The sequence below is a fragment of the Massilia sp. DJPM01 genome (assembly GCF_030348125.1).
In the GTDB taxonomy this organism is placed as follows: Bacteria; Pseudomonadota; Gammaproteobacteria; order Burkholderiales; family Burkholderiaceae_D; genus Telluria_A; species Telluria_A frigida.
On sequence record NZ_JAQOZV010000034.1, the window covers coordinates 1 to 57671 of the forward strand.

Genomic DNA, 57671 nt, shown 5'->3' on the forward strand with positions numbered 1-57671 from the left:
CCCCCCCCCCTTTTTTCAAGCCCATGACGTCATCCGAGATTCATGAGCGTCTCGTGGGCTCGGAGATGTGTATTAGAGACTGCGCCACGGCCGCCCGCCAGGCCCGCCGGCAAGGCGGCCGCCAAGGCGACTGGCAAAGCCGCCGCGCCGGCCGCCGCCGACGACTGGGAAGAATTCTGAACGCCGTCCATTTGTCTTCGTCTTTCAACCACGGGAACATCATGACCGCAACCATCCTGCGCCGCCTGCCTGCGGCCTGCATCCTCGCCACCGCCAGCCTGGCCGGCGGCGCCGTCCAGGCGGCCGGCTGGAGCGACACGGCGATCAGCTGGCGCACCGGCGAGCGCTATCGCGAACCGTTCAACCGCGAGTATGTCGGCAAGCACATTTTCGCGCTGACACACGCCAGCGGCTGCCAGTACGGCAGCAATTTCTTCAACGTCGACATGCTTATTTCCGACAGCAAGGACCCGGGGTCGCTGAACCAGACCGACGGCGCCCAGGAAGTCTACGTGGTGTACCGCCACACGCTCGACATCGGCAAGCTGCGCGGCGCCCCCATCGCATTCGGTCCGGTGAAGGGGGCCGGCGTGACCCTGGGCTTCGACTGGAATACCAAGAACGATGTCGGCTACAACTCGCGCAAGCAGATGCTGGTGGCCGGTCCGACCCTGATGTGGGATGTGCCGGGCTTCCTGTCGACCAGCCTGCTGCTGCTGCGCGAGAGCAATGCGCCGAGCGGCGCCTTTCCGCCGGTCTCGAACGTGCGCGGACGCTACAGCTACGACCTGCATCCCATGCTCACTGCCAGCTGGGGCATCCCGCTCGGCGCGCTGTGGGCCGTCGAAGGCTACGCCAACTTCATCGCTTCAAAGGGCAAGAGCGAAACCGGGCGTGAGACGGGTGCCGAAACCAACATCGACATGCAAATCATGTTCGATGCCGGCGCGGCGATGGGCTACAAGAAGCGCACCTTCCGCGTGGGCCTCGAATACCAGTACTGGAACAATAAATTCGGCAATACCTCGGCCACCACGGGCGGGCAGGGCTAGCGCGCCAGGACGCCGATGGTAAGGGTGGCCTACCACTTCTGAGGGGGCGGCAGTAATCTTGCAATCTTTGCTATACCATGGTTGGCTCGTGTCATATTTTTTCCCACCGGAGCCCATCATGCAAGAGTTGATCCTGTACGTCGATAGCCGTTTCACCAGTCCGTGGGCGCTATCGGTGTTCCAGACGCTGACCGAGAAGCAGTTGCCGTTCATCCTGAACACGGTCGACCTGGAGAAGGGCGAGCAGCATCAGGCACCGTTTCGCCACCTGGGCCTGACCGGACGCGTTCCTCTGCTGGTGCATGGCGATCTGGCGCTGGCCGAGTCGAGCGCCATCGTCGAGTATCTGGAAGAAGCCTTTCCGCCGCCGGCCTGGCCAGCCGTGCTGCCCGCCGGTCTGGCCCAGCGCGCCCACGCGCGCCAGCTGCAGGCCTGGCTGCGCAGCGACCTGATGGCCCTGCGCGCCGAGCGCTCGACCGACGTGGTGTTTTGTGCGCCGACGGCGACGCCGCTGACGGCGGCCGGGCAGGCGGCGGCGGATCGCCTGATCGGTATCGCCGAACGCCTGGTGACGGGCGAGCACCTGTTCGGCGAATGGTGCATCGCCGACAGCGAGCTGGCGCTGGTGCTGAACCGCTTGATCTTGAACGGCGATCCGGTGCCGGAACGCCTCAAGGCCTACGCCGCGGCGCAGTGGCAACGCGACAGCGTGCGCCAGTGGGTGGCCAAGCCGCGCGCCCGGGCAGGGGCCTAATCCGGGGAACTCGGCGCCAAGGATTGCGTTGGAATCCATCGGGCTGTATATTGTTGCCGAAAGGGAGCAGCAATGGAAGAGCGACGCAAGAATCATGCAATGGCCGCGACGGTGGAGAAGGCAATCCTTCTCAAGGACACCGTTTCGGTACACCAAGCCGCAATTTACCTGGCCTCAGGCGGCGTGCCGCTCGATGTGACGGGACGCGTCCTCACGACCCCGTACCGGCGCGGCATGGTGCGCTCCGGGGTCAGCGACGAGGCGTACACCATGCTGCCGCCGACACCGCTGGCGCCGCCTGTACGCGTGCCTGCCGCCGCTCCCGTGGCCGCGCCTGCACTTGCACCCACGCCTGCCGCTGCTCCCGCACGGCTGGCCGCACCCGCGCCTGCCCCTGTAGCGCCAGCGCTCGTGCAATCGGCCGCTCCCGCGCTGCCGCAACCGCTGCGCGACGCCGAGGCCGCGCAAGACACGGTCACGGTGCCGCAGATGGTGCCCGGCACGCCGCCGGCTTCCCGTTCGTCCTGGCGCGACATCATTCATTCCGCCGGACCCACCTTCCGCTAGCGCCGCGGCCGGGTTTTCCCGGCCGGCTGTTGTGAAACGTTAACAAAATAGCGGTGATTTTTATCGCCGCCTCCGTTCATCCTGCGCCGCTGACGGCGGCTGCTCCGGCCATTTTTTCCCGAGAGTCCACGTCGTTTCCCGGGCCACGCCATGGCGTACTGTTAACTCGTTGACACCTAAAATCGATGGGTGTTATATTCGTGTGCTTGCGATGGTAACGTTTCCAATCTGGCGTTATCCCGGCGAGCGGACACAGATCCGCACACAAGGAGACAGGATGCACAGAGCATACAAGCTGGCGCAGGCGGCCGGACCGCAAGCCGAACAGCCCACGGCGGAAGTCATTCACTGGTGGACTTCGGGCGGCGAATCGGCCGCCGCCCAGTTCAACGCCTCCATGCAATTGCTCGACCTGGTCGAACAGGGCATGCTCAATCCGGTCGACGAGATCGCCGCCAAGGAGCGCTGGGACACGACCCTGCCGGCCCCGATCCGCGACGTCATCAAGGTCAAGGGACACTATTACGCGGTAGCGCTGAACGTCCACATGCCGACCTGGATCTGGTATTCCAGGGCCGCCTTCAAACAAGCCGGCATCGCCACGGAGCCGGCCACCATGGACGAACTGTTCGCCGCGCTCGACAAGCTGAAAGCCGCCGGGTTGATTGCGCTGGCGCACGGCGGCCAGTCGTGGCAGGAGAATATCGTCTTCATGGCGGTGCTGGCCAATGTGGGCGGCAAGGACCTGTACCTGAGCGTGTTGCGCGAGCGCGAGCCGCGCGCGATCGCGTCCGAACCGTCCAAGAGCGCCAACGGCGCCACCATCAAGCCCCAGAAGCTGCTGGCCGGCGTGATGGTGGCGCCGGCCACGGTGGCCGCCTTCAACCGGATCAAAGGTTCGCTGCCGGTGCGCGCCGACCTCGATGCCTCCGCGCTCGACGCCTGCGCCCAGGCCGCGCTGGCGGTGATGAAAGACCGCACGCGCCACGTCGGCAACGGCGAGGTGTATCTCACGCCCGACCAGAACGGCGCGCTGGTCGACGTGCTGAGCGCGTACAGGAACAGCGCCATGCCGGTCGAAAAGGCGCAGAAGAATATCGCCGCCGCGTTGAAAGGCTGACCGATGCGCATCCGCCACCCGCTGCGCCGGGTCATTCCCTTCGCCGCGCTGCTGCCGATGGCGCTGACGGTGATCGTCGGCTACCTCGGCACGGTGCTCTGGTCGCTCCGGATTTCGCTGACCAACTCGCGCAGCTTCCCGTCCGATACCCTGGTCGGCATGGCGCAGTACACGCGCCTGTTCGAGAACGAACGCTGGCTGCTGTCGCTGCATAACCTGGCGCTGTACGGCGTGCTGTTCATCGGCGCCTGCCTGGTGATCGGCTTCCTGCTGGCCGTGTTCATCGACCAGAACGTCACCGGCGAAGGCGTGCTGCGCACGATCTTTCTCTATCCGTACGCGATGTCGTTCGTCGCCACGGGGCTGGTCTGGCAATGGATGCTCACCCCCGGCAACGGCATCGAGCAGGCGGCGCACCAGTTCGGGTTCGCGGGGTTTTCGTTCGACTGGATCGTCGACCAGGACATGGTCATGTACACGGTCGTCATCGCCACCGTATGGCAGGCGTCCGGCCTGGTGATGGCGATGATGCTGGCCGGCCTGCGCGGCATCGACGGCGAAATCTGGAAGGCCGCGCGGCTCGACGGCATTCCCACCTGGCGCGTGTACCTGTCGATCGTGCTGCCGATGATGTGGCCGACGATTGCCACCGTGCTGCTGCTGCTCGCGACCGCCGTGGTCAAGCTGTTCGACGCGGTGGTCGCCATGACCCAGGGCGGTCCCGGCACGGCCAGCGAAGTGCCGGCCAAGTTCATCATGGACCACCTGTTCGGGCGCGCCAACATCGCGCTGGCCTCGGCCGGCGCGGTGGTGCTGCTGGTGCCGGTGCTGGCCATGCTGGCGCCGTACGCGTATGCGCGCAGCCGCAAGGGGCGCGCATGAAGCGCCGCTCGCACTTCAACCCGGCGCGCATCGGCATCTACGCGTTCTTGCTCAGCGCCGCGCTGTTTTTCCTGCTGCCGCTGTACGTGATGCTGGTTACCTCGGTCAAGCCGATGGAAGAAATCCGGCTCGGGAACATCTTCGCGCTGCCGCTGCAAATCACGCTGCAACCGTGGAGTGACGCCTGGAGCGGCGCCTGCACCGGCGCCTCCTGCGAAGGCATCCGCGGCGGCTTCTGGAATTCGGTGGCGATCACGCTGCCGAGCACCATCCTGCCGATCCTGATCGGGGCCATTAACGGCTACGCGCTGTCGTTCTGGAAGCCGCGCGGCGCAGCGACGCTGTTCGCGATCCTGATGGTGGGCGCCTTCATTCCGCTGCAGGTGATGATCTATCCGCTGGTGCGGGTGCTGGCCACCTTCGGCCTGTTCGGGTCCCTGCCGGGCATCGTGGTGGTGCACATGATCTTCGCCATGCCGGTCATGACGCTGCTGTTCCGGAACTACTATGCGGCCATCCCGCACGAACTGTTCCAGGCCGCGCGCATCGACGGCGGCGGCTTCTTTCGCATCTTCCTCCACGTGATGCTGCCGATGTCGCTGCCGATCATCGTGGTGGCCGCCATCATGCAGGTGACCGGCGTGTGGAACGACTACATCCTGGGACTGGTGTTCGCGGGGCGCGACAATGCGCCGATGACGGTGCAGCTCAATAACGTGATCAACACCACCACCGGCACGCGCCTGTACAACGTCAACATGGCCGCCACCATCCTCACATCGCTGGTGCCGCTGGCGATCTATTTCATCTCAGGGCGCTGGTTCGTGCGCGGAATCGCCGCCGGCGCGGTAAAAGGGTAATCCATGTCGAATGTCTGTGTCCGCAAGCTGTGCATCACCCTGGGTGGCAACGAAATCATCAAGGATCTCGACCTGGCCGTGGAAGAAGGCGAATTCCTGGTGCTGCTGGGGCCTTCCGGCTGCGGTAAATCGACCCTGCTGCACAGCATCGCCGGGCTGATCGAGGTCAGCGCCGGCACGGTGGAAATCGGCGCCGAGGACATGACCTTCGCCGACCCGAGCGAGCGCCATATCGGCATGGTATTCCAGTCGTATGCGCTGTATCCGACCATGACGGTGGAAAAGAACATGTCGTTCGGCCTGCGCATCAACGGCACGCCCAAGGCCGAGATTGCGCGCCGCATCGCGCGCGCCGCCGGCATGTTGCATCTCGAACCGCTGCTGTCGCGCAAACCGGCGCAGCTGTCGGGCGGGCAGCGCCAGCGCGTGGCGATCGGGCGCGCGCTGGTGCGCGAAGCGGGCGTGTTCCTGTTCGATGAACCGTTGTCGAACCTGGACGCCAAGCTGCGCGCCGAACTGCGGCGCGAACTGAAATTGCTGCACCAGACGCTGCGCTCGACCATGATCTACGTGACCCACGACCAGGTCGAGGCGATGACCCTGGCCACCCGCATCGTGGTCATGCAGGCCGGTAAAATCCAGCAGATCGGTGCGCCGGCGCAGGTGTACGAGCGTCCCGCCAACCTGTTCGTGGCCGGCTTTCTCGGTTCGCCATCGATGAACTTCATCGATGGCGCGATCGACGCCGACGGCTGCTTTACCGGCAAGGGCTTTCGCCTGGAAGGCGGCGCCGTGGGCGCGGCCGCCGGCCAGGCGCTGGTGCTCGGCATCCGCCCGGAGCATATCCGCATCGGCAGCGACGGCGCCCTCGAAGGCACGGTGGCGCTGGTCGAACCGATGGGCAACCACCAGATCGTGTGGATCGCCAGCGCCGGCCAGCAGCTCTCGGCCATCGTCAACGATACGCGCGTGTTCGCGCTGGGCGAGACGGTGCGCTTCGCGGTCGACGCGGCGCGCGTGTCGCTGTTCGACAAGGCCAGCGGGCAGCGCCTGTGAGTTTGCCTGGAGCGGGACGCGCCGGGCATGCATAATTCGCGGTTTGCGGTATGCTTTCGCCGTATTTACTAAACTGACCGATCAAAGGAAGTCGTGGCCAATATCAAAGACGTAGCACGCCTTGCCGGCGTAGGCCTGGGAACCGCGTCGCGCGTGGTCAGCGGCAAGGGCTCGGTCTCGCCGGCGACGCTCGAACGGGTCAAGAAGGCCATCGCGGAACTCGATTTCCGCCCGTCGCACGCGGCGCGCTCGCTGCTGTCCGGGACGTCGCAGATGATCGGCGTGTACATTCCCGTCCTCAAGGGCACCTTCTACACCCCGATCCTGCAGTCGATCGACACCGCGCTGCGCGCCGCCGGCCCGCACATGGTGGTGGCGTTCGGGGTCGGCTCGGGCGATGCGCGGCGCCAGGCCATCGAAGGCATCGACTTCCTGATGGAGCGCGGCTGCGATGGCCTGATTTTGCTGACCAATCACCTGTCGGACGACGACCTCGCCGCGCTCGGACCGAAGCAATCGCGCGTGGTGGTGCTGAACCACTGCTTCGCCAGCATCGCCGAGCAGTGCTTTTCGGCCGACCATACGCAGGGCGGCATCGCGGCGGCGCGCGCGCTGCTGGAGCACCGGCACCGCAAGATCGCCGTGATCGCGGGGCCATCCACCTCGCCCGACAACGTCGACCGCATCGCCGGCTTCATGGGCGAGCTTGAGCGCAACGGCATCAACACCGAAAAAATGTGGGTGGCCGAGAGCGATTTTTCGCCCGAAGGCGGATGGGCCGCGGCGGCCGAACTGGTGGCCTCGGGCCACAAATTCACGGCGCTGTTTTGCGCCAATGACGAAATGGCTGTCGGCGCGCTGTCGTACTTCCAGGATGTGGGGCTGTCGGTGCCGGGCGATGTGTCGGTGCTCGGTTACGACGATACGCCGAGTGCGCAGTTCTCGGCGCCGCGCCTGACCTCCGTGCACATTCCGTGGCGCGACGTGACCCTGAGCGGGCTCAATGCGCTGCTCAACCGCTGCTATGGCAGCGCGCATCCGGTGCAGCGCGAGTTTCCGATCAGCGTGACCGTGCGCGCCTCGCTGGGCAAGCCGGCCAAGCGCCGCGCGGAGTAGCTCCCCACCTCCATCGATGGGGGATTTGCGCAATCTTATGATTGACAAAATTTCTTCACCGTCGCACTATTGATCTTGAGTTGGGAGCGTTTCCAACTTGTGGCAGCAGCAGATCGGACCCTGGCACCGGTGTTCACCGGCAGGCATTTCCACCTTTTCGCACCGATACCATGATCAAGCATTCCTGTCTTATCGCAGCCGTCGCGCTGCTGCACGCCAGCCACGCCGGCGCCGCGCCCCGTACCCTGAGCGAGTGGCCGCGCGTGCGCAGCGCCATCGCCCCCGACGCCGCGCTCGAAGCGAAGGTCGCGGCCATCGTGGTCGGCATGACGCTGGCGCAGAAGGTCGGCCAGATGACGCAGCCCGAAATCAAGGCCATCACACCCGAGCAGGTGCGCGAGTTCTACATCGGCTCCGTCCTCAATGGCGGCGGCAGCTGGCCGAACGGGAACAAGTACGCCACCCCGGCCGACTGGGTCGCGCTGGCCGACAAGTTCTACGACGCCTCGATGAGCACCGACCTGAAAACCAGAGTCCCGGTCATCTGGGGCATCGACGCCATGCACGGCAACAGCAATGTGTATGGCGCCACCCTGTTCCCGCACAATATCGGCCTGGGCGCGGCCCACAACAAGAAGCTTGCGCTGCGGATGGGCGAGGCGGTCGGCAAGGCGGTGCGCGCGACCGGCATCAACTGGGTGTTCGCGCCCACCCTGGCGGTCACGCGCGACGATCGCTGGGGCCGCACCTACGAGAGTTTTTCGGAAGATCCGGCGCTGGTGAACAGCTACGCCGCCGAATACGTGCGCGGCATGCAGGGCAAGTTCCGCGACGACGCCAACGTGGTCGCCACCGCCAAGCACTTCATGGGCGACGGCGGCACCGACCAGGGCAAGGACCAGGGCATCACCAAGGCCACGCCCGCGCACATGATGAACATCCACGGCGCCGGCTACTACAGCGCCCTGGAAGCCGGCGCGCAGACGGTGATGGCGTCGTTTAACAGCTGGAACGATGTCTCGTCGGGCAAGGATTACGGCAAGGTCCATGGCAGCCGCGAGCTGCTGACCGACATCCTCAAGGACAGGATGGGCTTCGACGGCATGGTGGTGAGCGACTGGGACGGCATCGGCCAGGTCAAGGGCTGCCGCAACGACAGCTGCGCCCAGGCCATCAATGCCGGCATCGACATGGTGATGGTGCCGAACGACTGGAAAGCCTTCATCGCCAACACCATCAAGCAGGTGGAAGCGGGCGAGATTCCGATGGCGCGCATTGACGACGCCGTGACCCGCATCGTGCGCGTGAAGATGCGCGCGGGCCTGTTCGGACACAAGCCGTCGGCCGGCAAGTACGCCGGCAAGCCGGATGCGCTGCAGGCGCGCGCGCTGGCGCGCCAGATGGTGCGCGAGTCGCTGGTGCTGCTCAAGAATGACCGCGCCACCCTGCCGCTTCAACCCGGCAAGAAGATCCTGGTGGTCGGCAAAAGCGCCGATAACCTGTCGTTGCAGACCGGCGGCTGGTCGCTGACATGGCAGGGCACCGATAACAAGAACAGCGACTTCCCGAACGGCGAAACCATCCTGGCCGGCATCCGGGACGCCGCCGGCGCCGCCAACGTGACCTACAGCGCCACCGCTGAAGGCGTGGACGTGGCAGCTTTCGACACGGTGGTGGCGGTGATCGGCGAAACGCCGTATGCTGAATTCGGCGGCGACATCGGCCCGTCCGGCACCCTGCGCCACAGCGGACGCCATCCGGAAGACCTGGCCGTGCTCAAGGCCGTCGCAGGCAAGGGCAAGCCGGTGGTGACGGTGCTGGTGTCGGGCCGCGCGCTGTATACGAATGACCTCATGAACCTGTCCGACAGTTTTGTCGCCGCCTGGTTGCCCGGCTCGGAAGGCAAGGGCGTGGCCGATGTGCTGTTCAAGGGCGCCCATGGTTTCACGGGCAAGCTGTCGTTCTCGTGGCCCAGGTCGATCTGCCAGGCGAGCGTGAACGTGGGCGATGCCGACTACGCGCCGCTGTTCAAGACCGGCTACGGCCTGAGCTACGCCAGCAAGCACAAGGTCGGCCAGCTCGACGCCACTTACGCCGACGGCGGCTGCGGCGTGACCAATCTGTACCCGGTGTTCAACCAGTCGGACCGCGCCACCTGGCCGCTGTACGCGGTGGTGGGCGAGAAGCGCAGCGCGCTCGGCGCCGATTTGAACAACGCGTTCACCCAGCCCGGCGTCAAGATCGACACCTCGCAGGTGAACACCCAGCAGGATGCCAAGAGCGTCACCTGGAGCGGCCCTGCGCGCCTTGAAGCGCACGGCGCCAAGGCGGTCGCCTTGCCGGCGTTCGCCACCAGGGATGGCGCGCTGCAGTTCGATACCATCGTCAGCAGCGCGCCGGCCGGCAAGGTAGTGGTGTCGATGGACGGCGCCGCGCTCGACCTGACGGCGGTGTTCAAGGGCCTGGTGGGCAAGGCCAGGCAGACCGTGAAGATTCCGCTGACCTGCTTCACGGCCAGGGGCGCCGACCTGGCCAGGGTGGAAACGCCGTTCGCGGTAGCCAGCGATGCCGCTTTCAGCGCCGCCTTTGCCAATATCGAGGTGGCCGGCGGGGCGGCGCTCGACAAGGATGCGCTCAAGTGCGAGGACCTGAAATGAACGGCTGGGCGCGCCTTCCGGCCGATGCGGTCGGCGTGCAGCGGTCGTTCCTGGCGTAGGCCGCCTGCTACCTGTTCGTCATGTATTACGGCCTCAGGTTCAGCGCCGTGTGCCAGCGCTGACCCCGGCTTGGCGCAGTCCGGCGCTGTTTTCATGTGGGGATGACGATGAGGTGAACTTGCGCGGCCGGCGCACTGTCCAAAAGTGACAAGTGCGCGCGCGCGGGCTTCAATCCCAACTTCATCAGGAGATCGACATGCTCAACAAGAAACCAGTAAAAGGACTGACCGGCATTTGCGCCGCGGCTGCGCTGTGCGCCACCCTGGCCGTCCAGGCCCAGACCAGCGGGACGCAGTCCGGCAGCCAGGGCGGCGGACAGACCAGCAGCGGACAGACCAGCAGCGGACAGACCAGCAGCGGACAGACCGGCAGCGCGGCCATCAGCAGCGCGGACCGCAAGATAGTCACCGACCTGGCCATGGCGAACATGGCCGAGATCGAGGTGGCGCGCACCGCGCAGGGCAAGAGCCAGGACGATCAGGTCAAGAAATACGCGCAGCAAATGATCGACGACCATACCAAGGCGCTGGGCGAGGTGCGGCAACTGGCCCAGACCAAGGGCATCACCTTGCCCGCCACGCTGGACCGCGCGCACAAGGCCAGGGCCGGCAAGCTGGCCGCGCTGTCGGGCGCGGCATTCGACCGCGCCTACATTGCGCAGGCGGGCGTGGCCGAACACAAGAAAACCCACGGCATGCTGGCCAGGGCGCAGGGGCGCGCCAAGGATGCCGACATCAAGGCACTGCTGACGCGCATGACGCCGACCGTGGACCAGCATCTGCATGCGGCGCAGGATTTACACGGCAACCAGAACAGCGCCAAGGGCAACTCGGGTATGGCCACCGAGAAGTCCGGGCAGTAAGCAAGGCAGGCAAGTCCTGCGCGCCAACGCTGTCGATGCTGGCGGCGGGGGGGCGCGAGCGCGAGCTGGACGGTCACGCTACAATGACCATTCATGCTCGCCATCCTCGCCATTACCTTTCCGTTTTTCGCCCTGGTCCTGTGCGGCTACCTTGCCGTGCGGCGCCACTTGCTGCCGCAACTGGCCATTCCGGGCCTGAACAGCTTCGTCCTGTACTTTGCCTTGCCGTGCCTGCTGTACCGCTTCGGTTCGACCACGCCGCTGACCCAGCTGCTCGACGCCGGCCTGTTCGGCGTCTACCTGCTGTGCGCGCTGGCGACGGTGGGCCTGGCCATGCTGGTCACGCTGCGCCGCGCCGGCTGGAACGATGGCGCCTTCGGGGCGCTGGTGGCCGCCTTTCCCAACACCGGTTTCATGGGTGTGCCGTTGCTGCTGGCCCTGCTCGGGCCGCGCTCGTCGGGGCCAGTCATCGTGGCGCTGGTGGTCGACCTGGTGATCACGACCTCGCTGTGCATCGCCCTGTCGCGCCTCGGGCCGGCAGGCGGGCAGAGTAGCGCGGCCGCCCTGCGCAATGCCCTGGCCGGCATGCTGCGCAACCCCATGCCGTGGGCTATCCTGCTCGGCGCGCTGGCGTCCGGCGTGGGCCTGGTGCTGCCCGCGCCGCTGATGAAAACCGTCAGCTTGCTGGCCGACGCCGCCTCGCCGGTGGCGCTGTTTTCCATCGGCGCGGTGCTGGCGCGCTCGCAGATGAACGCCAGCGGCGCCACCGCACTGGCCGATGTCGTTCCGATCGCCCTGATCAAGCTGCTGATCCACCCGTTATTGCTGCTCGCCATCGGCCACGCCGCCATTGGCCTGGGCATTCCCATCGATCCCGCCGCCCTGACGGTGCTGGTGCTGGTCGCCTGCCTGCCCAGTGCCAGCAACGTGGCGCTGCTGACCGAACGCTTCGGCGCCGACACCGGCCGGGTGGCGCGCATCATCCTGGTATCGACGGCGTTGTCGTTCCTGAGCTTTTCGGCGGCTGTATCATTGCTGACATGAAACATTTCCGACTTTTGCCCGCCGGTTTGTGAAATAATAAGGCGCATGTCCCATCGACGGTGTGGCGGCGAATGCGGGAGTGTCGATTGCTAGAAATGTTTGCAGTGGAGCAGGATCTGACGCAGCTGGAAGAGGAGCTTTCTTCCCAGTACGGTGTCGCGCGCCTGAAGCCGATGCTGGCGCTGGCCTGGCATCTGCGCCAGCGCGATCCAGCGCGTGCGCGCTCCCTGTCGATCGATGCCGCGCCACTGTTGATGCTGCTTTCCGAACCCGAGCGCCGCCTTGAACAGGCGCGCTGCCAGCTGATCGATGGCGAAGCGGCCTGGCTGGCCGGCCAGCTGGACGCCGCGCGCACCCTGGCCGACGATGCCTGGGCCGAATTTCACAGCCAGGACGATTCCATCGGCAGCGCCGACGCGCGCTGGCTGCGCGCCTGGATCGAGGTCGACCGCGGCAATGCCGCCGCCAGCGACGCCGAACTGCTGGCCGCCGCGCACGATGTCTGGCGCGCCGGCGACCGCCTGCGCGCCGACGTGATCGACGCCGCCGCCGCCCTGTTCGCGGTGTTCCGCAACCTGCACTCGGCCAATGAACGCTGGGGCAAGCGCTTCGACCCGGCTGAAAAAGGCTTGCACCCGGCCGCCGCCGGCTGGATCAACGATTACCTTGGCACCTCGGCCTTCCAGGCCAGCGACTTCGGGCGCGCCATCGGCCTGTTGATGAATACCTTCGAGGCGGCACTGGCCACCGGCCAGGTGCGGCGCGCGATCAACGTCGCCACCAATATCGGCAATGCTTTCACCAGCCTTAATGCGCACCACGCCGCGCTCGAATGGATGCAGCGCGGGCTGGACCTGGCGCGTCCGACCGGCTGGCCGATGAGCATCGGCCTGGCGCTGATGCAGACCGCCGAAACCTTGCGCCAGCTGGGCCAGCGCGAGGCGGCGGTCGAACTGCTGCACGAAGCGCTGGCGACGCTGGCGCCCATGTCCGGATCGCGCGCCTATGCCATCGCGCTCGAATACGAGGGCGACCTGGCGCTCGACGGCGGCGACTATGCGGCGGCCCTGGCCAGCTTCGCGCGCCTGGAAGTGCGCGGCGAAGCGCTGCACCAGGCTGATTTCCGGAGCGGCGCGCGGCGCGGCCAGGCGCATGCGCTCTCGCACATGAACCGCCCGCACGATGCGCTCGACAAGGCCGCGGCGGCGCTGGCGCTGGCGCGCGAACACGGCGACGCCTACAACCAGATCGCCGCGCTCAAGGTGCTGGCCGAGATCCACGCGCGCCACAGCCTGCCCGGTCCCACGACGCCGGATGCGCCCAGTCCCGCGCTGCACTACCTTCAGCAGGCCATGGCGGTGGCGGCCACCATCGACGGCTACACGGTGCCGGGCGACCTGTACGACGCGGTGGCGCGCGAGTACGCCAGAGTTGGCGACTACCCGCAAGCCTACGACATCGCACTGCGCGCCGGCGCCGCGCGCGACAAGACCCACAGCCAGGAAGCGACCAACCGTGCCGTCGCCATGCAGGTGCAGTACCAGACCGAGCGCGCCAAGACCGAAGGCGAGCATCACCGCCAGCTGGCCGCGGCCGAAGCCAAGCGCGCCGAGGTGCTGCAGCAGACCAGCGCCACGCTCGAACACCTGTCGGCCATCGGCCAGGAGATCACCACCCATCTCGACGCCGCCGCCGTGTTCCGCGCGCTCGACCGCCACGTGCACGGGCTGCTCGACGCGACTCACTTTTCCATCTTCCTGATCGATCCGGACGGCAGTTCGCTGCGCTGCGCGTTCGGGGTCGAAGCGGGCAAGCCGCTGCCGGCGACGCGCTATTGCCTCACCGACGAACATGCCAATTCGGCGCGCTGCGTGCGCGAGCGGCGCGAAATCCTGCTCCATCTCAATGCCGGCGACGACATGCCGAACCTGATCCCGGGTACCCTGCCGACACTGAGCCTGCTGTTTGCACCGCTGCTGATCGGCGAGCGGGTGCTGGGCGTGATGACGGTGCAGTCGCTGCAGCCGAGCGCCTATCATGAACGCGAGCGGCTGATTTTCCGCACCCTGTGCGCGTACGGCGCCATCGCCCTCGATAACGCCGGCGCCTATTTGCAGGTGGCGGCCACGCTCAAGGCCCTGAGCGCGACCCAGGCCCAGCTCCTGGACAAGAACGTCGAACTGGAACAGGCCTACAAGGCGCTGGAAGAGGTCAGCCTGACCGACCAGCTGACCGGCTTGCGCAACCGCCGCTTCTTCCTGCAGCATGTCGACGCCGACGTGGTCATGAGCCTGCGCGGCTACGACGACCCCTTGCGCCACGGCGCGCCGGAACGCGAGAATGCGCCGGGCAAGGACCTGGTGTTCTTCATGGTCGACCTGGATCACTTCAAGGAAGTCAACGACGCGCATGGCCACGCCGCCGGCGACGCGGTCCTGGTGCAGATGCAGGAGCGCCTGCGCGAAGTGTTCCGCGAGTCCGATTACCTGATCCGCTGGGGCGGCGAGGAATTCCTGGTGCTGGCGCGCGCCACCCACCGCGACGACGCCAGAGTGGTGGCGGAGCGTATCCGCCAGGCGGTCGCCGACCGCGACTTCGCGCTGCCCGACGGGACGGCGCTGCGCAAGACTTGCTCGATCGGATTTGCCTGCTTTCCGTTCGTGCCGGAAGAACCGCGTTTGTTGTCGTGGTCCGAAGTGGTGGAACTGGCCGACCAGGGCCTGTACCTGGTCAAGCGCTCGGGGCGCAATGCCTGGGCCGGCATCTACAGCACGCCCGAGACGCGCCACGACGGTGTTTTTGCGCGCCTGATTCATTATCTCGAACAGGCGCTGGCCGATGGCGAGGCCCGGCTGGTGACCAATATCGACGAGGTGCAGGTCGCCGCCGGCGCCAAGACGCGGCGCCTGGTGCTCGCCGCCGATAAAGTGACGCCGCGCTAGGCCGAGCGCCGCGCCATTTCCTGCGCCATCGGCGCATCCATGGCCGCCATGATCGTGCGCTGGTCGTTCTGCGAGCGGTTCTGGCTCACCTTCCACGTGCCCTGCATGCGCTCGACCGGGATCTCGATCCCGACGATCATCGTCAGCAGCCGGTCGATGAAGCCGGGCGGCGCATCGTCCACCGCCCATGGCGTGGCCTGCGCCGCTTCGTGGCGCGCGGTGAGGCGGCCGAGCAGCGCGAGGATACAGGCCGGCTCTTCGATGGCGCGCAGCTTGCCATGGGCGTGCACCACGGCGTAGTTATAGGTCGGGACCACTTTGCCGTTGATCTTCTTGTCTTCGTACAGCGCAGGCGTGATGTAGGCCGATGGCCCCTGGAACACCACCAGCGTGTCGCCGGCGTGGCGCCAGAGCGGATTGGCGCGCGCGACGTGGGCGCGCAGGATGCCGTACGGCGCGCTCTCATCGCCGCCATCGATCTCGAACGGAATGTGCGTGGCGTCCAGACCGCCGTCGCCGTGCGTGATGACGGTGCCCAGCGGGTGCGCGTCGATCAGGCCGAGCAGCAGCGATGGACGGATCTCGTCGAAGCAGGAAGGCCGGTACATGTCATGCACTCCTTTCGATGACCACATCGGCCTTGATCGAGCTGGCGATGTAGCACTGCGCGTGGGCGGCGTGGTGCAGGGCGTCGAGCTGGGCGGCGTCGGGGCGGGTGCCGTCGGCGAAGCTGATCGCGGGACGCAGCACGATTTTTGTCATCGCCATCTTGCCGTCGGCGTTCTTGTCCAGGGTGCCGACGGCGCGGTCACGGTAGTCGTCCACCACATGCCCGGCGCGCGCCGCCAGCGACAGGAAGAACAGCATGTGGCAGCTCGATACCGACGCGACCAGCGCTTCCTCGGGGTCGAGGGCGGCCGGGTCGGACATCGGCAGCGGCACCGACAGCGGCGACGAGGAAGCCGGCACGCGCAGGCCGCCGTCGAACGACCAGGCATGCGCGCGGCTGTAGCGGTTGTCCAGGAATGGCTGCGCGCCGCGCTGCCAGGATAATTCTGCTTTGAATTGCTGCATCTTGCCTGGCTCCCGATGCTGATTGGCGATGCGTTTATCTTATGCGCCGCTTTGGCTTGCTCAAATATCCAATTCACGCGATTATGTGAAGACCAATCACCGGACTCCCATGCTCGTTACCGATATCCTGGCCGCCTTGCCCCTTGCGCGCGGCACGCCCGACCCCTTGTTCCGCCAGCTCTACGCGCAGATCAAGGATGCCATCTTGCGCGGCACGCTCAGCGCCGGCATGCAGCTGCCGCCCACGCGCGACCTGGCGCGCCTGCTCGCGGTCTCGCGCCAGACGGTGCTCAACGCCTACGACCAGCTCAGTGCCGAAGGCTACCTCCATGGCGCGGTCGGCAAGGGCACCTTCATCAGCGACCACCTGGCGCAGCCCGCGCCCGCGGCGGATGCCGCGCACGCGCCGATGCGCCCCCTGTCCGCGCGCGGCGAGGCCTACGCCTCGGCCATGGAAAGCGTCGGCTTCCATCGGGGGAAGCTGCGCCCTTTCCGCGTCAGCATGCCGTCGCTCGACCTGTTCCCGTTCGATGTCTGGAGCCGGCTTGAAGGGCGGCGCTGGCGCCATCCCGACCACCACATGGGCTACAGCGACCCGGCCGGCTACGCGCCGCTGCGCGAGCTGCTGTGCGTCTACCTGCGTGCCTCGCGCGGCGTGAGCTGCACGCCGGAACAGGTGATCATCACCTCCGGCTCGCAACAGGGCTTGTTTTTGCTGTCGCAACTGCTGCTCGCGCCGGGCGACCAGGTGTGGGTGGAGTCGCCCGGCTACCAGGGCGCCAGCGCGCCGCTGTTCGCCGCCGGCGCCGACGTGTGCACGGTACCGGTGGGCGCCGACGGCATGGACATCGCCTACGGCATCGCGCACTATCCGGACGCGAAAATGGTGCTGGCCACGCCCTCGCACCAGCTGCCGCTGGGCGTGACCATGAGCTTGCAGCGCCGCCTGGAGCTGCTGCGCTGGGCCAGCGCCAGGCGCGCCTGGATCATCGAGGACGACTACGACAGCGAGTACCGCTACACCGGCCCGCCGCTGGCGTCCCTGCAAAGCCTGGACCGCGCCGGCTGCGTGCTGTACGTCGGCACCCTGTCCAAGGTGCTGTTTCCCGGCCTGCGCCTCGGGTACATCGTGGCGCCGCCGGCGCTGGTCGAACCGGTGGTGCGCGCCAAGGCGGTGATGGACCGCCACACCGCCATCGTGCCGCAGATGGTGCTGGCCGACTTCATGGCGGACGGTCATTTCGGCCGCCATATCCGGCGCACCCGCGACGCCTACGCCGAACGGCGCGCCGCGCTGCTGGCCGCGCTCGGGGCGCGCCTGGGCGAGCAAGTGACGGTCGGCCCGTCCGACGCCGGCCTCGATCTGGCCGTGCATTTCCGGCGCGGCCACGAGGAAGCCGCCGTGGTGGCCAGGGCGCTCGAACAGGGCATCGAAACGCGCGCGCTGGCCTATTACGTCAACCGCATGGCCACGCCGGCGTGCGCGTTCGCACCGGGCCTGTTGCTGGGTTTTTCGTCGCTGACGCCGGCGCAGATCGTCGATGGCGTCGAGGTGCTGGCGCAGGTGCTGAAAGCGGCGCATTGAACTATACTGGCCGCATGACCATTGAACGCTGCTCCTGGGCCAGATCGGCCAATCAACGCTACCTCGATTACCACGATCACGAGTGGGGCGTGCCTTGCCACGACGAGAACACGCTGTTTGAAATGCTCAACCTCGAAGGCGCCCAGGCAGGCCTGAGCTGGGAAACCATCTTGAACAAGCGCGCTACCTACCGGCTCGCTTTTGACAACTGGGACGCCGAAAAAATCGCGCGCTACGACGCCGCCAAGGTGGCCGAGCTGCTGGCCGATCCCGGCATCGTGCGCAACAAGCTCAAGGTGGCCGCCGCCATCACCAATGCCCAGGCCTACCTGCGCCTGCGGGCCGAGGGCAGCTCGCTCGACGACTACCTGTGGGCGTACGTGGACGGCAAGCCGATCGTCAACCACTACCAGCTTGGCGAAAGTTTGCCGGCCAAGACCGCGCTGTCGGACCGGCTGTCGAAAGACCTGCTCAAGCGCGGCTTCAAATTTGTCGGCTCGACCATCGTCTACGCCTACATGCAGGGCATCGGCATGATCGACGACCATGGCGCGCAATGCTTCCGCAACAAGCAGCGCTGATGCCGTGAACTGGCAAGCCATCTGGGGCGGACGCACCCACTTCGTCATATTCGATGCCGCCTACGGCGACGGCGCGGCGTTCCGCGCGACGGTCGACGCCTGGCGCCACGATCCGCAGCGGCCCGCGCGCCTGCATTACATTGCGCTGGCCAATGATGCGCTGCCCGGCTATCGGCGCGTTCCGCAAGCGGACGACGCGGTCACGCTCGACCTGCTCAGCGCACCGCTCGACAGCGCGCTCGAACAACTGAGTGCGCGGCTGGACGCGATCTGGCTGCACGGCGCCGGCGAGGCCGGCACCCGCTTCGCGCACGCGCTGGGCAAGCTGGCCGAACCCGGCGCGCTGCTCGACGCCGACGGCCTCACGCACGCGCAGATGGCGACCCTGGCGCGCGCCGGCTTTGCCTGGGAACCCGGGGTGCAGCGCGCCGTTTTTGCCAGCCGCCGTCCGCAGGCCGCGCCGGCGGCGCCGCGCGCGCGCCACGCCATCGTGATTGGTGCCGGCCTGGCCGGCGCCGCCGCCTGCGAGCGCCTGTGCGCGCGCGGCTGGAAGGTCACGCTGATCGAACGCCATGCGCAGCCGGCGCGCGAAGCATCCGGCAACCTGGCCGGCATCACCATGCCGCTGCTCTCGAAAGACGACAACCTCATGACGCGCCTGTCGCGCGCGGCCTTTCTGTATGCGCAAGCCTACTGGGAGCGCATCGGCGAGAATGCCATCGACAGTGCCCGTTGCGGCGTGCTGCAACTGGCGCGCGACGCGGCCCACGCCGACGTGCAGCGCGCCATCGCGGCAAGCCGCGCCTACCCCGCCGATTTCGCCGAATGGCTGGAAGCACCGGCGGCGACCGAACTGCTGGGCGCACCCGCGCCGGATGGCGCCTGGCTGTTCCGCCAGGGCGGCTGGATACGGCCCGCCAGCGCCTGCGGCGCCATGCTCACCGCCTGCGGCGAGGCGCTGGTGCGCCGCTTCGGGACCGGCAGCGTGACGCTGGAGCAGCGCGGCGCCGACTGGTGCGCCATCGACGCGGCCGGCGTGCTGCTGGCGCAAGCGCCGGTGGTGGTGCTGGCCAACGGCACTGGCGCTTGCGCCCTGCCGCTGGCTGCCGGCCTGCCGCTGTCCGCGGTGCGCGGCCAGGTCACCCATCTGGCCCAGGGCGCGGCGCCGGCGCTGCCCTTCGTGCTGTGCCGCGAAGCCTATCTGACCCCGGCCGTGGGCGGCTGGCACAGCCTGGGCGCCAGCTACGACGACGATGCCGACCCGGCCCTGCGCCAGGGTAGCCAGGACGAGAACCTGGCCAAGATCCGTGCCATGCTGGGCGAGCCTGCCCTCGGGCGCGCTGCGCCGCTGCAGGGACGGGTCGGCTTTCGCTGCGTGGCGCCGGACCGCATGCCGCTGGTGGGCGCCTTGCCGGACCCGGACGCGGCCGGCCGCATCGAGCGCCTGCGCGACGTGCCGCGCCATGCCGGCGTGTACGGCTTGCTGGGCTACGCTTCGCGCGGCCTGACCTGGGCACCGCTGGCGGCCGAACTGCTGGCCGCACAGTTGAATGGCGAGCCGCTGCCGCTCGAAGCCGACCTGGTCGCGGCGCTCGATCCGGCCCGCTTTTTGCTGCGCGATCGGCGCCGGGGCGAGGTAGGATAGCGAACCGGGCGGCATTTCATCCGGTTATAATTGGTATGTAGCAACATCCTTGCAACCGATCGCCGCGCCCAGCGTGGCGGGAGCCGATCACGATGGACGATGCGCCCGAGTCGAACGAGCTGTTTTTGTTTCTTGCGTCCACCGCGCACGATATGAAAAACTCTGTCAGCGTGCTGAGCGGCACGCTGGAAACCCTGCTCGCGAACGCCGCGCCCGGCACCGAAACGGCCTATCCGCAGATGGCGCACATGCTGTACCAGACCAAGCGCCTGAACGATAACCTGATCCAGCTGCTGGCCCTGTACAAGCAGGTCGGCAAACCCGCCTATCCCTTCGACATGCAGCCGCTGGCGATGGGCGACCTGGTGGCGCAGGTGGCCGCTGCCAGCCGCATCCTGCTCGATTCGCGCCATATCAAGCTGGAAACGCGCGCCGATCCGGAGCTGGTCTGGCATCTGGACGAAGACTTGATCGTCGGCGTGCTCGGGCATGCGATCAACAATGCCATCCATTACACCAAGGACACGATCCGCCTGGCCATCGCCGTGGTCGACGGCGACCTGGAAATCCGGATCGAAGACAATGGCGCCGGCTACTCGGGCGCCATGCTGGAGGCTGGCATATCGGCCATGCACGGCGCCAGCGCGGGCGTGAATTTCCTGACCAACAGCACCGGCCTGGGCCTGTATTTCTCCAGCGAAGTGGCCAAGATGCACAAGCACCGCCAGCGCGCGGGCCGCCTGCGCCTGGAAAACGGCGGCGCATACGGCGGCGCCTGCTTCGTGCTGAGCCTGCCATGATCGGCGATCCCAAGCCAGGCGCCAAGCCGGCCGCCAGCATCGCCCTGGTCGACTGGGCCGCCAAGAATTACCTGGTGGTGGACGACTTCATCGGCATTCGCCAGTTACTGCGCGAAAGCTTGCGCAACCTGGGCGCCAAGAATATCGACCAGGCATCGAGCGGCGGCGAAGCCATCGCCATGCTGGCGCGCATCCGCTACGATGTGGTGCTGTGCGACTACAACCTGGGCGAGGGCAAGAATGGCCAGCAAGTGCTGGAAGAGGCGCGCGTGCGCAATCTGCTGCTGCCGAGCAGCGTCTGGCTGATGGTGTCGGCCGAAAAAAGCGTCGAGTCGGTGATGGGCGCGGCCGAGCACCAGCCCGACGCTTACCTGATCAAGCCGATCACCGAGGGCGTACTGCTGACCCGCCTGAACCGCGTGTGGCAAAAGAAGCAGGTGTTCAAGCAGATCGACCAGGCCTTTGCCGAAAAGGATTACCTGCGCGCGGCCAAGATGTGCGACAGCCAGATCCTGACCAACAAGCTGCACGAAATGGAATTGCTGCGCATGAAGGCGCGCCTGATGCTGAAAAGCGGCGAACCGGAAAAGGCGCGCGAAACCTACGAACGCGTGCTGCAAGAGCGCGATTATCAATGGGCCAAGGCGGGCCTGGCCAGGATCCGCATGGCCAACGGCGAATACGAGCAGGCGCGCCAGATGTTCCAGGGCGTGATTTCCGAGAACCGCTATTACATCGATGCCTACGACCAGCTGGCGCTGACTTACCAGAGCATGGGGCAGAACGAGGAAGCCTGCGCCGTGCTGGAGCGCGCCGCCAAGCTGTCGCCCAATTCGGTGATGCGGCAGCGCTCGCTGGGGCAGGTATCGCTCAAGCTCGGCAATGTCGGCATGGCTGAAAAAGCTTTCCGCAAATGCATTTCGATCGGTGAATATTCGGTGATGAAAACGGTCGATGCCTACTTTGGCCTGGCGCGCGTTTGTGGGCTCAAGCACGACACCAAGGAAGCGATCCAATTGCTGGTGCTGGCCCAGCGCGAGTTCAGCGGCGAACAGGTTCAACTGCGCAGCAAGATTACCGAGGGCATGGTCTACCACGAGAGCGGCGACTTCCAGCGCGCGCGCAAGGCGGGCGACGAGCTCGATGAGCTGCTGATCGGCAATCCCGAACGTCCGGATACGCCCACCTGCCTGGAATTGGCAACCTTGCTGTTTTCGGTCGGGCACCGCGATTCGCCGGTCGAGCTGCTGTGCTACGTGATCAAGAACAATCACGACAACATGCAATTGCTGGACGACGTGCAAACCATCTTCGACCGCGCCCACATGAGCGACGAGGGCCTGGCGCTGATCCGCTCCTCGCGCAAGGAAGCGAGCGACCTGATGAACCAAGGCGTGTCTCTATGGAAAACCGGCAAGCTGCCCGAGGCGGTGGCCTGGATGCGCAGCGCGCGCATGAGCTTGCCTAACAACTTGCGCATCCTGTTCAACTCGGCGCAAATCAACATTTCCCACATGCAGCAGCTCGGCCATGATCCCGCCCTGGCAGCCGAAGCGAGCGAGGTGTTGCTGCACGTGGACAAAATCCTGCCCGGGCAACAGCGCTTCGCCCAGCTCATGGAACAGCTCGCCGCACTGGCGCCGGGAGCGGGCGAGGGGACCGATGGCGATGCCCCAGGCTGAACCGTTTGCACGTTTGCCCTTGTCCCAACGCTTGCTGGTGATAAACTGATCACTGCGCGGAAGATTCCGCATTCAACAGGAAAGGGACGTACATGCGCGACATCGCAAATGAAGTCTATGAAAAAATGCGTGTAGGCAGCAGTGCATGGATACGGCCAGTGGCCGCCAAGGGCGATACCGTGCCCTCGTTCCAGGCTGTGCATGAGCAAGTCAAACAGATGGCGGAAGATGGTTTGATTACCATCTCGACCATCAAACGCCAGGAAGACGGCTTGATCGACGCGATCCGGATCCAGCGGCTGGCGTAAGCCATTCCCGTAACCGGGCAAGCGCTGCCGCCCCTTCGGGCGGCATGCCTTGTCAGGCGCCGCTTTTCGGCTTGGCGCGCCGGGATGCGGCCTTGGCTGCACTGTCCGGCTCGCCCGGGCTGGCATCCGCCGGTTCCGCTGTCGATGCCTGCGGCGCCGGTGGCGCTGTTTTCGCGGCAGCATCTCCCTTGTCCGTGCCCGCTTCGGGCGTCATCGCGGTGCTCACCGCCTGGTTAAATTGTTCTTGCAGCATATTCCACCACGCCACGGGATTGTTCATCGCGTTCGCCGGCGGCGGCTCCTTGTGTTCCTTGGCCGGCTCGGGCGCTGGCGCCTTGGCGGGCGCGGGGGCTGGCTGGCTGAAAAACGCCGACGCGAACGGCGCCGCCGCCAGCACCGATTTCTCATCCGCACCAGGTTGCTTGACAGCCGCCGCCAGGGTCGCGCCCATCGATTTCAGGGTAGCGATCGTGCCGCGCTGTACTTCCATGGTTTGGATGGTGCCGCGCAGCATGGACACATTGATGTTGAGCCAGGCTTCGACGGCTTTCAGGTCGGCGATTTTCTTGTCCAGCTCATCGAGCGAGACGGGCGGCATGGCCAGGTTGGGGAAGGACATCCCCGGCACGGCCATGCTGCCCCACAAGTTCTTGACGAAGTCCAGCGTGTCGGTCACGGCGCCGACACCGGGGATGTTGGGCATGGGTGGTTTCAGCATGGAAGTCTCCGTAAAGTAGAAGCCTGAGCGTAGCAGATAATTATCATCCTATCAAAGTATGTTGTGCGAGCAGCAAAGCGCACGCTGAGCAGCGTCAGCGGGAAAAGCGCCAGACACGTTAAACTGTGGCCATGACGATCGCTTCCTTTCTTTCCAGACGGCGCCGCGCCCTGGTGATCGGCACGGCGACCGTCCTGTTGCATTATCTCGCGATCAGTTTTGTCGGCGCGCGCATCGGGATGGCGCCGCTCACTGCCCCGGACCCGGAACCGGTCACCATCATCGCCGCGCTGCACGCGCCGGCGCCGCCGGTCGCGCCCGTGCCGCCACCGAAGCCCAGGCCGAAGCCAGCCGCCGCGCGGCCGCGTGCGCCTGTCAGGACGCCGCCGGCAGCGGCCGCAGCGGTCGCCGCGGCCCAGGAGCAGCCCGAGGCCCCGGCCGAGGCCAGCCCGGCCGTGGCCAGCGATGCGGCAGCGGCGCCCGTACCAGCGAGCGTGGCCGAGGTGGCGCCCGCCGTCGACCTGGCGCCCGAGCCGCCGCCGCCGGAAGCGGCCCCGGCGGAACCGCTCAAGCCGGCGCTCAAGGTCAGCCTGCCGCCATCGGCCGAGCTGAACTTCGACGTGGCGCGCACCGACCGCGACGGCGGCACCTGGTCCGGGCTGTCGACCATCGCCTGGAAGCAAGCCGGCGGCGCCTACAAGCTGTCGATGGAGGCGAGCGTGAGCCTGCTGGTGGCGCGCGTGAACCTGGTGCTGCTGAGCAGCGAAGGCACGCTCGGTGCGGACGGCATCGTGCCGCGCCTGTCCACCGAAAAGCGGCGCGGCAAGACCCAGACCGCCACCCACTTCGGCGGGCCGGATGGCAAGATTACCTTTTCCGCGTCCGAACGCAGCTATCCGATGCTGGCCGGAACCCAGGACAAGGCCAGCTTTTTGATCCAGCTGGCTGGCATCGGGCGCGCCGACAGCGCCCAGCTGGCCAGCGGCGTGGAACTGTTCGTGGGGGAGGAAAAAGATGCCAATCCCTTCGGCTTGGTGCTGGTCGGGAAGGAAGACATCGATACCCGCATGGGGCGCATGGCGACCTGGCACGTCGCGCGCCCGCCGCGCCCGGGGGCGTACAACTCGCGCCTGGACATCTGGCTGGCGCCGGCTCACAACTGGTATCCGGTACAGATCCGCAATACCGAGTCGAACGGCTCGGTCACGACCCAGACCATCCGCAAGATTCTCATCACTGATTAAGGAACCGCTATGCGACCATTACTTTTGACCCATCTGTTGGGCGCGACCGTCCTGTGCGGCGCTGTTTCCGGCGCCAGCGCGTTTGCCGGCGAACACGAGGCGCAGCTGCGTCCGGTCAACATGCCGCCTTCGGCCGACCTGCACTACACGCTCAAGGCGCGCCAGAAAGGCTTGTCCATGAGCGGCGAAGCCCTGGTCAGCTGGCGCGTGGGCGAGGGCAAGTACAGCCTGGTTGCCGAAACCAAGGCCCAGCTGTTCGGCAAGATTCTCGACAGCCGCAGCGAAGGCAAGATTGACAACTATGGCATCGCGCCGGATCTGTTCGTGGAGAAACGCATGCGCAAGGAAGCCACCACGGCCACCTTCGACCGCGCCGCCAAGACCTTGAGTTTCAACGCGGGCAAGGACACCTATCCCTTGCTCGGCGGCGAGCAGGACCGCAGCAGCGCGCAATGGCAACTGGCGGCGCTGGCGCGCGCCCAGCCCGGCAAATTCACCCCGGGCTCGGAGTGGCGCCTGTTCGTCGCCGGGCGCAGCAGTGCGCAGCCGTGGTCGTTCAAGGTCGTCAACCGCGAAAAGATCACGACCGGATTGGGCGAGGTCGAGGCGCTGCACCTGGTCAAGGCGCCGCCGCCGGGCGACAAGGACCAGGTGATCGACTTGTGGCTGGCGCCGGCGCACGACTGGTATCCGGTGCAATTGCGCTATAGCGATGAAGAAGGCGAGTTCATCGAGCAGACGGTCGACAAGATCAGCAAGAAGTAAGCGCGCCTGCGTGCCGCGCCCGGGAGCGGACGGCGCTAGCGTTGCTGGCGTTGTTTGATCAGCGCATACGGATTGCCCACGGTATCTCCGAACGAGGCGTGGGCGTGCCGGATGCGTGCGGCGATGCTGCTCTCCAGAGTGGCCGGATCGACCGAGGTGGCGTAGGCCAGGGCATCGGCCAGCCCCAGCGTGCGGATGGTGGCCAGCATCAGGGCCGTCGAATCGAGGTCGCACCGGTCCCACACGCCGATCGCAAACGCGCTCAGGCGCTTCCTGGCCGCGTGCGGCAGGATTTCATAGGTTTGCCATTGCCTGTCGGCCAATTGCGACAGTGCTTGCATCATCATCCACTTTGCCGCCGGGGTCGGTACCCCATTCCGGAACGAGCGCAGCAGGGAGGCGAGTTCCTTCTCCACCTGCGGAGATGGCAAATAATCGGGCAAGGCTGTAATCCTTTGCAACTCGTCTTGATCCACGCATCTCTCCTCTTAATGATGTGATATTACTTTAGATTCAATAGTTCTTGCAATAATGAAACAAGATTGCAAGCTAGGTGGGACCATTTGGTCGGATTGCCTTGGCTTAACTGATATACTGACGCCCCCAAGGGCAAGACCTTTTGCCCAGAGCAAGAAACTGGTACCGGAACACGATGATGGAAACAACGGCAGGCGTGGCTGCAGAACCACTGACTTTAGGGCAAGACGACCACGATTCCTTGCAGGCGCATTTTCACGCCGGCATTTCGGCTGACGAGATCGAGCAAGTCTTCCATTTGAAGCGGGCGCAACCGACCCTGCAAGCCTTTACCGCGCTGTTCCACGGCGGCGCCGACGGCGTGCTGATCCGCCTGCTGGTGCTGCGCGAACTGGCGGCCGATACCAGCACCACCGCGTTTTCGCGCGCCGACATCAACCAGAAACTGGCTTACCTGATTCCCGAAAGCCTGGAAACGGTGCTCACCCGCCTGCGCTCGCACAGCCTGCTGGCCTGGGATGCCCAGGCCGCCGTGTACCGCGTCACGCCGATGGCGCGCAATGTGCTGTCTTCGCTCGACACCCTGCTCTCGATGGGCCAGGCCGACGACGACGCCGAAATGGGCTTTTTGCTCTCGCAAGTGGCCGGCGCCCAGGCCGTGGGCGGGGTCACCGTGGAACAGCTCAAGCACCTGCTGGGACGGCTGGTCGAACTGACCGAGGAATTCCGCGACGCGATCGCCTCCGGTTCCGAATTCCGCCTGCGCACCTCGCAAGCGAAGTGGCACATGGCCTGCGACTGGGTCGAGAAGGGATCCGAGATCCTGCGCGCGATCACCAGCGACGAGCGCGCCGATTCGGCCACCCACAAGGCCGCGCAAGCCATCGGCCGCGCCCAGAGCGCGCTGCTGAACATGCAGGGCATGTTCTCGCGCGCGTTAAACCAGATCGAGCGCCAGCGCGTGCACCTCGGCCAGTCCGGCCTGTCGACCACCGATGTCAAGCGCTGGCTGCTGGCGCACGACGATTTATCGAGCCTGGCGCAGGGCGCCATCGACCGCCCGGTGATGCCGCTGTTCGTCACCCCGGCCGAAATGATCGACGTGGCCGAAACCGAACTGCTGGCCGAACGCAGCGCCAGCATGGGCCCGAGCGGCCTGCCGCAGGGCGAGGACGCCCCGCTGACCATCAACGACGGTCCCGCCATCCAGGCCGAACTCGATGACTGGCTGGCGCGCCTGGCCGATTTTGCCAACCTCGGCAACTTCCCCAGCTTCTCGGAGCACGGCCCGAAAACGGTGCCGATCCAGGATTCGCTGCTGCCGGCCAGCTTTGCGGTGGCCTCCTACCGCGCCTCGATGCTGCCGCTCCTGGGCGACGCCGCCGAGGCCAGCCTGCAAGGCGCCACGGCGCAACTGGCGCGCCTGCCGATCACCTTCACGCCCACCGACGAGATGGTGCTGCTGAACGACCCGCACGTGTTCGCGATGTCGATCGCCACCCTCTCACTTGATCTGGAAAGCGGCCCGGCCGATGATAAATGACGACTCCCAAATCCTGATTGCGCGCCTGCTGACGCACCAGACCCTGCGCCGCGACGACAAGCTGGTCAAGCGCGTGCTGTCCGATGAACTGTTCCGCGCCGAAGTCGACAAGCGCCTGCTCGAATCGGGGCTGAAGCTGCTCGACAACGTCTACGCCGACCACGTCACGCTGGCGCTGCACCGCGCCGTGGAGCCGAAGATTTTCGGCGCCAAGGATATCTGGCAAAACAATAACTTCGGCCTCACGCGCGACGGCGTGGCGCTGCTGGTGGTGCTGTGGGCGCAGATCATCCTGCCCAAGCGCGAACGCCAGGAGACCCACCAGAACGCCTCCGACGACCAGAACGACCTGTTCGACAAGGACAAGCCGATGCCGCGCGCCGAAGACACCTCGATCGGCATCTCGTACACCGCGCTGCTGTCGGACTTCGGCGACAAGCTCGGGAAAAAGACGCGCATGGACATGAACCTGGGCGCGCTTTCGCGCATGGGCTTCATCGAGCGGCGCGGCGACGTGATCCTCGAAGGCCCGCTGCTCGACCTGCTGATGGATACCGACGTGCTCAAGGAACGCATCATCAACGGCGCCCTGGCCGACGTCTTCAAGCGAGCGCCGGTGGCGGTGGTGGTGCCCAGGCCGGCCGCCAGCGAGGCGGCCAACGACGCCACCGCCATGCGCGACGCCAGCGCCATCCGCGACGCCGAGGCGGACGCCATTGCGCTGGCCGCCATCGAGCCCGATCCTGGCGCCGCCGACGCCGATACTTCAACCCGAGGCTAGCCCATGTTCCACATTAAATCGCTCGAACTGGTCCACTGGGATTACTGGCAACGGATCAAGAACATCCCGCTCGACGCCAAGATCATCACCATCGCCGGCCAGAACGGCTCCGGCAAGACCACCTTGCTCGACGCGCTGCGCACCCTGTTCGGGCTCGATTGCTCGATGGGCCGCACCTACAAGCACTATGCGCGCCACTCGGGTCAGCAGACCGCGTGGATCCGCTCCGTGGTCGACAACAAGGCGGTGGGGCGCCAGCTGTCGAACCGGCCGTTCCGCAGCTCGGGCTTTTTCAGCGACGATGAAGTCACGCTGTTCTGCAAGATCGAAAAGAATGGCGGCGACTGGAAGCGCCAGTACCTTATGCGTCCGGGGAATATCCAGATCGAGGAAGTCGACGACGCCACCGACTGGCTCGGCGTCGAAAATTACCGCAAGCGCCTGCACAATGCCGGCCTGTCGCCGGCCATGGCCAAGGTGCTGGCGCTGGAGCAGGGCGAAACCGACAAGCTGTGCGAATACGCGCCGCGCCAGCTGCTCGACCTGGTGTTCCAGGTGTTCGGCGACAAGGAAGTGCTGGACGCCTACGACGAAGCCAAGCGCCACCAGCGCGACACCGAGACGGAACTGAAGCGCTTCGAGAGCGAACTGGAAGCCTCGCGCACCAACCTGGAAGGCTTGCGCCTGCGCGTGGTCAATTACCACCAGTGGGAAGACTTGCACAAGGAACGGCGCAACCTGCTGGAAGAGGTGCTTCCGAGCCTGGAATACCACGAAGCGCGCGAAAAGGCGGCGGCGGGCAGCCGCGCGCTGCGCGACGCCCGTAAACCGATGGCGCAGGCCGACACGCAGCTGACCGAAAAGCGCAACGCGCTGGCGGCGCAGGCCAAGGCGCTGTCGGACGCGCAGCAGCAGGAAACGCTGCTGGAGCAGGAAGCGACGGTGCTGGGCAGCCGTTTGAACCAGGTCAACGCCAAATTGAAACCGCTCGACAGCCTGCTCGAACAGAAGCAGCGCCTGCAAAAGCTGGCCGCCGATTCGGGCGCGGACATCGCCGAAGTGGCGGCCCAGCTGGACCAGAAAGAAGCCGAACTGGCACGCCAGCGCCAGTTGCGCGACGCCCTGGCCAGCCGCATCCTGACCGAAAAGTCGACCATCTCGGCCTTGCAGGGCAAGAGTGCCATGCCCGAGCCGGACGCCGTGCGCGGCATGCGCCGCGCGCTGCGCGACGACGGCATCCCGCACGCGATGCTGTCCGATATCGTCGAAGTGACCGATCCGAAGTGGCAGGGTGCGGTGGAAGGTGTGCTGGGCGGGTACGCCTCGGTGGTGCTGCTCGAACGTGCCAAGGATGCCGCGGCCGCGTACCGGCTGGCCGAGAAGGAGCGCTATCGCCACTTCATCGTCCCCGAATGCATCAAGGCCCCGGCGGTGAAGGATGACAGCCTGTTGTCGGTGGTGCGTTTCTCGGCCGCCGCGCCGCCATGGCTGATCGACCAGCTGGCGCGCATCGAGCGGGTCGACTCGGTGGAGAAGGGCTTCAAGCTGCACAAGGATGCCGAGTGGATCACGCCGGACGCGTATCACCGCGAACGGCGCGGCGGGCGCTCGCTGTTCGTCGAAGTGTCGCGCTACCGCTTCGGCACGGCCGGCCGCACCCAGCGCATGGAAGCGCTGCAAAAGTCATTGCCGGCGCTGGAAGCGCAGGAAGACACGCTCACGCTCGCCATCAGCAAGCTGGCCTATGAAGTCGGCGCGCTCAAGGCCCGCATCGCCGGTGTCGACGCGGCCAAGGAACTGGCCGCGCGCCAGGCCGAATTCGACGAAGCCTTGCGCGGCACGGTGCCGCTCAAGGCCGAGCGCCTGGAAGTCGGCGCGCGCCTGGGCGACTTGCAGGCACTGACCAAGGCGGCCACGGTGACGCGCACGCGTGCCGACACCACGTGGCAGAACGCGCGCATGGCCCTGTCGGAAGCCGAAGCCGGGCTGCGGCTCGGTCACAAGCGCCAGATCGAGCAGCGCGCCGACCATGCGCGCGCCTTGCTCGAACTGCGCCGCTCGTGGCGCCACCTGCCGCAAGGCTGGCGCCGTCCGGCGCGGCGTGCCTCGCTGGTGGCCGAACACCAGAACGCGCACCAGGTCGACCTGCGCGTCGCTTCCCTGGAACATAGTCTCGCGCGCGACGACTGGGAGCTCGACGCCACCGTCATCGACCAGCATCACCGCCTGAACGAGCAGTTGCAGGGCCGCCAGACCGAGACCGATGAAAGGCGCTACCAGAACAACCGCGCGATCGAAGCGACCGCCAACGCGCGCGGCGCCTACATCGAGCGGCTGCGCTACACCATCAAGACCTACAGCAAGAACATCAAGGAGCTGGGGGAACTGGCGGGCATCGAAGTGCATGCCGATCCGGTCAAGCTGGAGAACGAAGACGTGCAGTTGTCGCAGGCGGGCCTGCACGTGCGCTTCAAGTTCGACGGCAAGGACCAGATCGGGATGAACGACGGCGAAGCGTCGGGCGGGCAGCAGGTGATGAAGTCCTTGGTGCTGCTGATTGGTTTGCTCAAGTCGGAAGACGGGTCGGGCGGGTTTGTGTTCATCGATGAACCGTTTGCCCACCTGGATATCCGGAATATCCAGCTGGTGGGCGAGTTCCTCAAGAACACCGAGGCGCAGTATTTGATGACGACGCCGCTGACGCACAACACGGATGTGTACGACCCGTCGGAGCTGACCCTCATCACCAGCAAGAAGAAGAAAGATATGCCGTGGGCGCAGCCGATTTTCGTGCTGCAGCGGCGCGTGACGCCTGCGGTAGCGGTCTGACCCCGTCGTTCCCGCCGAGTGCCGCCTTGGCGCGGGAAGTCGTTTCTGCCAATGGCAGGAGCGACAGTGGTCAGGCGGCGTTCACCGCCTTCTTCAAGGCCCGGCGCCAGCGGATCAAGCCCGCCGAATAGGTCCCGAAATACCCCGCCGTCAGCCCCAGCGCCAGCAGGGTAATGAAGCTGTCGGTGAAGCCCGGCGTCGGCACATTGCTGCCCTGGTTCGCATAAATCTCCACCCCGATATACATCACCCGCGCAAAAAACAGCATCGCGATCACCATCCCCAGGCGCGCGTTCGGCGTGAAGTGGCAGGTATCGTTTTCAAATCTGGTCAGGCGCAGCCCCCAGATCCCGTACGCGATCCCGCCCGCCGTACCCAGCGCCAGCCAGCCAAGCAGCGCCGGCCGCGCAATCACCTCCGACCCCGCCACCAGGATCATGGCGGCGAACACGCCCAGCCCCGTGTAATGGCGCGATACGATCGAGCGCTGGCGCAGCATCATCGCCTTGAGACGCTGGTAAAAGCGCCACACCAGGAAAGGGGCGAGCGCCAGCAGCGCGAGAGTGGTAATTGACATGGCGATTCTGTATCCGGTCCGGAAACACGCATTATAAACGCCCGCCGCACCCCGCCGCCCGCACCCGCCGTGCGTGCCATACACCCAGTAAATACGGGAGAAGAGCCGATTGACAAGCCCGCCGCGAGTGCGCAAGATGGCGGATCGCCTTCACCCGAGACCCCTCCATGCGCCACCGCCTCCCTATCGTCCCGCTGACCATGTCACTGCTCGCCGCAGCACCCAATGCGCATTCCCGGTACCAGTTGCCACCGGCGCAGTTGCAGGCCATTGTGGATGCGCCGCGCGCGCCGGCGCTGGGCCTGTCGCCGCAGCGTAACCTGGCGGTGATGGTCGATACGCCTGCCCTGCCCAGCATCGCCGAAGTGGCGCAGCCGGAACTGAAGCTGGCCGGCCTGCGCATCAATCCGCGCACCTATTCGCCAAGCCGCTTTTCCTTCGGCACGGGGCTCAAGCTGCTCGATATCGCCACCCAGAAGGAAATCAAGATCATGGGCCTGCCGCGCCAGCTGCGCCTGGCCGACAGCGCCTGGTCGCCCGACCAGCGCTACCTGGCCTTCAGCCACGTCACCTACGCCGACCGCGATGGCGCCTCCGGCATCGAACTGTGGCTGGTCGATATCAATACCCGCATCGCGCGGCGCCTGACCGCGCAGCCGCTGTCCTACCTGGACGGTGCGGGTTTTAGCTGGATGCCGGACGCCAAAGGCTTGCTGCTGCACCTCAAGCCCATTGGGCGCGGCAAGGCGCCGCAGTCGACCGGCGTGCCGGGCGGGCCGATTCTGCAGGACAGCCAGGTCAGCGTCGGTGCGCGCCAGTTGCGCACCTACCAGGACTTGCTGAAAAACGAAGAAGACGCGCGTCTGTTCGAGCACTACGCCAGCTCGCAACTGGCGCTGGTCGACTTGTCGGGAAAACTGCGCCTGATCGGCAATCCCGAACTGTTCACCAGCGTCTCGGTGGCGCCGAACGGCCAGCTGCTGCTGGCCTCCGTGCTGCAGCGCCCTTTCTCGTACGTGGTACCGGCATCGGCCTTCCCGCGCCGCGTCGATGTGCGCGATTTGAGCGGCAAGCCGGTGCACCTGGTGGTCGACAAGCCGCTCGAAGAAGGCCTGCCGCCGGGGAACGATGCCGTTTCCGCCGGCGTGCGCAAGGTCAGCTGGCGCGCCGACGCTCCGGCCACGCTGGTCTGGGCCGTAGCGCAGGATGGGGGCGATCCGGCCAAGGCGGCCGAGGTGCGCGACATTGTGTACTCCCACGCCGCGCCGTTCGCCGGCGAGCCGAAGGTGCTGGCCAGGCTCGGTTCGCGCTACGACCGCGTCGTCTGGGGCAATGGCGACGTCGCTTTGCTGGGCGAGGACTGGTACAAGACGCGCGCCGTCAAGATCTGGCGTATCCGGCCGGAGCACGACACGGCGGCGCCCGAGCTGCTGTTTTCGTATTCCGCCGAGGACCGCTACAACAACCCCGGCTCGCCCGTCACGATGCCCGACGGCGCGGGCCGTCCGCGCCTGATCGTCGGTGCCGATTCGACCATCCTGCTAGGGGGCAGCGGCGCTTCGAACGAGGGTGATCGTCCTTTTCTGGACCGCTTCAACCTGACCAGCAAGGCCAAGGAGCGCCTGTTCCGCAGCGAGGCGCCGTTTTACGAGAACATCGTGACGGTGCTCAGCGACGATGGCATGCGCCTGCTGACCACGCGCGAGTCGCCCACCGAGCGCCCGAATTTTTATGTGCGCGACCTGAAACGCAGCGGCGCGGCGCAACTGACGGCGCTCACCCATTTCCCGCATCCGACCCCGCAGTTGAAGGATGTGCAGAAGGAGCAGATCCGCTACAAGCGCGCCGATGGGGTCGACCTGACCGCCACCCTGATGCTGCCGCCGAACTACGAAGCGAAGCGCGATGGCCCGCTGCCGCTGCTGATGTGGGCGTATCCGCAGGACTTCAAGAGCGCCAGCGCGGCCAGCCAGACCACCGGTTCGCCATTCCGCTTCAACGCCATCAGCTTCTGGGGGCCGGCGCCGATGCTGGCGATGGGCTACGCGGTGCTCGATAACCCGTCGATGCCGATCGTCGGCGCCGGCGACGCCGAACCGAACGACAGCTACCTGCCGCAACTGGTGGCCAACGCCGAAGCGGCGGTGGCCGAAGTGGTGCGGCGCGGCGTGGCCGAGCGCCATCGCATCGCCATCGGCGGCCACTCGTACGGCGCTTTCATGACCGGCAACCTGCTGGCCCACACGCGCCTGTTCAAGGCCGGCGTGGCGCGCAGCGGCGCCTACAACCGCACGCTCACCCCGTTCGGCTTCCAGTCGGAGGAGCGCGAGTTCTGGAAGGCCAAGGAGGTGTACCAGGCCATGTCGCCGTTTAATAACGCCGACAAGATCAAGGATGCGCTGCTGCTGATCCACGGCGAGCAGGATAATAATTCGGGTACCTTCCCGATCCAGAGCGAGCGCATGTTCCAGGCCATGAAGGGCCTGGGCGGCACCGCGCGCCTGGTGCTGCTGCCGAACGAAAGCCACGCTTACCGCGCGCGCGAATCGATCATGCACATGCTGTACGAGACCAGTTCCTGGCTCGATAAATACGTCAAGAACGCCACGCCGTAAACGCCGGCGGGGCCGCTGCGCGCGGCCCCGCAAGGCCCCGCAAGGCCCCGCAAGGCCGGTCAAGCGTACGGCCTCGCGGCTGGGCATGTGCTAATGTCGTCGCTCCACCAACCAGGAGCGAGCCACATGAACCCAGCAGCCATCGACTTTCACCGCGCACCGGACCCCGTGCCGGTCGATGAACCAACGCCCGAGCCGTTCGACAATCCCCACCCGCATCATCCGCCGGTCAAGCACCCGCAGGATGACGATCCGGTGCCCGACCCGAAGCCGAGCACCTTCCTGCACTAGTCGAAGGCCCACGAATAGAGCACGTCGAGCGCGGTGTTGGTCCCGGTCTGGAACTGCAGCGTGATGCGCGGATTGAGCTTGTAGCGCAGCTTGACCAGGCTCGATGCGGTCGTCGCTCCCTGCTCGAAACTGAGGTAGGCGCGCGATGAAATCCGCTTGCCGACCGTGACCACGGTGCTTTCCAGCCCCTTGGCCTGCGACAGGCCCAGTTCATCGACGCCCAGCGAATTGGCCAGGCGCGACTGGAAGCCGCCGCTGCTGCCCGAACCGCCCAGCAGGGCGCCGGCGGCGGCGCTGAGCAAGCCCGCTTCGTTCCCCGAGGTTCCTTCCATCCCGTGCCCCAGCACCAGCCATGACAGCTTTTCGCTGTCCGGCACCGATGGCCGCGACACCAGCTTGGCCACCGGCGAGAGCGCCGAACCGCGCACTTCGACGCCGGCTTCGACGTTGGTCTCGGACAGTTGCTCGCCTTCCGGCCGGCTGCGCACCGCGCGGATGTTCAGGGCCGGGTTGTCGGACGGGCCGCTGAAGGTCAGCACGCCGCGTTCGATATCGAGGTTCTGTCCATACGCCTTGTAGGTGCCGCTGGTCACGCTGATGGAGCCGTTCACGCGCGGTGGACGCCCGCCGGTGGTGCGCACCCGCAGCGAACCCGCCAGTTCGGCATCGATGCCCATGCCGCGCAGGCGGAAGGCGTCGCCGAGATCGGCCTCCACATCCATCGCCAGCGGCATGGACGGCTCGGCCTTGACCGCCGGCGTGCCGACCCCGGCCCTGCCCAGCACGATCACATCGTCCGACAGGGTAGGGCGGCCTTGCGGCGCCAGTTCGATCAGCGCGCGGTCGGCCTTGAATTTGCCTTCCAGCGAAAAGCGCTTGGCGTCGCGCACCAGCGTACTCTGGCCGCTGATGACGACGGTGCGGTCGGGACGCGACAGGATTTCGAGCTTGTCGGCCACCAGTTTGAGCTGCATGGTCGCTTCGCCGCCGGCAAAGCGCACCGCGCCGTCGGCCACCATCGTGCCCTGCACGCCGTCGAAACTGAGGCGCTGGAGCAGCAGCTGGTCGCCCGCCAGCTTGGCGCGCAGCTGGCCGTTACCCAGCTTGATGCCCTGCTCGGCCCAGCGCAGCGCCAGTTTGTCGCCATTGACGCTGCCGTTCAGGGTCGGCGTGCCGACCGTGCCGCCCCCGGTCAGCGCGAGTTTGAGCGCGCCGTCCAGTTCCAGCGCCGGCTGGCCGGTGAAGGGGGCCAGCCACGCGATCGAGACCATGTCGGCATTGGCCGTCATTTTCAGGGGACTGGCGTTGCCCAGGCGGCCGTCGATCATTTGCGCGGTGGCGTCCACGTTGGCCTGGCCGATACGGGTGCCGTCGACCTTGGCCTGTACGCGCAGCGCGCCGCTGGCGACGTCGGCGCGCAGGTCGAGCGTGCGCAAGCCCAGCACCACCGGCACGTCGGCGCCGGCGATCACGTCGCCGCTTTCGCGGAACACGTGCACCGAGCCGTCCAGGGCCGGCGTGGCGCCGGCGGGCGCCTGCATGTCGAGCGACCAGTCGGCGCCGAGCGAGAGGTCGCCGCTGATGGCGTCGCGCATGCCCGGCGAGAACTGCGCCAGGTAGGTGAGCGGCACGCCGGCCGCCACGCCCTTGCTGGTCCAGTGCGGACCGTTCTTTTCCAGCGACTGGATGCTCACGCTGCCGTTGGGGAGCTTGATCACCGCGTTGCTCATGCTGATTTGCTGCGGCTTGGCCAGGCCGGCCAGGCCGGCGCCGGGAGCGACCGCAATGCGCAGCGGGACCGGCGCTTGCAGCGCGAACGCGTAGCGGCCCTTGTTTTGGAGCGCCGCCACGGTGCCGGTCCAGGCGCTGTTGGCCCAGCCGCCGCGGATCTCGCCGGTGGCATCGAACGCGTCGCTGCGCGCGTCCAGGCGCAGCAGGTGGGCGCCGCGCGTGCCGCTCGTTTGCAGGTGCGCGCTGTCGATGCGGGTGTCGCCGCTGACGTACTCGGTGATGGCGATGTCGCTTACCAGCGGATCGTCGGCCCCGCGGCCGCTGCCAAGATTGGCGCTGGCGCGCAGGGTCTTGACCTGGTGCTTGCCGAGCACCTTGAGGTTCTGGCCTTCCAGTACGGCGCTGACGGCCGGTGCGGCCATGGTGCCCGACACGGTACCCGCGCCTTTGAGCACGCCGCCGAAGTCGGGGCCGAGCGCGGCCAGCTGGGTGGCGTCGATGCGCCAGTCAAGCTTGTCGGCGCCGGCGCCGAAACTGCCCTTGGCGGCCACGATGTTCGGTCCCACGTGCAGGTCGACGTCGGCGTCCGAGACGTGTTTGCTGTCGGCGGCGACCTTGGCGTAGCCCCACAGCGGCGAATTGGCCAGGGTCGATGGCTGCAGCGCCAGATTCAGGTTGGCGCGCCAGTCAGGGCCGGAGCGGCCGGCGGCGTCGAAGCTGCCGTTGATGCTGCCCGCCAGCGGCGAACCGAAGGCGCCCGGATTGAAGCGCTGCGCCGTGCCGGCCGCCGTGACGTCGACCGCGCCCGCATTTGCTCCCCCCGCGAGCCATGCTTCGCCGCTGGCGTGCAGCAGGCTGTTATTGGTCTTGCGCGCCGCCGCCACCCAACCGAGGCCGGTGGCGTCGACCTCGAACGTGGTGCGCGGCGCCTGCATGGTGCCGGTGACGACGCCGCTGGCCGCCAGCGCGCCGTACAAATCGCTGCGCGCGGCCGCCAGGTCGGTGGCGTTGACGTTCCAGGTCAGTTTTTCGCCGGGCGCCCCGAAACTGCCTTTCAATTGCGCCGTATTTTTTCCCAGCGCGAGGGTGGCGTCCACGCCGCTGATGTGCGCGGCGTCGGCATTGAGCCTGCCCTTGCCCGACAGCGGCTGGTCGAACAGGCGGCTTGGCCGCAGCGCAAAATCGGCCGCCACTTTCCAGGCCGGCGACAGGAAGCCGGCGGCGTTGATGTCGGCATTGATGTCGGCCTTCGGCAAGTCGCCAAAGGCGGCCGGGTCGAACTTGACGGCGCTGGCGCTAACCTTGAATTCGCGCTTGCCGGCCAGGTTGGCGCTGCCGGTCAGGCCCACGCTGCTGCCGCCGGCAGCCAGGCGCGCCTGCTGCACCGTCAGCACGTTGTCGGCCAGGGTGGCTTTCGCTTCCAGGCGCATGCCCGCTTCCACCAGCCTGGTGGTGAAGGTCTGGGTGTTGCCCGCGTTGGCGACCGTGATGTCGCCGGCGATCCTGGTCGACTTCATGCGGCTGTGGAGGCGCTTCATGTCGATGCCGTCGGTATGCAGCGCAAAGCTGGCGGTCCCTAAGCCTTTGTCGGCGGCGCTGCGCGCCACCGTGCCGCTGCCGGTGAATTTGCCGGCTTCGCCCAGGTCGATCAGCACCGCGCCGATCTCCAGCGCCGACAGGTTGCCTTTCAGTTCGCCGCGCATGGAGCGCAGCGGCAGCCGTTGCAGGTCGACCGGGCCGGTCGCGCCGGCGTTGTCGACGGTGACGCTGCCGGCGATATTGCGGTTCGCTTCAATGCGCGCCGTGATCGCCAGCGACAGGTCGGCCTTGGGCAGTTCGGGATTGAAAAAGCCCGGGTCGATGTTCTTGCCATGGATGGTCATGGCGCGCAGCGGAATTGGCTCGAACGGCGCCAGCGTGAACTTGGCGTCGCCTTCGGCCTTGCCCGAGACGGCGCTGGCGTCGAGTTGCGTGGTTTCCAGGTCGCCGCCGATGCCCAGCTTGATCTGCGCCGGCTGCTGGCCGGCCGCTACCGCGATCTGGGTCAGGCTGGCGCTGCCGGCCAGCTTGTATGGCTTGGCGGTGCCGATGCTGGCGTCGGCCATGGCCTTGCCCCAGGGGGTAATCGCACTGGCTTTGCGCAAAGCCCATTGGCGCTGGTCGCCCAGCAGGTCGAAGCGGACCTCGGTGATCACCGTTTCGGCGCCCGGGACGGCCGCATTGGTCAGGATGACCTTGGCCAGGCGCGCATCGTCGACTTCGAGCTTGAAGGGCGGCGCGAGTTTGGCCGGCATCTTGGCCGGTTCGCCTTCGCGCAGGGTATTCATGCGCAGGGTGGCCACGTGCAGCTTGTTGATGGCCACGCCGCGGCTGAGGTACTGGAAGGGCGACCAGTCGATGTCGATATTTTCGGCGGTGACGACTTGTTCCGGGGTGCGGTAGACGACTTTATCGAGGTGCATGGCGCCGTACAGCGAGCCTTTCACGCCGGTCACGACGATGCTGCCGCCGCTGGCGTTGGCCACGCGCTGGACCAGCATTTGCAGGGTGGTTTCGCGTCCCAGGTACCAGTAGGCGCCGCCCAGCAGGGCGCCGCTGACGGCGACGCCGATGGCGACGCGGCGCGGCCAGCGGCGCTGGCCGTGCTGGCGGGGCGACGGGGTGGTAGGGGTGTCGGCGGTAGTCATCAGAATGTAAAGCCCAGTGAGAAGTGCAGGCGCGCTTTTTTCAGCGCTTGCCCGTAGGCGACGTCGACGTTGATCGGGCCGACCGGGCTGCGCCAGCGCGCACCGATGCCATAGCCCGATTCCGGTTTCAGGTCCTTGAATTTGTCGGCGGCGTTGCCGGCGTCGTAGAAGAAGGCCGCGCCCCACGGCGGCTTGAACCAGTACTGGTATTCGACGCTGCCGGTGAGCAGGTAGCGCCCGCCGACGATGGCGTCGCCTTCGCGCACGCCCAGTTCCTGGTAGCCGTAGCCGCGCACCGACTGGTCGCCGCCGGCGCGGAACAGGAAGGTCGATGGCACGCCTTCCTTGTGCCTGGAACCGAGCACGCCCGCTTCGGCGCGCACGATCAGGTTGGTCGAGGGGCCGAGCGGGCGGTAATGGATGAAGCGCGTGCTGGCGCGCAGGAAGCGTTCGTCGGTCAGCAGCGGCAGCACGGCGCCGCCGAACTGCGCGTTGAGCACATAGCCGCGCGTCGGCAGCACCAGGTTGTCGAGCGCGCGCTTGGTCCAGCTGAAGGTCAGCGGTACGCTATTGCTGCGCCGCGTTTCGATGCCTTCGACCAGGCGCCGCTCGCTCAGGTATTCCAGGGTCAGGCTGCGTTCGAGCAGCGGCGTGCCCCAGGCGCGCCGTCCGGCCACGGTGGCCACGTTGGTCACTTCGCCGCGCAGGTCGTTGCGCTCGAAACCGGCGCCGAAGCTGTCGCTATAGCCTTTTTCGGTGGTCGGAAAATAGAAGTCGGCGCGCGCGGTCTGGCGCTTCTGTTCCATGATCAGGTTACTTTTCATGCGCAGGCCGAACACATTGAGGTCGTCGTAATTGAGCTGGGCGCGGGCGCCCGTGTTGGTCGAATAACCGAGACCGACGTCGACGTTTTTCTGCTTGTTCTCGGTCACGCGCACCAGCACCGGCAGGATCGCCGGGTTGGCCACGGGCGGGCGCGGGATGGCTTTCTGGTCGTCGCTCATGGCGTCGATGTCTTCCGACAGCGCGGCCGCCATGTCGGCGCTCACTTCCACGGTGCTGAAGTAGCCGGTGTCCTGCAGGCGCGCCTGGTAGGCTTGCAGGGCCGCTTCGTTGTATTCCTGGCCGGGGCGGATGCGATTGAGGTTGCTGACGATGGTGGGCGAATAGCGTTTCAAGCCTTCGATGCGCAATTCGCCGAAGCGCGCTTCGGGGCCGCTGTCGAGGACCACCTTGAGCAGGGCGCGGCGCATGTCGGGATCGACGATGGCGCTCGATTCGACCAGTTGGGCGCGCGGATAGCGCGCCATCATCACCTGGCGCAGCAGGTTGCGCTTGGCGCCTTCCCAGTCGGCCTGGCGGAAACGGCTGCCCACCGGCAAGCCCCAGCGCTTGCGCAGGTCGGCCGCGTCGTACGGTTTGGCATCGGTGCCGACCGGCTCGAAGCCCTTGAGCACCAGTTCCACGTCGCCCACCAGCACCGGCTGGCCCGGGTCGACCGTGATGCGCGCCACCGGTTTGGCGCCGCTGGTGTCCAGTCCCGCGCTGACCTTGGGCGAGTAATAGCCTTCGGTGGCGATCAGGATCTTGGCTTGCTCGGGCGCGGCCTTGACCAGGCGCTGCAGCTGGTCGAGGTCGAGGCGCGGGTTGCCCTGCCAGCGCACCAGGTCGAGATTTTCTTCGAGCAGGTCGTCGAGCGGGCCGGGGGCGTCCACCTTGACCGAGTAGTCGATGCCGCGCGCGGCGGCTTGCTGGGGGGCGGCTGGCGGCTCTTGCGCCAGGGCTGCTGCCGGAGCGGCCGCAAGGCACACGCTCACGGCGATTTGTGCCAAAATTCGTCGCTGGCGCGGCGTCCGGGCTATTGTTTTGTCTGGTGTTGCGGGAAACATGGCGCTCCATTCGGGAAAATGCTGAGGCATCTTACCGGATCGGCCGACATGATGGCGAACGTCTAACGATTTGGAAAATACACTATGCAACAAGCTGACGGCGCATTGGTTTTGTTTAGCGGCGGACAAGACTCCGCCACCTGCCTGGCCTGGGCGCTGGAGCGTTACGCGCGCGTCGAAACCATCGGCTTCGACTATGGCCAGCGGCACGCCATCGAACTGACGGTGCGCCCCACGGTGCTGGGCAAGATGCGCGCCTTGAAGGGCGATTGGGATGCGCGCCTGGGCGAGGATCACCTGGTCGACCTGTCCCTGATCAGCAAGATTTCGGATACCGCCATGACCAGCAACGTCGCCATCGACATGCAGGCCAACGGCTTGCCGAATACCTTTGTGCCGGGCCGCAACCTGCTGTTCATGACCGTGGCCGCCACCGTGGCTTACCGGCGCGGCTTGAATGTGCTGGTCGGCGGCATGTGCGAAACCGATTTTTCCGGCTATCCGGACTGCCGTGACGACAGCATGAAGGCCTTGCAGGTCGCGCTCAACCTGGGCATGGCCACGCGCCTGAAGCTGGAAACGCCGCTGATGTGGATCGACAAGAAGCAAACCTGGCAGCTGGCGCACCAGGCCGGCGGCGATGCGCTGGTCGACCTGATCCGGGCCGACACCCACACCTGCTACCTGGGCGAGCGCGGCGAGCTGCATGCCTGGGGCTACGGTTGCGGCACCTGTCCGGCCTGCGCCTTGCGCGCGCGCGGCTACCTGCAGTACGCCGGCGCCGCGTGAGCGATCCCGGGACGGCCGAGGTTCCGGCCTGCTATCGGCCGCATCTGTTGCAGGCGGCGGGGCGGATCGGCCGCGTGCGCTACATGGCGTACTCCCTCGCCGCGGTCATCCTGTGCCTGCTGGTCATGCTGTGCATGGACTACTTCCGGATGGACGGGGCTGGCAATCTGCGGATGCCACTCCTGCTCCTGACGACCGCGCTGCTGGCCGTGGTCGCCTCGCGCCGCCTGCGCGATATCGGCTTGCCGTGGTGGCTGGCCGGGCTGCTGTTCGTCCCCCTGGCCGGCGCGCCGGGATGGCTGCATGGGCCGGTGTTTGCCGCGCTGTCCCTCATTCCCGGCAAGCAGCTGGCCAACCGCGACGGACTGCCGCCCTGCGCCAATGGCCGCCGCACGGTGGCCGCCGCCAGCCTGTGGATCGTGCTGTTCGGCGCCGCCGTCTGGCTGGTCCTGTCGCTGCGGCACAGCCTGAGAACCATGTAAGCAAGCGTGCCGCGCCACTCACTTTGCATAATTGACAATTATATTGTGGAAGTAACTTCTCCGTAGTACATTCGGGACAGGCGCAATTCCCCGCGAACGCAAGACGACCGGCCGGTTCGACCGGCGCGATCACCCTGCGCCGCTTTACCGGGCTGCGCGTGGCGGTCGTCGAGCGGCGCCTGTTCGACCCCCCGGTCGCGCGGACGACGCGTGGGAGGAATGCTCGTCTGTGGCACAGCCCGATAGACAGTGTTGCCGATATGCAGCATCAACTTTGCCGGCCCGCGTGGCCTGTCGATGGGGATGGCGCCGGAGGAGTGGCTGCCGAACAGCCGGACTGGGCAATACATCCCACGCTATAATCAAGTTGAACACTAGTCATTGATTTCAAAATTGTAATATTTATTCCGCGCCAAGCGACGCCATCCCCCACCATGCGCCTTGCCCTGCTCACCGACCTGCACGCCAACCGCGAAGCACTGGATGCTTGCCTGACGCATGCGCGCGCCCAGAAGGCCGACCAGTACGCCTTTACGGGCGACTTTGTCGGCTACGGCGCCGATCCGGCCTGGGTGCTCGACACCGTCATGGAGCACGTGGCGCGCGGCGCGGTGGCGGTGCAGGGCAATCATGACTATTCGGTCACCCACGAAACGCGTCCCCAGATGCATTTCGAGGCGCGCGAGGTGATCGAGTGGACCCGCGGCCAGCTCAGCGCCGAACAGATGGCGTTCCTGTCCGCCTTGCCGCTGACCCAGGAGCTCGAGCGCATGCTGTTCGTCCATGCCAGCGCGCACGACCCGGTCAAGTGGGAGTACGTGACCGGGATCGAGCCGGCCGAGCGCAGCCTGCGCGCGGCGCGCAAGCGCATGGTGTTTTCCGGCCACGTGCACACGCCGGCGCTGTACCGGCGCGCCGACGATGGGCGCATGGGCGCGCACGTGCCGGTGCCGGGCACGCGCATCGCAATTGCCCCGCAGCACCAGTACCTGGTGATCCCGGGCGCGGTGGGCCAGCCGCGCGATGGCAACAGCGCCGCCTGCTACGCGCTGTACGACGACAGCACGCGCGAACTGGTGTATTACCGCATTCCCTACGACAACGGCGCCGCCGCGCGCCGCGTGATCGCCGCCGGCTTGCCGATTGTGTTCGCCATGCGTCTGATTGAGGGTATCTAGGCAACAGTCTTATTGCAACGCAAGGTGCCCTCACGTACTATCAGTGAGTCAGAGGCCCGCCACGGGCCCGCACCAGGATCGCTTCCATGGACCATGCCGCTCCCGCCCCGGCCGTGCCGGCGCCGCTCCCACGCTTGCGCCAACCCGCGTGGATCGGCGCGACCGCGCTGGCCGCTCTGGTGATGGCGCTGTGCCTGGGGTTGACCTGGCAGCTGTGGGCAGCGGCGCAGCGCAGCGCCGAACGCGACCTGCGCACCGATTTCGACAGCAGTGCGCGCGACGTGGTCAACCAGCTGGCGCTGCGCATGGCGGCCCATGTGCAGATGCTGCGCGGGGTGCAGGGCTTGTTCGCCAGTTCGGATGAGGTCACGCGCCAGGAATTCACCGATTTCGTGCGCGTCCAGCACACCGGCGCCGAGTATCCCGGCATGAAAGGGATCGGCTACGTGCTGGCGCTGGCGGACGCCCAGCGCGGCGCGCACCTGGCGCGCGTGCGCAGCGGCGGCATGCCCGATTACGCGATCACGCCGCCGGGCACGCGGCCCGCCTACGCGCCGCTGATGTACCTCGAAGCGTTTTCGGGCGCGCGCCTGCGCGCGCTCGGTTACGATCTGTTATCCGAAGAGCCGCTGCGCCTGATGCTGGAACAGGCGCGCGACAGTGGCCAGCCGGTCCTGTCGGGCAAGGCCATCGTGGCGCGCGAACGCGGGGCGGGCGCCTCCGACGGCGTGCTCATTGCCCTGCCGGTGTACATCGGCCGCAAGGCGCCCGACAGCATCGAGCAGCGGCGCGACCTGCTGCGTGGCTGGATCTACGCGCCCTTCATCATGGAAGACTTGATGGCGCATGTGGGCGGCGAGCGCGCCGGCGCCTTGGCGGTGGAGGTCTACGATGGCAATCGCGTCACGCCGCAGGCGCGCATGGCCAGCGGCGCGCCGGCCGCTGCGGGCGGCCCGCCGGCGCTGCGCACCGAACAGCACCTCGGCATCGCCGGGCGGCGCTGGACCCTGGTCATCAGCGCCGGCGCCGGCTTCGGCGCCGGGCAGCAGAACGAGGCGCCGCAAGTGGTACTCACGCTCGGCCTGGCGGTAACGGCGCTGCTGTCCCTGCTGACCTGGATGCTGGCGCGCAGCAGCGCCCTGGCCAGCCGCGCGCTGCGCAAGTCGCGCCTGTTGACCGATGAACTGACCGTAGGCCAGCAGCGCCTGGCCGGGCTGGCCGATTCGGCACAGCGGGCCCAGGCCATGATGCGCAGCATCCTCGACTCGACCTTCGACGCCATCCTGGTCGACAATGGCGACCGCCGCATCCTGGCCTCGAACCAGCGCTTCCGCACGCTGTGGAGCGTGCCCGAGGAACTGGACCTGAGCAGCGACGACGCGGCCGTGGTGGCGCACCTGCTGGCCCAGCTGGTGAACGCGGGGCCGCTGCTGTACAGCCGCTCGCTGCAACTGGGCGAGCACGAAGAACACCGCGAGCTGCTGCGCCTGAAGGATGGACGCTTCATCGAACAGTTGACGCGTCCGGTGCGGCTGGGCCACGAAGGCGCGCGCCTGTGGTCGTTCCGCGACATCACCGAACGCAAGCAGATCGAACAGCGCGAGCGCGCGCACCGCCATGTGCTCGAACTGCTGGCGCACGGCGCGCCGCTGCAAGCGGTGCTGGGCGCGGTGGTGCTGGGCGTGGAGTCGACCAATGCCGGCATGCTGTGCGCGATCCTGCTGCTCGATGCCGAGGGCCGCTTCCTGCACACCGGCGCCGCGCCCAGCCTGCCGGGATTTTTCAATGCCGCCGTGGATGGCTTGCCGGCCGCTGCCGGCTTCGGTTCCTGCGGCAGCGCGGCCGCCAGCGGCCAGCGCGTCATCGTCGAAAATATCCAGACCCATCCCGACTGGGCGGCGTACCGCGAGATCGCCGCGCGCGCGCAACTGGCGTCGAGCTGGTCGGAGCCGATTCGCGGCGCGTCCGGGCGCGTGCTGGGCACCTTTGCGATCTATCACCGCATGCCGCGTTATCCGAGCGCGGCCCACGTGGTGCTGATCGAGCAGGCGGCCCAGCTGGCCGGCATCGCGCTGGAACAGGCCCAGGCCGCGCAAGCGCTGCGCGTGGGCGAGGAGCGCTTTCGCAGCCTGTACGACCACGCCCCGGTGGCGCTGTGGGAGCAGGACTGGTCGGTCACGCGCGAGGAAGTGGCGCGCCTGCAAAGCTGCGGGGTCAGGGACCTGGGTGCGTGGCTGCGCGAGCGTCCCGACCAAGCGCAGCGCCTGGCGTCGCTGGTGCGCATCACCGACGTCAACGGCGCCGCGCTGGTGCACGTGGGCGCCAGCGCCAAGGAGCCGGGCACGCTGGGGCTGGCGCAGAACTTCGGCAGCCTGGGCGGCGGCGCCTTCATCGACGCGCTGGTGGCGCTGGCCGGCGGCGCCCTGTTCTACGAATGCGAAAGCAGCTTCCTGCGGGTCGATGGCGTGACGCGCCAGCACGAACTGACCTTGCTGGTCATGCCGGGCCACGCGCAATCGCTCGACTTCGTGATTGCCTCGACGGTCGACATCACCGAGCGCAAGCGCGTCGACGACGAATTGCAGGCGCTGGCCAGCACCGATTTCCTGACCGGACTGCCGAACCGGCGCGTGTTCCTGGCGCGCCTGGACGACCAGTTCGCGCGGCTGCAGCGCAGCATGGACGAATGCGCGTCGGTGCTGATGCTCGACATCGACCACTTCAAGCATGTCAACGACGTGTTCGGCCACGCGGCGGGCGATGCGGTGCTGCGCCACATGGCGACCCTGATGCGCTCGGGCCAGCGCAAGATCGATACCCTGGGCCGGGTCGGCGGGGAAGAATTCGCGGTGCTGCTGCCGGGTACGACCGGAGCGGCGGCGCACCAGTATGCGGAGCGCCTGCGCCAGAGCGTGGCCGAGACGCCCCTGCATGGTGACGGACGGGAGATTGCGATCACGGTCAGCATCGGCATCTCCACCATCGAGGCTGGCGATGCGGGTCCGGATGCGGCCCTGATCCGGGCTGACAAGGCGCTGTATCACGCCAAGGCGGGCGGCCGCAACCGGGTGTGCGACCATGCCGACGCGTGCGCGCCGGCCGCGCTTACGAAGGTTTGACGGCCTCGTGGCCGGCGCGCTGCTTGCGCGTGCGGCTGGCGAGGTACCAGATGATGGCCAGCGGAATGGCCAGCGGCAGCAGCAGCGGCGAGATCATCAGCGCGAGCACGATGGCGCCGAGCGCCAGGCCACCCACGGCCAGCACGCCCAGGCCGGCGAACACCAGTGCCAGGAGCACGCCCACGCACAGCATCACGAGGCCCGCGATCAACAGGCCGCCGCCGGCGAACAGCACGCCGACCAGGGCGGCACCGGGTCCGTGCAACTGGTCGCCATCGATGTTGATGGACATGCCGGACGGGCCGACCATGGCCTCCCAGGCGACCATGATGAACAGGAACAGGAGCAGCAGGGGAGCGTATTTTTTCATGATCGTGGCCTCGGTTGGGGGAAAGGTTTTTCCTGGTACGCTTGTACTGTAGCGAGGCCGCCGGCGCGGCGCCATGCGCATGCGACAGACTGCATTTTTGACGGGGTGGACGGTGCGTGCCAAGGGGGAGCCGGTGCCTGCGCGCGTGCCGTGGCGCGGCCGGGTCCGGCTTACCCAAAACGCAATTTTCTTCCTTGAAATTCCCACATCATTGCCTATACTGAATATTCTGTCGGATGGAGATGCATATGGAATTTGTACACTATTCAGGGGACCGGTGGGCGCTGGCGGCGGGCGACTTCGTGGCGCGCCAGTTGCGCATCCTGCTCGCGGGTGGCGGTCCCAAGGGGCCACCGTCGGCGCCGCCGGCCATTCCACCGATTATCATCAATCCGTACAACTACGGCACGCCGGCACCGGCCATCGATCCGCGCATTCCGCCGCCGGGTCCGCCGCTGCAGCCGCCCGCGCCGCCGCGCCAGCGGTTCGCATGAAAAAAGCCCACCGGAACAGGTGGGCTTTGTCTTCTGGCGCCAGGGCTTAGTGGGTGCGGCGGCGCGTCAGGGCGAGCATGAGTGCGCCAGCGAGCAGCAAGGCACCGCTGGTCGGTTCCGGTACCGGTACCGGCCCGGGTCCCGGGTCCAGGTGGCCGTCGAACGCTTGCAAATGCAGTTCGCCGCGCTGGTCGAGCGACTTGACGAACACGCCGCCCTCGATGTTCTGGTTGTTGGTCAGGCGGGCCGAGGGCGCCAGGATGGCGCCGCCGAACTGGGCGTTGGTGGTGATGCTGGTGGCGTGCTGGAAATTCCAGATCAGCTTGCTGCCCAGGGATTGCGCGGAGCCGCCCAGGAAGTTGGCGCCGATGGTCGCGCTCTCGTCGCTCGCGTTGAGGATCACGGTGGTGGCGTCGCCCAGGTTGAATTCGAATTCGCTGGCCTTGAACACGCCGGCGTCGATCAGGTTGAATACCGCAACGCCGCTGGCATTGGCCACGGCGTTGAAGGTGGCCTTGCCGTAGCCGTTGAAGGTGACGCTGCTGCCGGTGCCGCTCATTTTCCCCAGGCTGGCCGACAGCGCGCCCAGCGTGGCCGCGAAATCGGTCGAGTGCGAGGCATCGGCGTTGGCCTGCATGGTGTTGTCGAGCGCGAGCACGCGGCCGCCATTCGTATTGCTGGCGCTGAGGCTGCCGCCGACCCAGGCTGCGCCGTTCAGATTACTGTTGTGGACGTCGCCGTAGATCACGCCGCTGCCGGCATTGATGGTCGCGCCGCTCAGGTTCCCCCCGATCACGGCGCCGCCGGCATTGACCTTGACCTCGCGCGCATTGCCCATCACGGTCAGGCCGGCATACTTCGAGGCCGGCATGTCGTTCACGTGCTGCGCGTAGTCGCCGCCGGTGGCGCTGCCGCCGACCCAGGTGCGGCCATCGACGTGCGATTGCGAGTTCACGTCGGTCAAGACCACGGCGTTAAACCCGTGCAAGATTTGCTGGGTGGTGAGCGGGGTGGCCAGTGCGGGCGCGGAGAACATGGCGGTGGCGAGGGCGGTAGCGGCGAGACGAAGGTGACGGGCGATCATGGGATACCTGTGAACTGCGAAGGGGATGTTGCGGCGCAATATATACGTGCAGCAATGTTACCTTTAATTCAATGCAGAGGCGATCATGGAATGAGAGTTCCCGCTCTAATTTCTGCTTTTGCGGCAGTCGCGGCGTGCTGCGGATGGCGCCGCCGGCGCGGCCCGGCCCTGTGGGATATGTCGAATTCGACTATCATTCTCCTTTCGGGCGACGCCCGCACCATGAATGCGATCTCATGACAGAAGAATTCCCCGACGACAGCCCCCAGGACGACGACGCGCCCGTGCAAGAGCCGCGCCTGTGGAAAGGCAATGGCTGGACCGCGCGCGTGATCAAGAACGAGGATGACGAGGGCTGGGCCGTGGCCATGATCAAGGATGGCGAGCCGGAACCGGCCCTGGTCGGCCCGTGGACCATGGGGCGCGACAAAAAGAATCCCAAGCCGCTCGACACGAATGCCTTCAACACCCTGGTCAAGACCGCCGCCGAAGTGCTGCGCCGCCATGAGCAGCAATTGCACGCCCTGCTGCACAAGAGCACCGTGGTCTCGCACGAAGGCGCCGACATCAAGGTCACCCTCGATATCGTGCCCGACGACGAGCATCCTTATGCGCTCTTGGCCGCCATCGACGAAGAGGGCGAACGGATCGCCCAGGTGCGCATTCCCGCCAGCTTCAAATTAACCCCCGCCAGCGCCACAGCCTGGGTCGAAAACGACTTTCGCAACCCGTCTTGACCTGCTAGTATTTCCCTGATGCACTACTAAAGGGAAATGCGATGGAGAGCCGTCTCGACCGCCTGGAAGCCGTCCAGGCCATGTTGCTGGGCATCGGACAGATCTCGACGGGGTGCACCGACATCACCGACTTCGTGGGCGCGGTGCACCGCGCGCTGGGCCGCATCATGTATGCGGCCAATTTCTATGTGGCGCTGAGCGACCGCGAGGAGCACACGGTGCGCTTCGTGTACTACGTCGACGAACGCGACGCCGCGCCCGATCCCCAGGAAAAGCTGCCGCTGGCCTCGCCCGAGCAATCGCCCACCGCCTGGGTGATCATGAACCGGCGCAACCTGGTCATGACGGGCGCTGAAAGCGCCGCGCACCGGGTCGATGGCCACGCCTGGGGCCGCGGCACGCGCGCCGAGCAGTGGATGGGCTGCCCCCTGCTCGACCACCAGCATCAGGCGCTGGGCGCCATCGTGCTGCAAAGCTATAGCCCCGAACACAAGTACAGCGAGGAAGACCAGGCGCTGTTTTCCCTCATCGCCAACCACGTCTCGAATGCGCTGCAAGGCATCCAGAGCGTGGACCGGCTGGAACGCGCGGTGCACGAGCGCACGGCGCTGCTGGCGCATGAAGTGGCTGAGCGGCGGCGCGCCGAAGCGGTCCAGCATGCGCTGTACGAGATCGCCAATCTGTCGGCCTCGGCGGTCGACGCGGAGATGTTGTCGGGTAACCTGCACAACATCATCAGCGAACTGATGGTCGCCGACAACTTCCTGATCGCCCTGTATCACCCGGACACGCACGAGTTCAGCATTCCGTATTTTGTCGACCAGAAGCATGCGGAGGCGCCGGTCAAGCGTTTCGCTTACGGCGTGGGGATGAGTTCCTACATCCTGGACAGCAAGCAGGCTTGCCTGCACGATGCGGCCAGCTATGCGCGCCTGGTGGCCGAGCGCAGCATGGGCGAGCCGCTGGGCAGCGTCGAGATCGCCAGCTGGATGGGGGCGCCGATGCTGGTGCACGACCAGCCGTATGGCGTGATCATCGTGCAGAGCTACGATCCGGCCATCGTCTACACCGAGGCCGACCTGGAGCTGCTGGCCTTCATGGCCAGCCACGTGGCGGTGGCGATCGCGCGCATGCAGGCCGACCGCGCGGTGCGGGTGGCCAAGGAGCGCCTGGAACAGCAGAACGGCGCCCTGAACGCGGCGCTGACGGCGCTGCGCGATGCGCAGACCGAACTGGTGCGCCAGGAAAAGCTGGCCTCGCTGGGGCGGTTGGTGGCAGGCGTGGCGCATGAGATCAATACGCCGCTGGGCATTTGCGTGACCGCCACCAGCCATCTGGTGCAGGAATTGAAACTGACGCGCGAGGAACTGGCCGCCGGCGAGATGACCGAGGATAGCCTGGAACAGTTTTTCGACGTCCTCGACCAGTCGCTGCGCATCATGAGCACCAATACCCAGCGCGCGGCGGTGCTGGTGCGCAGTTTCAAGCAGGTGGCGGTGGACCAGTCGTCGGACGATATCCGCAGCTTTGACATGAAGGCCTACCTGGCCGAAGTGCTGCTGTCGCTGCAGCCGCGCCTGAAGGGGCGGCCCGTGAAGGTCGAGGTCGACTGTCCGGAGGATATTGTGCTCGATAGTTTTCCGGGGGCGGTGTCGCAGATCGTGACCAATCTGGTGATGAATTCGCTGGTGCACGGTTTTACGCGCGAGCAGGCGGGGACGATCTGGATCGAAGTGCGGCTCGACGGCGGGCAGGTGTGGTTCGATTACAGCGATGACGGTGCCGGCATGGACCAGGACACCCTGGCCAAGCTGTTCGATCCGTTTTTCACGACGCGGCGCGGGCAGGGCGGCAGCGGGCTGGGGGCGCACATCGTGTACAACTTGGTGACCGGGCCGCTGGGCGGGTCGGTCAAGGTGGACAGTGCGCCGGGGGAAGGCTTGCGCTACCGGTTGCGCTTTCCGCAGAGCCGCAAGCAGGTGGGGGCGGGAGTGGCGGCGGCTTAGCCCATCTGTCGGATGGTTGCTGGCCGGGTCAATGCCGTGGTTTGGAGGTTCGGCCACTGGACAGAATGATGACGTTAAACTTGCTGAGTAGCACGCTATATATTGGATGATTTTTCAATGGCACGACCGTAGGCGATCGCTGCAGGCAGGACCGTTCAAACAAGGCCACCGCACGGCCAGTGTTCATTTGCCGACTAACATATATGATCCCGTCCACATCTGGAAGTTGGTCATGCAACGAAGCACTAACAACCATGGAGTCCGTATAATCGTCGGACGAGCACAAGTCGTTGTTGAGGCCGATGGCTTTGAGATATGAGCCTGTGAGATTCACCAATCCAAGGAACGGCCTTTTCGGGCGCCGATAGCCCACGATATGCCTTGCCGCGATATTTCTCTCGTCGATGAACCATGCGCCGGCCGAAAAATGCCCGTTCTCGTGCAAGATGGTTTCTGCGAAAGCGACGTCCAGCGTAAGCGCAGCGTAGCTCGTCCCGAATACCTGGGCAGGATCGTCGAAACGGAACGCCTTGCTCTTTCCCCAGTATGGTTCGGTTGCCGGGAAACGGCTCAGCCGCAGTAGCCGGTTCACGTGGATAGGAAAAATGTGCAAGATCCCCGCTGCGGCGGCAGCCTTGAAGTCCCATCCGGAACTCAAGTGCGGGCCCAGTTGGCCGCGAGGCGCAGTACATCGGCAAGGTCACCATTGACAATGGTTCTACCACCCAATGCCCCGTGCCGACGCAGGAAAAACAGCAGTTTGCTGGACGGATCGACGTCCCCCAGCGCACGGTTGATACGTGCGAGTTTACCGCGTTCGAGCCTGAGTGCCTCGCGTGCGTACCAGTGCTTGCCATTCGCCCACACGGAAAATATTTCTCCACGCTTGCGTGCGGCATGCACTGCCTGCATGGTGGTGCTCCAAGCATGTGCCACTGTGCTGGCGTCGACAAGAACGCCATCCTCAATCCATTTTGTCAGCACAGCTTCGCCGCGCGCGAGCGCGCGCTTCGTCGCTTCTTCGTTGGCGCGCCTGATAGTATCGGTTGCTGTCGAGCCCGCTTGGGGATAGGTTGCTGCTGACATGAAGTATCCCTCGACTGTGAGTCATTTCAGTCTGATTTGGACACCCAAACGGCGCAAACGTTCCGAATAAACTAGCCGCTCAATCCGGCCAGCGCCGGTTGATCTCGACCGCCGCATCGATATTCGCAATCAGCAGCTCCACGAACACCGGATCGAGGTGCTGGCCGGAGATTTCGCGCAAGTGCGCCACCACCTCCTCCAGCGGCCAGGCTTCCTTGTAGCAGCGCTTGTGGCTGAGCGCATCGAACACATCGGCCACCGCCACGATGCGCGCATAAATATGAATATCCGGCCCCATCAAGCCCTGCGGATAGCCGCTGCCATCGAATTTTTCATGATGCTGATGCGCGATCACGGCCGCCGCCTTCAAGATCGGCCGCGACGACCCGTCCAGGATCGACAGCCCCACAGTCGGGTGCTGCTTCATGATTTCCCATTCCTCGGGCGTGAGCTTGCCGGGCTTGAGCAGCACCGCGTCCGGCGTGGCGATCTTGCCGATGTCGTGCATCGGCGCGGCATGCATCAGCACTGCCGTTTCATCGTCCGGCATGCCGGACGCCTGCGCCAGCATATGGCACACCTGCGACATGCGGCGTACATGGTTGCCCGCCTCGTTCGAGCGCGATTCCACCACGTCGCCCAGGCGCATGATCAGCTCGGCCTGGGTATCGGTGATCTCTTGCGTGAGCAAGATATTATCGAAAGCAATCGCCACGCCCGAACAAAATACTTCGAGCAGTTGCGCATCGATGTCGGCGATTTCCTCCACGCCCTTGAGCACCAGCAAGGACGCCTTGCCGCTGTTGTTGGGAAAGTAGCCGACATAGGTGTCGCCATGCAGGCGCGAAATGCGGTTGCTGTGCGCATCGTCGAGCTGGGCCATCAGTTCCGGGCCGAGCATGGTCTCGCCGATGTCGCCGATCTGGGCCAGGATTTCGTATTCGCTCTCGCCGGTGATGACGCTGGCGCCGGACAGGCGCAGCAGCATGCTTTTTTCCAGCCGCAGCAGGGCCACGACTTGCTGCAGCAAGCCGCTGGCGAAGTCCTTCAGGTTGCGCTGCTGGAAAATGTGCGAGGACGCCGCGATCACCCGCTCCAGGCCTTCGCGGTAATTGGCTTGCACCAGGCGCGCTTCCTCGACCTTCATGATGTCGCGGTAGGCGCGCAGGGCGGCGAAGGTGGTGGTGAACAGTTTGGTGCGGTCGAGCTCGGTCTTTTCCTTGTAATCGTTGATGTCGTAATTGACGATCACGCGCTCTTCCGGCGCCTGTCCCGGCTGCCCGGTGCGCAGCACGATGCGGGTGAACTGGTTGCCCAGGTCTTCGCGCATCCAGCGCGCCACTTCCAGGCCGCTGTCGTCGTGTTCCATCACCACGTCGAGAAACACCAGCGCGATATCGCTCTCGCGCGCCAGCACTTGCTTCGCTTCGGCGCCGGTGTAGGCGTGCAAGAAGGTCAGGGCGCGCCCGTCGAGGCGGAAGCGGCTCAGGGTCAGCTTGGTGATGTCGTGGATGTCCGGCTCATCGTCGACCAGCAAAACTTTCCATGGAGCGAGTTTGGGCGTGGCGGAGGACAGAAAGGACATGAACAAGTTCCGATACCGTTATGTTGCAAGGCAAGCGTATCGGTAGCCAGCAAGCTGCCGGAGACGCAGGGGGACCGTTCGATTGTAGACCGACTGCACCCTATTAACAACATGCAATACAAAACCCTGCCCGCATGCGCGACGATTGGTTCAGCGCTGTTGCAAGCGCGCCATCAGCCGTAGCGTTTTTGGCATTTCTCGCAGTAAAACGCGCGCCGTTTTGTCAGTCCCAGATGTCCTTTTGAAAACGCCATGCCGCAGCGCGGACAGGTGCTCTTGCGGTGCGCCAGCCAGTGCTGCTTGAGCACGAACTGCTTTTTCCATTCAAGGAAATCGAAGCTGTATTGACGGGCCTGCTCCACCAGGGCGCGCAGCTTGGGCGCTGGCAGCGCGCCGATGGTCGAGAGCGGATGCAGGCGGATGCGGAACAGCACTTCATTCTTGATGATGTTGCCCACGCCGGCGAAGATGGCCTGGTCGAGCAGGGCGTCGCAGGCCAGCATGCCGGGCGCGGCGCGCAGCTTCTTGCGCGCCTTGGCCGCGTCCCAGGCGGGCGACATGATGTCGGCGTCCCAGTCGTAGATGGCGTCGAGGTCGGGTTCGATGTGCTTGACCGAGCAGGCGTAGAAATTCAGTTCGCTGCCATCCGTAAATTCCAGCGCCATGCGCGGCGGCTTGTCCTTGCGTTCATCGATGCGGTAGCTGCCGAACAGCATGAAGTGAATGCGCAGCACCGTGTGCGGCAATTCGATGATGAAATGCTTGCCCCAGCTGCGCAGCGAGACGATTTTTTTCCCCTCCAGGCTGGCCAGGTCGACGGTCCTGGTGTTGCCGCTGGCACGGGCAATTTCCTTGCCGACAAAACGCGTCGTTTCTTCGCGCAGGATGACGAGCGATGGTCCTTCGGGCACGGTGCTCTCCTTTTTTGCCGATTCTGGATTGAATGCGGAAAAGGCACCGTGAGGCCGCTAACATTTCGATACAAAGGGCGACAATTCATGCGCCGACGGCGTTCTCAAAAGCGCGTATATTTCATGCTGAAGAAGCGCGTTGCGCATCGAAAGGATCAACATGACTACCGTATTGACGAAGGTGTTGCAAGCAGGTGCGCTGGCGGCGCTGATGGCCCTGCCGGCCAGTGCCGCCACGGCCGCGGCATCGGTCTCGTATGCCGAACCGGACCGCTTTACCGACGTGCCGTTCGCACCGTGGGAGCGCGAGCGCGTGCTCAAGCAGCTGACGGACCATTTCGACAAACTCGCGGCCAGCCTGCCGCCCGGGCAGGAACTCAAGGTGGAGGTGCTCGACCTCGACCTGGCCGGCCAGGTCAAGCCGAATTTTCGCGGCGGCCAGGATTTGCGCGTGATGAACGGCGGCGCCGACTGGCCGCATATCCACTTCCGTTACAGCATTGCCGAAGGCGGCAAGGTGATCAAGTCGGGCGAGGAAAAACTGAGCAATATGCAGTATCTGAACCGCATGAACCAGTACGGCAACAACGAGTTGCTGCGCTACGAGAAACAGATGCTCGACGATTGGTTCAAGCAGACGCTGGCGGCGCGCTAAGCGTCCTGTGCACCTGCCGCGCTCCAAGCGCGGCGGCTCAGCGGCTGGCGGCCGCCCTGGCGCGCTCGGCCAGCACATCCCGGACCGTGTAATCGGCCGGCACGGCAAACAGCGCCGGCGCCGGTTCATCGCGCTTGAGATTGGTCAGGCGGTAAGTCCGCTCGCCGCTGCGCGGGTCGCTGTGCTTGCTGTACATGGTCACCTTCAGGTCCGGCGCATACCAGCTTTCGTGCGACACCACGATGGCGTTGCGGTTGCCGACTTCGCCGGCGGGAATCTCGTAGGTGCGCAGCTTGCCGTCGGCCTTGACGCCGTCGACCTCCTTGCTGCCCAAGTCGCGCGTGCTGGCTTTGGCCGCCCAGCGCACATCGCCGAAGGCGCCCGCCATGGCCGGGCCGAGGCGCGTACCGGCCATGCTGTCGGCGATCTGGATGCGCACCTTTTCCTGGAACTGCTTGCGCGCGTCGCCGCCGGCCCGTTCGACGCCCTTGACGATCACCTCGTCGGCGGCCTCAAGGCGGCGTTCGGGCGGCTTGCCATCGGCGCGCAATTGGGCTACCCGGGCCTGGGCCGCGGCGCGCGCCGTGGCGCTCGGGTCGGCCACCCTGGTCGCCGTTTTCTGGCGCGGGTTGAGGATGTGGGTGACGCCGTCGGCCGGCTCGTACAGGGTGATGGTGCGCACCTCGCCGCTGGCGTCGCGGATTTCCTGGCGCGTGCGGCCGGCGCTGTCGCGGTAATTCATGGAAATGCTGGTGCGGCTGATCTCGTTGCCGTCGGCCAGGCGCTGCAACTGCTCAAATACCGCTTCGGCGCTGTACGGCGCGTTCTTGACGGCCTTGCCGTGCATCGGCATCAGCGGTCCGATAAAGCGCAAGGGATCGGGCGGCGTGGCCACGGCGGCTTGCGCCGCGGGCAGCAGCGCGCTGCCGATCAGGACGGCGAACAGGAGTCGGGTCGTGTGCATGATGCTTCCTTCGAGGTTGAATGGGATTACTGTGAACTCAGGCGCAGGGCCAGCGGCACGCCGTCGGCGCCCACCAGCATTTCGGCACGCACCGAGTCGCCCGCCGTGTCCGGGCTGACCGGCACCCCGAGCGCCGCCAGTTCGGTGCGCGGCAGGCTGGTTTCGAGCATGCGCGGGTTCGGTTCCTGTTCGATCCGTTCTTGCGATACGAGGGCGATGAAGGCCAGGCCGTCGTCAGGGTGCGCCGGCGGCGCCTGGCCGGCGCCGCCGGGCAGGGGCGCGCGCAGGACCAGCACGGCCAGCAGCGCCGCCGTGGCGCCGCCCAGGCTGCCCGCCAGGCCCCATTGCGCCGGCGACAGCCGCTGGTACCAGCGCTTGCGCGCAAACTGCGCGGCAAAGGCGGCCATCAGGGCGTGTTCCACGCGCGCGGGCGTGCTGCAAGCGGCGCTGGCGCTGCGCAAGGCGGCCAGCGGGGCGGCCAGGTCGGGGTCAGGGACATCGTGGTTCATGGCGCTCTTTCGGCAATCAGTCATGCAGGGCGGCGGGACGGTGCGCCGCCAGCCGTTTGGCCAGCGCGGCGCGCCCGCGCGCGAGGCGCGAGCGCACGGTGCCGATATCGATCTGGCAGATGGCGGCAATCTCCAGGTAGGACATGTCGTGCAGCTCGTAGAGGATGACGGCGTCGCGGTAGTGCGGCGGCAGCAGGCTCAGTGCGCGCCGCACCTGTTCGGCCAGTTCGTTGTCGAGCAGGCGTGCCAGCGGTTCGCCTTCGTCGCTGCCGGCCTCGCACGCGCTGTCGTCATCGTCGCCGGCATCGGGCAGGCTGGCCAGGCGCAGGCGCGGCTGTTCGTGCTTGAGGATCAGCTTGCGCGCCACGCCGAACAGGAAGTGCAGCAGCAGCCCGCGCAGCGGATCGTAGCGCAAGCTTCCGGTCAGTAAACCCATGAACACTTCCTGGACGATATCGGCCGCCGTGTCGCCCGAGCCGGTGCGCAGCAGGGCGAAGCGGTACAAGGGCGCCTGGTGGCGCTGGTACAGGGTGTGGAATGCCGCGCCCGCGCCATTGCGCAACTGGTGCAGCAGGTCGGTGTCGGGAGGTGTGGGCGGCATCGTCATGGTGGTCTCGTCCCTGTATTGCCGCCCGCGGACGAAAAAGTTCCAACTATTTTTTAATCGATCCAGTTCACGCGCGGGAATTTGGCGCGGAACTCGTCCGGCATCGTCACCACTTGCGTGCTCTTGTAGTTGAAGAAGACAAAACCGGACTTGGCCATGGCGATCTGTTTCTTGTCGCGCGGACGGGTCACGCGGAAGATCAGGTCGCCGCCGTATTTGTTGAAATCCATCACGCCGACCTCGAACAGCAGCTGGTCGCGCGCGTGCGCTTCGGCGCGGTAGGTGGTGGCGAGGTCGGTGA

50 protein-coding genes (1 of these 50 running past the window's edge) are annotated in these 57671 nt (G+C 66.3%); 33 read left to right on the forward strand and 17 right to left on the reverse strand.

Annotation, left to right across the window (positions count from 1 at the left end):
* The first annotated feature begins 221 nt into the window (after positions 1–221).
* From PO883_RS20690 to PO883_RS20745, 12 genes are all read left to right on the forward strand, one after another.
* Entirely contained in the window at positions 222–1052 is an 831-nt protein-coding gene (locus PO883_RS20690) for an outer envelope protein (RefSeq protein ID WP_289311420.1), read from the forward strand.
* A 118-nt stretch (positions 1053–1170) separates the two neighbouring features.
* On the forward strand, positions 1171–1806 hold the full coding sequence (gene yfcF, locus PO883_RS20695; RefSeq protein WP_289311421.1) for a glutathione transferase: 636 nt from the start codon (positions 1171–1173) through the stop codon (positions 1804–1806).
* A 72-nt stretch (positions 1807–1878) separates the two neighbouring features.
* Positions 1879–2373, forward strand: a complete 495-nt coding sequence (locus tag PO883_RS20700; protein ID WP_289311422.1) for a hypothetical protein — start codon at positions 1879–1881, stop codon at positions 2371–2373.
* A 277-nt stretch (positions 2374–2650) separates the two neighbouring features.
* A complete protein-coding gene (locus PO883_RS20705) occupies positions 2651–3493 on the forward strand; it encodes an extracellular solute-binding protein (protein WP_289311423.1) in 843 nt (280 codons plus the stop codon).
* 3 nt (positions 3494–3496) lie between these two features.
* On the forward strand, positions 3497–4375 hold the full coding sequence (locus PO883_RS20710; RefSeq protein ID WP_289311424.1) for a carbohydrate ABC transporter permease: 879 nt from the start codon (positions 3497–3499) through the stop codon (positions 4373–4375).
* A complete protein-coding gene (locus PO883_RS20715; protein ID WP_289311425.1) occupies positions 4372–5235 on the forward strand; it encodes a carbohydrate ABC transporter permease in 864 nt (287 codons plus the stop codon). Before PO883_RS20710 ends, PO883_RS20715 begins: the two co-directional genes overlap by 4 nt.
* A 3-nt stretch (positions 5236–5238) precedes the next feature.
* The gene (locus tag PO883_RS20720; RefSeq protein ID WP_289311426.1) at positions 5239–6291 is read left to right on the forward strand and encodes an ABC transporter ATP-binding protein; all 1053 of its coding nucleotides are present in this window, start codon (positions 5239–5241) and stop codon (positions 6289–6291) included.
* A 93-nt stretch (positions 6292–6384) separates the two neighbouring features.
* The gene (locus PO883_RS20725; RefSeq protein WP_289311427.1) at positions 6385–7407 is read left to right on the forward strand and encodes a LacI family DNA-binding transcriptional regulator; all 1023 of its coding nucleotides are present in this window, start codon (positions 6385–6387) and stop codon (positions 7405–7407) included.
* A gap of 170 nt (positions 7408–7577) precedes the next feature.
* On the forward strand, positions 7578–10064 hold the full coding sequence (locus PO883_RS20730) for a glycoside hydrolase family 3 protein (protein ID WP_289311428.1): 2487 nt from the start codon (positions 7578–7580) through the stop codon (positions 10062–10064).
* Between the two features lie 256 nt (positions 10065–10320).
* The gene (locus PO883_RS20735) at positions 10321–10986 is read left to right on the forward strand and encodes a DUF4142 domain-containing protein (protein ID WP_289311429.1); all 666 of its coding nucleotides are present in this window, start codon (positions 10321–10323) and stop codon (positions 10984–10986) included.
* Positions 10987–11079: 93 nt separating this feature from the next.
* A complete protein-coding gene (locus tag PO883_RS20740; protein WP_289311430.1) occupies positions 11080–12030 on the forward strand; it encodes an AEC family transporter in 951 nt (316 codons plus the stop codon).
* A gap of 95 nt (positions 12031–12125) precedes the next feature.
* Entirely contained in the window at positions 12126–14972 is a 2847-nt protein-coding gene (locus PO883_RS20745; RefSeq protein ID WP_289311481.1) for a sensor domain-containing diguanylate cyclase, read from the forward strand.
* On the opposite strand, the gene PO883_RS20750 is transcribed toward PO883_RS20745, so the two are convergent.
* Both PO883_RS20750 and PO883_RS20755 read right to left on the reverse strand, forming a co-directional pair.
* Positions 14969–15580: an FMN-binding negative transcriptional regulator gene (locus tag PO883_RS20750; protein ID WP_289311431.1), complete on the reverse strand. Its 612-nt coding sequence runs from the start codon at positions 15578–15580 to the stop codon at positions 14969–14971. The genes PO883_RS20745 and PO883_RS20750 overlap by 4 nt on opposite strands.
* Before the next feature lies 1 nt (position 15581).
* Complete coding sequence (locus tag PO883_RS20755; protein ID WP_289311432.1) at positions 15582–16046, reverse strand: OsmC family protein; 465 nt, start codon at positions 16044–16046, stop codon at positions 15582–15584.
* 109 nt (positions 16047–16155) lie between these two features.
* Here PO883_RS20755 and PO883_RS20760 point away from each other — a divergent pair, with 109 nt between their 5' ends.
* From PO883_RS20760 to PO883_RS20785, 6 genes are all read left to right on the forward strand, one after another.
* Positions 16156–17631, forward strand: coding sequence for a PLP-dependent aminotransferase family protein (locus PO883_RS20760; protein ID WP_289311433.1), 1476 nt, complete (start codon positions 16156–16158; stop codon positions 17629–17631).
* A 14-nt stretch (positions 17632–17645) separates the two neighbouring features.
* Positions 17646–18212 (forward strand): DNA-3-methyladenine glycosylase I, encoded by a 567-nt coding sequence (locus PO883_RS20765; protein ID WP_289311482.1) that lies wholly within the window; start codon positions 17646–17648, stop codon positions 18210–18212.
* Positions 18213–18216: 4 nt separating this feature from the next.
* A complete protein-coding gene (gene mnmC, locus PO883_RS20770) occupies positions 18217–19857 on the forward strand; it encodes an FAD-dependent 5-carboxymethylaminomethyl-2-thiouridine(34) oxidoreductase MnmC (protein ID WP_289311434.1) in 1641 nt (546 codons plus the stop codon).
* Between the two features lie 152 nt (positions 19858–20009).
* Positions 20010–20657: a sensor histidine kinase KdpD gene (locus PO883_RS20775; RefSeq protein ID WP_289311435.1), complete on the forward strand. Its 648-nt coding sequence runs from the start codon at positions 20010–20012 to the stop codon at positions 20655–20657.
* Positions 20654–22339 (forward strand): tetratricopeptide repeat-containing response regulator, encoded by a 1686-nt coding sequence (locus tag PO883_RS20780; RefSeq protein WP_289311436.1) that lies wholly within the window; start codon positions 20654–20656, stop codon positions 22337–22339. The genes PO883_RS20775 and PO883_RS20780 overlap by 4 nt, the downstream gene beginning before the upstream one ends.
* 92 nt (positions 22340–22431) lie before the next feature.
* Complete coding sequence (locus PO883_RS20785; RefSeq protein ID WP_099874024.1) at positions 22432–22647, forward strand: hypothetical protein; 216 nt, start codon at positions 22432–22434, stop codon at positions 22645–22647.
* A gap of 52 nt (positions 22648–22699) precedes the next feature.
* Here PO883_RS20785 and PO883_RS20790 read toward each other — a convergent pair whose 3' ends face one another.
* Positions 22700–23365 (reverse strand): PhaM family polyhydroxyalkanoate granule multifunctional regulatory protein, encoded by a 666-nt coding sequence (locus PO883_RS20790; RefSeq protein ID WP_289311437.1) that lies wholly within the window; start codon positions 23363–23365, stop codon positions 22700–22702.
* A 131-nt stretch (positions 23366–23496) separates the two neighbouring features.
* On the opposite strand from PO883_RS20790, the gene PO883_RS20795 reads away from it, so the two are divergent.
* Entirely contained in the window at positions 23497–24609 is a 1113-nt protein-coding gene (locus PO883_RS20795) for a DUF3108 domain-containing protein (RefSeq protein ID WP_289311438.1), read from the forward strand.
* Between the two features lie 9 nt (positions 24610–24618).
* Positions 24619–25374, forward strand: coding sequence for a DUF3108 domain-containing protein (locus PO883_RS20800; RefSeq protein ID WP_289311439.1), 756 nt, complete (start codon positions 24619–24621; stop codon positions 25372–25374).
* Between the two features lie 35 nt (positions 25375–25409).
* Here PO883_RS20800 and PO883_RS20805 read toward each other — a convergent pair whose 3' ends face one another.
* Positions 25410–25817 carry a hypothetical protein gene (locus PO883_RS20805; protein ID WP_289311440.1) on the reverse strand — a complete coding sequence of 136 codons (408 nt, stop codon included), beginning with the start codon at positions 25815–25817 and terminating at the stop codon, positions 25410–25412.
* Positions 25818–26026: 209 nt separating this feature from the next.
* Between PO883_RS20805 and PO883_RS20810 the strand changes: the two genes are divergently transcribed.
* Genes PO883_RS20810 through PO883_RS20820 form a run of 3 tightly spaced genes read left to right on the forward strand, consistent with a single transcriptional unit; the run spans position 26027 to position 31004 of the window.
* Complete coding sequence (locus tag PO883_RS20810) at positions 26027–27394, forward strand: hypothetical protein (protein WP_289311441.1); 1368 nt, start codon at positions 26027–26029, stop codon at positions 27392–27394.
* On the forward strand, positions 27387–28175 hold the full coding sequence (locus tag PO883_RS20815) for a hypothetical protein (protein ID WP_289311483.1): 789 nt from the start codon (positions 27387–27389) through the stop codon (positions 28173–28175). The genes PO883_RS20810 and PO883_RS20815 overlap by 8 nt, the downstream gene beginning before the upstream one ends.
* Before the next feature lie 3 nt (positions 28176–28178).
* Positions 28179–31004, forward strand: coding sequence for an AAA family ATPase (locus PO883_RS20820; RefSeq protein WP_289311442.1), 2826 nt, complete (start codon positions 28179–28181; stop codon positions 31002–31004).
* A 70-nt stretch (positions 31005–31074) separates the two neighbouring features.
* On the opposite strand, the gene PO883_RS20825 is transcribed toward PO883_RS20820, so the two are convergent.
* Positions 31075–31581: a hypothetical protein gene (locus PO883_RS20825; RefSeq protein WP_289311443.1), complete on the reverse strand. Its 507-nt coding sequence runs from the start codon at positions 31579–31581 to the stop codon at positions 31075–31077.
* A gap of 167 nt (positions 31582–31748) precedes the next feature.
* On the opposite strand from PO883_RS20825, the gene PO883_RS20830 reads away from it, so the two are divergent.
* Positions 31749–34196, forward strand: a complete 2448-nt coding sequence (locus PO883_RS20830; RefSeq protein ID WP_289311444.1) for a prolyl oligopeptidase family serine peptidase — start codon at positions 31749–31751, stop codon at positions 34194–34196.
* A 126-nt stretch (positions 34197–34322) separates the two neighbouring features.
* Positions 34323–34487 (forward strand): hypothetical protein, encoded by a 165-nt coding sequence (locus PO883_RS20835; protein WP_289311445.1) that lies wholly within the window; start codon positions 34323–34325, stop codon positions 34485–34487.
* Here PO883_RS20835 and PO883_RS20840 read toward each other — a convergent pair.
* Together PO883_RS20840 and PO883_RS20845 are read right to left on the reverse strand one after the other, a co-directional pair.
* Positions 34484–38905: a translocation/assembly module TamB domain-containing protein gene (locus PO883_RS20840; protein WP_289311446.1), complete on the reverse strand. Its 4422-nt coding sequence runs from the start codon at positions 38903–38905 to the stop codon at positions 34484–34486. The two genes, PO883_RS20835 and PO883_RS20840, sit on opposite strands and share 4 nt — an antisense overlap.
* Positions 38905–40737 (reverse strand): autotransporter assembly complex family protein, encoded by a 1833-nt coding sequence (locus tag PO883_RS20845; protein WP_289311447.1) that lies wholly within the window; start codon positions 40735–40737, stop codon positions 38905–38907. Before PO883_RS20845 ends, PO883_RS20840 begins: the two co-directional genes overlap by 1 nt.
* Positions 40738–40878: 141 nt before the next feature.
* Between PO883_RS20845 and queC the strand changes: the two genes are divergently transcribed.
* The 4 genes from queC (at position 40879) to PO883_RS20865 (ending at position 46362) form a co-directional block, all read left to right on the forward strand.
* The gene (gene queC / locus PO883_RS20850) at positions 40879–41583 is read left to right on the forward strand and encodes a 7-cyano-7-deazaguanine synthase QueC (protein ID WP_289311448.1); all 705 of its coding nucleotides are present in this window, start codon (positions 40879–40881) and stop codon (positions 41581–41583) included.
* Positions 41580–42065 (forward strand): DUF805 domain-containing protein, encoded by a 486-nt coding sequence (locus PO883_RS20855; RefSeq protein WP_289311449.1) that lies wholly within the window; start codon positions 41580–41582, stop codon positions 42063–42065. Before queC ends, PO883_RS20855 begins: the two co-directional genes overlap by 4 nt.
* Positions 42066–42499: 434 nt before the next feature.
* The gene (locus tag PO883_RS20860; RefSeq protein ID WP_289311450.1) at positions 42500–43243 is read left to right on the forward strand and encodes a metallophosphoesterase; all 744 of its coding nucleotides are present in this window, start codon (positions 42500–42502) and stop codon (positions 43241–43243) included.
* 86 nt (positions 43244–43329) lie between these two features.
* Positions 43330–46362: a diguanylate cyclase gene (locus PO883_RS20865; RefSeq protein ID WP_289311451.1), complete on the forward strand. Its 3033-nt coding sequence runs from the start codon at positions 43330–43332 to the stop codon at positions 46360–46362.
* On the opposite strand, the gene PO883_RS20870 is transcribed toward PO883_RS20865, so the two are convergent.
* A complete protein-coding gene (locus tag PO883_RS20870; RefSeq protein ID WP_289311452.1) occupies positions 46349–46732 on the reverse strand; it encodes a hypothetical protein in 384 nt (127 codons plus the stop codon). The genes PO883_RS20865 and PO883_RS20870 overlap by 14 nt on opposite strands.
* A 248-nt stretch (positions 46733–46980) precedes the next feature.
* Here PO883_RS20870 and PO883_RS20875 point away from each other — a divergent pair, with 248 nt between their 5' ends.
* Positions 46981–47226 (forward strand): hypothetical protein, encoded by a 246-nt coding sequence (locus tag PO883_RS20875; protein WP_167090752.1) that lies wholly within the window; start codon positions 46981–46983, stop codon positions 47224–47226.
* A 46-nt stretch (positions 47227–47272) separates the two neighbouring features.
* Here PO883_RS20875 and PO883_RS20880 read toward each other — a convergent pair whose 3' ends face one another.
* The gene (locus PO883_RS20880; RefSeq protein WP_289311453.1) at positions 47273–48310 is read right to left on the reverse strand and encodes a choice-of-anchor A family protein; all 1038 of its coding nucleotides are present in this window, start codon (positions 48308–48310) and stop codon (positions 47273–47275) included.
* Positions 48311–48546: 236 nt separating this feature from the next.
* On the opposite strand from PO883_RS20880, the gene PO883_RS20885 reads away from it, so the two are divergent.
* A complete protein-coding gene (locus tag PO883_RS20885; RefSeq protein WP_289311454.1) occupies positions 48547–49047 on the forward strand; it encodes a hypothetical protein in 501 nt (166 codons plus the stop codon).
* Positions 49048–49088: 41 nt separating this feature from the next.
* Complete coding sequence (locus tag PO883_RS20890; RefSeq protein ID WP_289311455.1) at positions 49089–51053, forward strand: GAF domain-containing protein; 1965 nt, start codon at positions 49089–49091, stop codon at positions 51051–51053.
* Between the two features lie 28 nt (positions 51054–51081).
* Here PO883_RS20890 and PO883_RS20895 read toward each other — a convergent pair whose 3' ends face one another.
* From PO883_RS20895 to PO883_RS35160, 4 genes are all read right to left on the reverse strand, one after another.
* On the reverse strand, positions 51082–51711 hold the full coding sequence (locus tag PO883_RS20895) for an RES family NAD+ phosphorylase (RefSeq protein ID WP_289311456.1): 630 nt from the start codon (positions 51709–51711) through the stop codon (positions 51082–51084).
* Entirely contained in the window at positions 51708–52139 is a 432-nt protein-coding gene (locus PO883_RS20900) for a hypothetical protein (protein ID WP_289311457.1), read from the reverse strand. Before PO883_RS20900 ends, PO883_RS20895 begins: the two co-directional genes overlap by 4 nt.
* Before the next feature lie 79 nt (positions 52140–52218).
* Positions 52219–53724, reverse strand: a complete 1506-nt coding sequence (locus tag PO883_RS20905) for a response regulator (RefSeq protein ID WP_289311458.1) — start codon at positions 53722–53724, stop codon at positions 52219–52221.
* A gap of 173 nt (positions 53725–53897) precedes the next feature.
* Positions 53898–54635, reverse strand: coding sequence for a DNA-formamidopyrimidine glycosylase family protein (locus tag PO883_RS35160; protein ID WP_289311459.1), 738 nt, complete (start codon positions 54633–54635; stop codon positions 53898–53900).
* A gap of 160 nt (positions 54636–54795) precedes the next feature.
* On the opposite strand from PO883_RS35160, the gene PO883_RS20915 reads away from it, so the two are divergent.
* Complete coding sequence (locus tag PO883_RS20915; RefSeq protein ID WP_289311460.1) at positions 54796–55290, forward strand: DUF3016 domain-containing protein; 495 nt, start codon at positions 54796–54798, stop codon at positions 55288–55290.
* A 37-nt stretch (positions 55291–55327) separates the two neighbouring features.
* Here PO883_RS20915 and PO883_RS20920 read toward each other — a convergent pair whose 3' ends face one another.
* The 4 genes in view from PO883_RS20920 to PO883_RS20935 are tightly spaced (at most 53 nt apart) and all read right to left on the reverse strand, a layout consistent with a single transcriptional unit that may run on beyond the window.
* The gene (locus tag PO883_RS20920; RefSeq protein WP_289311461.1) at positions 55328–56254 is read right to left on the reverse strand and encodes a hypothetical protein; all 927 of its coding nucleotides are present in this window, start codon (positions 56252–56254) and stop codon (positions 55328–55330) included.
* A 26-nt stretch (positions 56255–56280) separates the two neighbouring features.
* Positions 56281–56763 carry a hypothetical protein gene (locus PO883_RS20925; RefSeq protein WP_289311462.1) on the reverse strand — a complete coding sequence of 161 codons (483 nt, stop codon included), beginning with the start codon at positions 56761–56763 and terminating at the stop codon, positions 56281–56283.
* Positions 56764–56779: 16 nt separating this feature from the next.
* Positions 56780–57370, reverse strand: a complete 591-nt coding sequence (locus PO883_RS20930) for an RNA polymerase sigma factor (protein WP_289311463.1) — start codon at positions 57368–57370, stop codon at positions 56780–56782.
* Positions 57371–57423: 53 nt separating this feature from the next.
* On the reverse strand, positions 57424–57671 hold the 3' portion of the coding sequence (locus tag PO883_RS20935; protein ID WP_054266069.1) for a thioesterase family protein. Its footprint extends 196 nt past the window's final position; only the last 248 of its 444 coding nucleotides appear in the window; its start codon lies off the right edge, out of view — the gene reads right to left on this strand; the stop codon is at positions 57424–57426.

Excerpts from the sequence above, each read along its gene's own strand:
- PO883_RS20690 (WP_289311420.1), top strand. The coding sequence starts at position 222 with ATGACCGCAACCATCCTGCGCCGCCTGCCTGCGGCCTGCATCCTCGCC.
- yfcF (WP_289311421.1), top strand. The coding sequence starts at position 1,171 with ATGCAAGAGTTGATCCTGTACGTCGATAGCCGTTTCACCAGTCCGTGG.
- PO883_RS20700 (WP_289311422.1), top strand. The coding sequence starts at position 1,879 with ATGGAAGAGCGACGCAAGAATCATGCAATGGCCGCGACGGTGGAGAAG.
- PO883_RS20705 (WP_289311423.1), top strand. The coding sequence starts at position 2,651 with ATGCACAGAGCATACAAGCTGGCGCAGGCGGCCGGACCGCAAGCCGAA.
- PO883_RS20710 (WP_289311424.1), top strand. The coding sequence starts at position 3,497 with ATGCGCATCCGCCACCCGCTGCGCCGGGTCATTCCCTTCGCCGCGCTG.
- PO883_RS20715 (WP_289311425.1), top strand. The coding sequence starts at position 4,372 with ATGAAGCGCCGCTCGCACTTCAACCCGGCGCGCATCGGCATCTACGCG.
- PO883_RS20720 (WP_289311426.1), top strand. The coding sequence starts at position 5,239 with ATGTCGAATGTCTGTGTCCGCAAGCTGTGCATCACCCTGGGTGGCAAC.
- PO883_RS20730 (WP_289311428.1), top strand. The coding sequence starts at position 7,578 with ATGATCAAGCATTCCTGTCTTATCGCAGCCGTCGCGCTGCTGCACGCC.
- PO883_RS20735 (WP_289311429.1), top strand. The coding sequence starts at position 10,321 with ATGCTCAACAAGAAACCAGTAAAAGGACTGACCGGCATTTGCGCCGCG.
- PO883_RS20740 (WP_289311430.1), top strand. The coding sequence starts at position 11,080 with ATGCTCGCCATCCTCGCCATTACCTTTCCGTTTTTCGCCCTGGTCCTG.
- PO883_RS20745 (WP_289311481.1), top strand. The coding sequence starts at position 12,126 with ATGTTTGCAGTGGAGCAGGATCTGACGCAGCTGGAAGAGGAGCTTTCT.
- PO883_RS20750 (WP_289311431.1), bottom strand. The coding sequence starts at position 15,580 with ATGTACCGGCCTTCCTGCTTCGACGAGATCCGTCCATCGCTGCTGCTC.
- PO883_RS20755 (WP_289311432.1), bottom strand. The coding sequence starts at position 16,046 with ATGCAGCAATTCAAAGCAGAATTATCCTGGCAGCGCGGCGCGCAGCCA.
- PO883_RS20760 (WP_289311433.1), top strand. The coding sequence starts at position 16,156 with ATGCTCGTTACCGATATCCTGGCCGCCTTGCCCCTTGCGCGCGGCACG.
- PO883_RS20765 (WP_289311482.1), top strand. The coding sequence starts at position 17,646 with ATGACCATTGAACGCTGCTCCTGGGCCAGATCGGCCAATCAACGCTAC.
- PO883_RS20775 (WP_289311435.1), top strand. The coding sequence starts at position 20,010 with ATGAAAAACTCTGTCAGCGTGCTGAGCGGCACGCTGGAAACCCTGCTC.
- PO883_RS20780 (WP_289311436.1), top strand. The coding sequence starts at position 20,654 with ATGATCGGCGATCCCAAGCCAGGCGCCAAGCCGGCCGCCAGCATCGCC.
- PO883_RS20785 (WP_099874024.1), top strand. The coding sequence starts at position 22,432 with ATGCGCGACATCGCAAATGAAGTCTATGAAAAAATGCGTGTAGGCAGC.
- PO883_RS20790 (WP_289311437.1), bottom strand. The coding sequence starts at position 23,365 with ATGCTGAAACCACCCATGCCCAACATCCCCGGTGTCGGCGCCGTGACC.
- PO883_RS20795 (WP_289311438.1), top strand. The coding sequence starts at position 23,497 with ATGACGATCGCTTCCTTTCTTTCCAGACGGCGCCGCGCCCTGGTGATC.
- PO883_RS20800 (WP_289311439.1), top strand. The coding sequence starts at position 24,619 with ATGCGACCATTACTTTTGACCCATCTGTTGGGCGCGACCGTCCTGTGC.
- PO883_RS20810 (WP_289311441.1), top strand. The coding sequence starts at position 26,027 with ATGATGGAAACAACGGCAGGCGTGGCTGCAGAACCACTGACTTTAGGG.
- PO883_RS20820 (WP_289311442.1), top strand. The coding sequence starts at position 28,179 with ATGTTCCACATTAAATCGCTCGAACTGGTCCACTGGGATTACTGGCAA.
- PO883_RS20825 (WP_289311443.1), bottom strand. The coding sequence starts at position 31,581 with ATGTCAATTACCACTCTCGCGCTGCTGGCGCTCGCCCCTTTCCTGGTG.
- PO883_RS20830 (WP_289311444.1), top strand. The coding sequence starts at position 31,749 with ATGCGCCACCGCCTCCCTATCGTCCCGCTGACCATGTCACTGCTCGCC.
- PO883_RS20835 (WP_289311445.1), top strand. The coding sequence starts at position 34,323 with ATGAACCCAGCAGCCATCGACTTTCACCGCGCACCGGACCCCGTGCCG.
- PO883_RS20840 (WP_289311446.1), bottom strand. The coding sequence starts at position 38,905 with ATGACTACCGCCGACACCCCTACCACCCCGTCGCCCCGCCAGCACGGC.
- queC (WP_289311448.1), top strand. The coding sequence starts at position 40,879 with ATGCAACAAGCTGACGGCGCATTGGTTTTGTTTAGCGGCGGACAAGAC.
- PO883_RS20860 (WP_289311450.1), top strand. The coding sequence starts at position 42,500 with ATGCGCCTTGCCCTGCTCACCGACCTGCACGCCAACCGCGAAGCACTG.
- PO883_RS20865 (WP_289311451.1), top strand. The coding sequence starts at position 43,330 with ATGGACCATGCCGCTCCCGCCCCGGCCGTGCCGGCGCCGCTCCCACGC.
- PO883_RS20870 (WP_289311452.1), bottom strand. The coding sequence starts at position 46,732 with ATGAAAAAATACGCTCCCCTGCTGCTCCTGTTCCTGTTCATCATGGTC.
- PO883_RS20875 (WP_167090752.1), top strand. The coding sequence starts at position 46,981 with ATGGAATTTGTACACTATTCAGGGGACCGGTGGGCGCTGGCGGCGGGC.
- PO883_RS20880 (WP_289311453.1), bottom strand. The coding sequence starts at position 48,310 with ATGATCGCCCGTCACCTTCGTCTCGCCGCTACCGCCCTCGCCACCGCC.
- PO883_RS20885 (WP_289311454.1), top strand. The coding sequence starts at position 48,547 with ATGACAGAAGAATTCCCCGACGACAGCCCCCAGGACGACGACGCGCCC.
- PO883_RS20890 (WP_289311455.1), top strand. The coding sequence starts at position 49,089 with ATGGAGAGCCGTCTCGACCGCCTGGAAGCCGTCCAGGCCATGTTGCTG.
- PO883_RS20900 (WP_289311457.1), bottom strand. The coding sequence starts at position 52,139 with ATGTCAGCAGCAACCTATCCCCAAGCGGGCTCGACAGCAACCGATACT.
- PO883_RS20905 (WP_289311458.1), bottom strand. The coding sequence starts at position 53,724 with ATGTCCTTTCTGTCCTCCGCCACGCCCAAACTCGCTCCATGGAAAGTT.
- PO883_RS20915 (WP_289311460.1), top strand. The coding sequence starts at position 54,796 with ATGACTACCGTATTGACGAAGGTGTTGCAAGCAGGTGCGCTGGCGGCG.
- PO883_RS20920 (WP_289311461.1), bottom strand. The coding sequence starts at position 56,254 with ATGCACACGACCCGACTCCTGTTCGCCGTCCTGATCGGCAGCGCGCTG.
- PO883_RS20925 (WP_289311462.1), bottom strand. The coding sequence starts at position 56,763 with ATGAACCACGATGTCCCTGACCCCGACCTGGCCGCCCCGCTGGCCGCC.
- PO883_RS20930 (WP_289311463.1), bottom strand. The coding sequence starts at position 57,370 with ATGACGATGCCGCCCACACCTCCCGACACCGACCTGCTGCACCAGTTG.